This window comes from Pontibaca salina (assembly GCF_016307205.1).
GTDB classification, from domain to species: domain Bacteria; phylum Pseudomonadota; class Alphaproteobacteria; order Rhodobacterales; family Rhodobacteraceae; genus Pontibaca; species Pontibaca salina.
Window position 1 is genome coordinate 1 of the sequence record NZ_JAEIJD010000012.1, and the last position, 57,407, is coordinate 57,407.

Sequence of the window (57,407 nt, forward strand, 5' to 3'; positions counted from 1 at the left end):
GATCAGCGGCCCGGAAACTGTCACCACCGGTGCGGCCTTTGATGTCTCATGGTCGAGCAGCATTCACGGTCGGGATTTCATCACGATCGTCCCAGCGGGTGCCAAAGAGGGCGATTATGGCGCCTATATTCGCGTCGGCGACAAAGCCGAAGGCCGCCTGACCGCCCCGGCAGAGGCTGGCCTTTATGAACTGCGCTACGTGCTCAGCGAAGGTAACCGCACGCAGGCCAGTGCCCCAATCGAGGTGGTCGGGGCCGAGGTCACGATCACAGGGCCAGAAATCGTTCGTGCCGAGACACCGGTCGAGATTACATGGTCGCAAACGATCAATCCCAACGACTTCGTCACCATCGTTCCGACTGGCGCCGCAGAGGGGAGCTATGCCAATTATATCCGCACCCGTTCGGCAACATCGGGCGAGTTGAAAGCGCCCTCCGACTCGGGGCTTTATGAGATCCGCTATATTCTGGCGACTGGGAACAAGACCCTTGCGAGCGCGCCCCTTGAGGTGGTGGACGCGGATGCACCGCTTGACGATGGCGCGGGGCTTTCGGTGCCGGCAACCGCCGCACCCGGCGAGGTGATCACCGTCACTTGGAGCGGTATGGTCGACAGTGCCGATCAGCGGATCGCGCTGGCGCGTTCAAATCAGCCGGATTTCAGCTGGATCTCGGCCCAGGCCGTTGGCGACGCGAAAACCATGGACCTGAAAATGCCGGATGAAGCGGGCTATTTCGAGGTGCGCTATCTGGATGTTTCCGGTCGTCAGGTTCTGGGCCGCTCGATCGTGGAGGTGAAGTGATGGTCTATCGAACGCTCGCGATTGCTGTCAGTGCGCTTGTGCTGGCAGCCCCGGCGGCGCAGGCCGATCTTGACGGTCATGGGCCGGATGCGTGGCGGGTGACCGGCGTGGCGGCGAATGACATGCTGAACGTCCGGATGGGACCGGGGACCAATTACAAGGTGATCGAGAGATTTGCCCCGAATGAGCGCGGCCTGCAACAGATCACCTGCGTGCCATTTTATCAGCTGCGCCATTACTCTGAGATGAGCGAGGCAGAGATCAAGGCGCTGCCCGCGCCTTGGTGCCTGGTGCGCGCGGCAGATATGACCCGCGCTGGGTGGGTTTCGCAGCGCTTTATCGAGCCAGACCACGGTCAGGCGGCGGCAGCCAACGCGCAGGAAACCCGCCAGGCCGCAGCGACGGCCCCGGCTGGTTCACTGATCAACGGTGCAGAAAATCTCGTGCGCGATTTGTATAACGCGTTCGAGCGCTCAGCTTCGCAGGCGGATAACCCTTTCATGCGCCCTGCAGCGAAAAAATATTTCACGACCGAGATGATCCCTGATCTGGCCGGCCATGGGGCGGATCTGCTCTATGACGCGCAGGATTTTCAGGGCTCGGTGACACGTATCGCCCCCGACCCGCAACGCCCGATGTTTCGCGGCATGATCAGCATTAACGTCGATTTCACCAATTTCGGCAGGCCAAGCAACGCCACCTTCTACCTGCGAGCAGATACAGGTCAGCCGGGCGCACCGTTTCGCATCTTCCGGATTGAACATGAGAACTGGAGCTTTCCACCCTGACCGGTCCGGCTCTCGTAATGGTGGCAATGCCAATCTGATCCAAGAGGGCTGCAACCGGATAACGATGACATGAGGGGGCGAACGGGTGGCATCGGCGCGCGCGGTTGCCCCGGTTTGGAGCACAACCTTAACCGGTCCCGGTGCTTTTGATACACCGATTTGTAACTAAGGAAAGAATATGGATTTCAAGAAACCGGATATGAAAACGCGGTTGGCGCAACTGGGGTTTCTCGTCAAACACAGTTTCACCATTGTCGGGCGCAATCGCGCGCTGATCGCGCCGGTTGCGCGTATGGCCGTTTACGCTATCGTAATGATCCTTCTGCTTTTTATCGGCATCTGTCTGGTCCTCTATGACAATGGCAACGGTACCTGGTTCCTGCTCGCTGCTGGGCTGATGTTTCTTTACAAGTTCTTCTATTACAATCGTGCTGAACTGACCCTCAGCCGGATGACCTGGACCGCCGCCACCGGCGGCACGCCGAACCACCGCGCCGCGCGCAAAGAAATCTCGGATCTGCGCCGTCAGATCCGGATCTTGGGGCTTCTCGATATGGTCGGCGCCTGGGTGGCAAGCCGCAAGACGAAAGCTGGCGGCTTTATGAATATGTTGCTGGGCGGCATCGTAGAGATATGGGATCTGGTCAATCATTTCCTGCTGCCCGCCTTCGCCATCGATAAGCTTAGTCTGGCCGACGGAATTGCCAGTCTGAAACAGCTAAAGGATCATGTGCCCGAGACATTGGGCGGTGTATTCGGACTCGATATTCTGGGCGGCGTGGTGCGTACACTGATGGCGCCGCTCTATGGTGCCGGAGTTCTTTTTGGCATCATCGTCGGCGTTGTCGGCGGCCACCATATGCCCGAAGCTTTCTCGGGCGGCACAATTGGCGAGCTGTTTCCAGACATGCCGCAAATCTGGCTGATCGGTCCCGATTCGATTTTCAGCTGGCTTCCGGTGTTCGTCGTCGTCTCTCTTGGTGTTCTTGTACATGCGATTTTTGCGCGGATCGTCACCGCGATCAAAGTGATCTATTTCACCTTGTTCTATGCTCGTATCGAGCATGCAGAGGCTCTTGCGCCAGATATCCGCGCCGATCTGGAAGGCTATCTTGAACTGGAGCAAACCGACGCGGAGTTGGTGCCGGTGTGATCTGCGTAGTGCCGTCGCAAATTTGATTGGGGTGTCAGAGGCGGTTTTGGTAATTCGCATCTTGACAACCCCCGGCGAAGATAATGGTTTGCCACCTCAGCGCAAACAAGAGGACAAGGCCATGGATCTGAACCGACTTGAATCCATTTTGAACCAAATCGGCGGTATAGTCTGGGGGCCATTTCTGTTGATCCCTTTGCTGCTGGGGACAGGTGTATATCTGACCTTTCGCCTTGGCGGGATCCAGTTCATCCGGCTGGGCGCTGCGTTGCGCCTTGGTTTGCTGAAGCGAAAAGACGACACCATTGATGGCGATATTTCCCAGTTTCAGGCCCTGACCACTGCCATGGCGGCGACGGTGGGCACCGGTAATATTGTGGGCGTTGCCACGGCGCTGGCCGTTGGCGGGCCCGGCGCTCTGTTCTGGATGTGGATAACCGCGCTGGTTGGCATGGCCACGAAATATTCCGAAGCGTTTCTTGCTGTGCGCTATCGGGTGACGGACGCGGCTGGCGAAAAGTCCGGCGGGCCGCAATATTACCTGCAACGTGGGATAAATAACGGATTTGGCAAGTTTCTTGCCCTGTCATTCGCGATTTTTGCGACCATCGCCTGTTTTGGCATCGGCAATCTGACCCAAGGCAATGCAATCGCCACCAATCTTGAGAACAGCTTTGCGGTGCCGCTTTGGGTATCGGGCCTTGCCCTGACAGTCATGACTTTTGCCGTCCTTGTCGGCGGTATCAAGTCGATCGGCAAGGTTACGGCGGCCCTCGTTCCGGTGATGGTTATTCTCTATGTCGTTTGCGCACTGTTCATTCTGGCGGTCAATATCAGCATGGTTCCGGCGGCGTTCGGGCAGATCTTCAGCCAAGCCTTTACCGGCACATCGGCGGCCGGTGGATTTCTTGGCTCGTCGTTGATCATTGCGGTGCAGTTTGGTGTCGCACGCGGGCTTTTCTCGAATGAATCCGGGCTTGGTTCGGCCCCGATCGCAGCGGCCAGCGCGCAAACCCACCATCCGGTGCGTCAGGGGCTGGTGTCGATGACGCAGACCTTCATCGATACGATCATCGTCGTGTCCTGTACCGGCTTGGTCATCATCACCACCGGCACCTGGAGCGAGATCGATCCGGCCACCGGCGAACAGCTTTCCGCGGGTCTGATGACCGCTTCAGCGTTTAGCCAGGGCTTACCGGGAGAGTGGGGAGATTGGGTGGTGACGCTCGGGCTGGTCCTGTTTGCCTATTCGACGATCCTTGGCTGGGCCTATTACGGCGAACGCAACATCGAACGGTTGATGGGCCGCAGCGGCGTCATGCCATTTCGCGCCTTTTTCAGCCTTGTCGTCTATGTCGGCTGCACCACGCAGTTGGGCATTGTGTGGAGTCTCTCGGATGTGATGAACGGCCTGATGGCGCTTCCGAACCTGATCGGGCTTCTGATTCTGTCGGGTCTGATCGCGCGCGAAACCCGGGTTTACCTAAAGCACGACCCACAATTGCTTGCCTCGCGCGAGGAGATCGAGGCGTTCATGGCCAAGGACCCAGGTTGGGAGGAATGGAAGGAAAACGAGCGTAAGGCAGTGCATACCTGAGCGCGCTGCGATCGCTGCGGGCGGGCCGACACAGCGCCCGCCATTTTCTACCAATGCGGCACCGGTAATGCTTTAGCCTATTCTTCGCTTACCGGGCCGCGCAGAGCCTTGATTTCACCGCGCACCTTCTTGGCTTTCAGCCGCCGGCGTTCAGAGCCCTTTGTGGGGCGGGTCGGGATCCGCCGTTTAGGGGCGACCAACGCCTTGCGGACCAGATCGGCCAGACGGTCGCGAGCAATGTCGCGGTTGCGGGCCTGACTGCGGGTTTCGTCACACTGGATGATCAGTGCGCCGTCGTTGGACCAGCGCCGTCCGGCCAGACGTCTCAGCCGGGTCTTGACCGGGCCGGGCAGCGAAGGGGAACGCGCAGCCTCGAAGCGCAGTTCGACCGCAGAAGCGACCTTGTTTACGTTCTGCCCACCGGGACCCGAGGCGCGCACAAAGCTTTCGGTCAATTCCCATTCCTGGATCGTAATTGTGTCGGAGATACGCAACATGGGCCGTGGTATAAAGCGGTTATGCAAATACCGAAAGGGCCGCCCGATTCTCACGGACGGCCCAGACGAAAGTTCTTTGGAGGTGGAGTCGGTCTGACTTTACACCAGTTCAGATTGGCGGCGTTCCGCCAAGGGCTGCCCTAGCGGGCGGTCCTCCAACCTGTTCCGACACCTCGCTCCAATACCTTTCTCGACACTGGATCACCTCCTTTGCATTTGTTGAAACCTAAGACGATGCTGCCATGGATCTAGAAAAACACCAAACGAATTCTTCACGAGTGGCGAACACGCGCCTCCATCCGTGTCGCAATCAGGCGAAACGGGATCAGCGCGATCAGCGCCAGTGACAGCTTCACCAGCCAGTCCGCAACGGCCAGAGACACCCAGAGCGGCACCATCGGGCCAATTCCAAGCATCGGCAAAACTTCATTTGCCCAAGCGATGTCGGCGCCTGGGTCCAGCCATGACAGGGTGGCGGAAAAGGCGATTGCGAAAAATAGCGCTGTATCCACCGCCGACCCGATCAGGGTTGAAGTCAGCGGTGCTTGCCACCACACGCGACGGCGCAAGGCCGAGAAAATCGCAACATCCAGCATTTGCGCCGAGAGAAATGCCGTTCCCGAAGCGATAGCGACGCGCAAGGTCACCAGCGGACCAAATTCACCGATGATCTGGGTGCCGATCAGCGAACAGGCCACGCCAACAAGAAAGCCGATGAACACCACTTTGCGGGCCGGACCTGCGCCATAGACCCGGTTCATCAGGTCGGTGACCAGAAATGCCAGTGGATAGGTGAACGCGCCCCATGTCAGCCATTGTCCGAACAGGAACTGGACAAGGATATTCGATGCCACCACGATGGCAGCCATGGCAAATATGCCGGGAAGATGTGCACGAGACATTGGTCTGATCCGTTTTGACAAGGTGGCGGAAACTTGTCCCCATCGGGGCTAAGGAGCGAATAACGCGATGCGCCGCACAGGGCAAGGTCAGTCGCCCGCTGGGCGGTGTAGCCTTTGCCGGTCGCGGCTTACAACAGCTCGGGTTTGTTCGGGCGCGAGGCCGGCAGAGGCAGGCGGGCAAGGATCAGTTTTGATGCAGCACCGTGGCACATTGCTGGGGCAGATCGGATAGGGTGTATTCGCGCCGCGGCTTGGGCTTGGGCGCGTCCGGGTCGGGCGGTGGCGGGTTCAGGATGTTGTGGACCCATTGCTGCGCCTCGGCGCAGCCATCGCCGGGCGGCGGGGCATCCTGATTTGCGCAGCCGCGTGCGCCACGCGGGCAGGCCAGACGGACATGGAAATGATAGTGATGCCCCCACCAGGGACGCACCTTGCGCAGCCAGTCGCGGTTGCCGCGTTCGTCGGCGCACATTTGTACCTTGGCACCCGGAAACACGAAAATCCGCGCGACCCGCTTGTCCTTGGCGGCGGCGCGCAGGATTTCATGATGCGCCGGGCTCCAGCTTTTGTTGACATAGGCGCCCTTTGCGCGCTGCATCGAGATCGACGACACGGTTTCGCGCTGCTGGGGCGTCAGATCCAGCCGGGTGGCGGGCAACATCCAGATATCCGCATCCAGGCCGATCTGATGGCTGCGATGGCCCGAGGTCATCGGTCCGCCGCGTGGCTGGCTCATGTCACCTATATAAAGCCCCTTCCAGCCCGGCTGTTTGGCGGCAAAGGCACTGAGACCGACGACAAAGTCTACCAGTTCGGGGTGGCCCCAGTTGCGGTTGCGCGACAGGCGCATGGCCTGCCAGCTTGGCCCGGTTTCGGGCAATTGCACCGCCCCGGCGACGCAGCCGCGCGAATATCCGCCAAAAGGTGCCGGTTGGTGCGGCGAGCCGCTGCGTTGGGCACCGAAAAGCTCTTTGGCCAGCGGTTGTGCTTGAGCTGGCGCCGTCAGCGCGACGATCAGGAAACAGGTTGCGAGGAAGCGTCCCATAAATGTTCTCCGTCGGGTTTGACCCATGCTAGCAGAAACAAGCCGATCACGAATAGCAGGATTAGCGGGGTGACGCCCAATTGCTGGCTGCCGGTGGCCCAGGTCACCGCCCCGATCGCCAGCGGCGCGATGAATGCGGTCGCCTTGCCCGCGAGCGCATAAAGACCGAAGGCCTCGGTCATGCGGGTGGGGTCGGCCTGGCGCACCATCATCGTGCGGCTGGCCGATTGCAGCGCGCCGCCGGCGGCACCGATCACCGCGCCGACGCCATAGAACAGGATGTCGGGCAGGGACGACTCCGGGCTGACCGGGACACCGAATACCGTTTGGCGCGAAATGAATATGATCGTGACCGCGACCAGTGTGAGGATGGTGATACAGGTCGCGATCACCGGTTTGGGTCCGAACGTGCTGTCGGCGAGACCGCCCAGCCAAGCGAAAATCGCGGCGGTGATGATCGCCAGAATACCGAACAGCCCGGTGTCGATGACGCCCCAGCCAAGCACGCCGGCGGCATAGATACCACCAAACACATACATGCCGTTCAGCGCGTCGCGATAGAACATTGACGCGCCGAGATAGGCAAACAGGCTGGGGCTCTTCGGCAGGGTGCGCACGGTTTGGCCCAAGCCCTGCAATGCCAGCCTTACAGCTCCGCGCGGCGCACGGGCGGGTTTTGGGTCGCGGACATACAGAAAAAACGGGATCATGAAGATGACATACCAAAGCCCGACCAAGGGCCCGACAAATCGTGTACCTTCGCGGGTGGCCGGGTCCAGACCAAATAGCGGAGCGGTGCCGATCATGGTCGTGCCGGTCTGTGCGTCTTCGGAAAAGAAGGCAAGCATGATCACCAGGGCCAGCAGTCCGCCGACATAACCGAAGGCCCAGCCATTGCCGGAAATCCGCCCGATCTGATCCGGTGTGCCCAGATCGGGCAGCATCGAATTGGTGAAGATCGTCGCGAACTCCATGGCGATCAGTCCGCCACAGAAAAACGCCAGCGTCAGGATCAGGTTGAAATGATCGGGATGCGCCTGCCACAATCCGAAACTGCCGATTACGTAAAGCGCCGAAAAGATCCAGATCCAGCGCATCCGGTTCCCGGCCGTATCCGCCAGCGCTCCCAAGATGGGCGCCAGCACGGCAATCACGAGCCCGGCCAGCCCGACCCCAAGCCCCCAGACGCTTTGCGCCTGCGTGCCGCTGTCTAGCAATTCTTTGATATAGGGGCCGAAAATGAAAGTCAGCAAAAGCGTGTTATAGGGCTGGCTGGCGAAATCGAAAAAGAACCAGCCCCAAATACGCTTGCGCGGTGAAATCGCTGTCATACCGCTCCCTCGGTTACTGGGCCGATATGACAGCGGTTCCGCGGTGCAATCAACCGGCAATTGATCGACGGAGACTCTTGCCCTTTTGTGGTCATACGCTTAGGTCAGAGGCGCCGTTAGCGGAGAGGTCCAATGCAATCGCTGTTTCAAATCCTGATGCTGGTTCTGGACGTTGTCTGGTTCTTCATTATCGCGCATGTGATCATGAGCTGGCTGATCAATTTCCAAGTGCTGAATCTGCGCCAGCCGCTGGTTGGGCAGATCTGGGACGGGCTAACCCGCATTCTTGAGCCGCTCTATGGGCCGGTCCGACGCCTCCTGCCGCCGATGCAGGGGTTGGATCTGGCGCCGCTGGTGGTGCTGCTGGGCATTTTTGCGCTGCGCATAATTTTGGTGAATAACGCCGCCGCATTCTATTGACCGCTGCGCCCGTTATGGGCGGCGGAATTGGGTATTTAGCAACCAGAAAGAAGCTAGGGGCATGGCTTGTTCCCCGACTCCGGTTATGGGAGAGTGGCGGAAACCGGTACTCACACAGATAAAATGGGGCGAACGGGCATGACGAAAGCCGCACGGCTATTGCGCGATGTTTTTGGATTCGATGCTTTTCGTCCCGGACAGAAAGAAATCATCGATGCGGTGAGCACGGGTGAAAATGTGCTTGCCATCATGCCCACGGGTGGCGGGAAATCACTGTGTTTCCAATTGCCTGCATTATTGCGCGACGGGGTGACCGTGGTGATTTCGCCGCTGATCGCGTTGATGCGCGATCAGGTGCGTGCTTTGCAAGAGGCCGGGGTCGAGGCGGGTGCGCTGACGTCGGGCAATACCGATGCAGAGACCGATGCGGTCTGGGACGCGCTGGCGGCAGAGCGGCTGAAGCTGTTATATATGGCGCCGGAACGGTTGGCCGCGGGGTCGGTGGTGCACATGTTGCGGCGCACCAATGTGAGCATGATTGCTGTGGACGAAGCCCATTGCGTGAGCCAGTGGGGCCATGATTTCCGCCCTGATTATCTGCGCATCGGCGAATTGCGGCGCACGCTGGATGTGCCATTGGCGGCCTTTACGGCAACGGCGGATGGCGAAACCCAAGCCGAGATCGTGGAGAAACTATTTGACGCTGCCGCCCCGCGCACGTTTCTGCACGGGTTCGACCGGCCGAATATCCATCTGGCATTTACCGTCAAGAACAGCCCGCGCCGCCAGATCTTGGAGTTCGCTGCGGCGCGGCGGGGGCAGTCCGGCATCGTCTATTGCGGCACCCGGGCCAAGACCGAAGCCCTGGCCGCTGCGTTGCGGGAAGATCGACACAGTGCCTGCCATTATCACGGGGGCATGGAGGCCGAGGACCGGCGGCAGGTCGAAACCCGTTTTGCGCGCGAGGATGGCTTGATCGTCGTGGCCACGGTCGCCTTTGGCATGGGCATCGACAAGCCGGATATTCGCTGGGTCGCCCATGCCGATCTGCCCAAGAGTATCGAGGCCTATTATCAGGAGATCGGCCGCGCCGGGCGCGATGGGGCACCGGCGGAAACCCTGACTTTATTTGGCCCCGAGGATATTCGCCTGCGCCGCAGCCAGATCGACGAGGGGCTGGCCCCGTCCGAGCGCCGCGCCGCCGATCATGGGCGGCTGAACGCCTTGCTGGGCCTGGCCGAGGCGCTGAAATGCCGGCGCGTGCAATTGCTGGGCTATTTTGGCGAAGTGGCCGCGCCCTGCGGCAATTGTGACCTGTGCGACAGTCCGCCCGAGATATTCGAGGCCACCACGGCGGTGCGCAAGGCGCTGTCGGCGATCCTGCGCACGGATGAGCGGTTCGGGGCGGGGCATTTGATCGATATCCTGACGGGCAACCAGACCGACCGGATCAAGGCGCGCGGCCATGACGGCTTGCCGACTTTTGGTGTGGGCGGCGAGTTTAACCGCAGCCAATGGCAGGCGGTGTTTCGCCAGATGATGGGCCATGATCTGGTTCGGCCTGATCCCGAACGTCACGGGGCGCTGCGCATGACCGACACGGCCCGACCTATATTGCGCGGCGAAAGCAATATCACCCTTCGTCGGGACACGATTGCATCGGCCCGCCGGCAACCGGCGGTCAAGGCGCAGGTGGCCGACGAGGACGCGCCGCTTTTGTCTGCGCTCAAGGCTAAGCGGCGGGCCTTGGCCGAAAGCGCCCGCGTGCCGGCCTATGTGATCTTTCCCGATCGCACATTGATCGAAATGGCCGAAACCCGTCCGGCCGATCTTGATGCGATGGCGCAGATCAACGGGGTCGGTGCGAAAAAGCTGGAGCGCTATGGGGCGGTGTTCCTTGAAGTCATCACCGGGACAGATGAAACCGTGCATCCGGTGCGGCGCAAACTGGCCGGGCGCGCGGCGGGGTCGGTTTTTGACCGCTTGCTGGCGGTGCAGTCCGATCTGGCGCGCGGCCCGGAAGGGACAGACAAACCGCTGAGCTGTTCCACGTCGCAACTGGCAAAGGTGGCGCAATTGCGCCCCGCTGATTCCGGTGGCCTTGAACGCCTGCTGGGGGAGCGGCGCGCCGAACGCTTTGGTGGGGCTTTTCTGGACGTATTGCGCGCGGTTGAGTAGGAACGGGACGAGAAAACACGCCGGTGATGAATTGTCGGCCACCACCATAGCGCGTTCGCATGACCAACCTGAGGACATGGAACCGAAGGGCCGACGAGGGAACAAGTGAGAACTTCATATGCTGATATTGCTGTCTCCTGCCAAGAATCTGAATGAAGGCCGGGCTGCCGGACGTGCCACAACTACCCCTCGGTTTCTTGACGAAGCCGAGGAGCTTGTAACCGTCATGCGCGATTGGTCGGAGACCGAGATTGCGGATTTGATGAAAGTGTCGCCAAAGATTGCGCAACTGAACGTCGAACGGATCGCAGCATGGTCGCGGCAGTCAGGAGCGGCACAGGCCGCCGGGGACATGTTTGACGGCGACGCGTACAAACATCTTGAAATGGAAACCCTGAGCGATTTTGCCCGCGCCGGGGCTGCGCGCCGGTTAAGAATGCTCTCGGGGCTTTATGGGCTGCTGCGGCCCACCGACGATATCTGCGCCTATCGATTGGAGATGGGGCGGAAATTGCCGGGACATCCTGCCGGGACACTTTATCAATTCTGGGGCACCAAGATCGCCGAAGCATTGCTGGATGATGCGCGCGAGATTGGAACCGACACCATCCTGAATCTGGCATCGGACGAATATGCGAAATCGGTTGATCAAGCGGCCTTGAATGGGCTGCAGGTGGTTACCCCGCGGTTCGAAGAGGAACGCAAGGGGGTCCGAAAAGTGATTGCATTCTCGGCAAAACGCGTGCGGGGGGCGATGACCCGCTGGGTGCTGGAAAACGGTTATACCGATCCCGCCGATTTGGCGCAGTTCGAGGCTGGCGGCTATTTCTTCGATGCGGAATCGTCATCCCCCGAGCGCCCGGTCTTCCTAAGGGTTTCTGAATAGAGACAATGTGCAGCATTGCGCAGGGAAATGGCGATTGCTTAGCGCGATCGTAAGGTAAATCTTGCCAATAGCTTAACTGGCGTGCCAACGTTCCTCCCAACAGGGAGATTAGCATGCGGCGGTTCACTCTTGCGGTCGGGATCTGGATTTTTGCGGTTCTCGCCGCGTCGGGGGCATGGACGCAGAACGCCGTGCCGGATTTTCGCTATCTCGTGGCGCGGGATACGGATTTTCACGGCACCGATCTCGACGCCCTGTTTGACACCGATCTTGAGAGTTGCACCCGCGCCTGTTCCGCCAATGACCGATGCGAGGCGTTCACCTACAACACCCGCTCGAACGCCTGTTTTCCCAAGACCGAGCTGCGCCGGTACACGGCATTTTCCGGGGCGATATCGGCCAGCAAACGGGCCCATGATCCGGGCCTGATCGCGCGCGCTGAAACACGTCGTAGCGATCTGGATTTTCTTGACGAACAGGATATTGCGCGGGCCCGCGATCAGGCGCGCGATTTAGGGTTTCGCCATCCGGCTTTGGGTGGTGATCTGGCGGCGGTGTTGAATGCGCGGCGCAGCGAAGAGGCGGTCGGGGCGCTGCCGGCAGCGTTGAACTGGGCCGGTATTTCTGTTTCCCTGTCTGACCGCGCCGATTTATGGACCGATTACGCGCGGCTGTTGCTGGCTGTCGCGGCGGACACGACCCAGAAGCGCCAATATCACGCGCGCGCCATCGCGGCCGCGATCAATGGCTATTTGCGCGCCGATGCTGCCGCCGAACAAACCGATGCACTGGCCTATCTGGCTACGGCACTGGAAGAAACTGGGCGCGGGCGCGACATGATTGGGGCGCTGCGCCTGTCTTACGATCTGCAGCCCCGCGCCGAAACCGAGATGGCGCTGGCGGACGCGATCGGCAAATACGGTTTCCGGGTTACTGGCTCATCGGTGGAAAGCGACGCCGCCGCACCGCGCATCTGCGCGCAGTTTTCCGAGACACTGGCGGCGGGGGTGGATTACGAGACTTTCGTGCGCCTGCCAAATTCAACCCTCGCGGTTCAGGCCGAAGACAGCCAGCTTTGCATCGACGGGGTGGAGCATGGTGAACGCTATCGCCTGACCCTGCGCACGGGTCTGCCAGCGGCCAGTGGCGAGACGCTCGCCAAGGATGTCGAACTGGCGCAATATGTTCGCGACCGCCGCCCCGAGGTGCGCTTTCCGGGCCGTGCTTACATGCTGCCGAAAGCGGCGGATGCAGCGTTGCCGGTAGAAACGGTGAACGTGGACAGGCTTGATCTGCGCTTGCGTCGGGTCAGTGACCGCAACCTATTGCGCACGATGCAAGAGCGACTATTCGCCCGCCCGCTGTCGCATTGGCAGGAGGACGAATTCACCACCGACATCACCGAGGAGGTCTGGACCGGCACCGCCGAAGTCGCCAATGATCTGAACCGCGACATGACCGCCCGCCTGCCCATGGGCGAAGCGATTGCCGCGCAGCCCGCCGGTATCTATGCGCTGAGCGCGCAGATACCGGGCGCCGATCCTTATGACGATCCGGGTGCGACCCAATGGTTCGTGCTGTCTGATCTGGGCATCTCGACCATGGCGGGAACCGACGGGCTGCATGTGACTCTGCGCTCGCTGGCGGATGCAAAACCGGTGAAAGGGGTCGCGGTCAGCTTGATCTCGCGCGCCAACGCAGTGTTGGCGCAGGCGGTCAGTGATGCCGATGGTCGGGTTGCTTTCGATTTCGGTCTGATGCGCGGCACCGGAGGCGCGGCCCCGGCGCTGGTTCTGGCCGAGCGGGGCGAGACCGATATGGCATTTCTGTCGCTGACCGATCCGGCCTTTGATCTGTCCGACCGTGGCGTCGAGGGGCGCGCGCCCGCCGGACCGGTGGATGTGTTCCTGACCACCGATCGCGGGGCCTATCGCGCGGGCGAGACGATCCACGTGACCACGCTGGCCCGTGATGCTGCGGCGCAGGCGGTAGATGGCCTGCCGCTGACCGCAATTCTCAGCCGCCCCGATGGGGTGGAATATCGCCGCCTCGTCTCGCGCGACGGGCAGGCGGGCGGCCATGTCTTTGCCGTTCCGCTCGGCGTCTCGGTGCCGCGGGGCACCTGGCGGCTGGATATCAAAACCGACCCCGACGCGCCCGCACTGGCCAGCCAGACCGTCCTGGTCGAGGATTTTCTGCCCGAGCGGATCGACTTCGACCTTGCCTTGCCTGATGCGCCCTTGCGCTTTGGTCAAACGCCGGGGCTGGAGATCGACGCGCGCTATCTGTTCGGCGCGCCCGGCGCAGATCTGAGCGTCGAGGGGCAGGTGACCCTGCGCGCTGCTGACGCGGTGGCAAGCTGGCCCGGCTATCGCTTTGGCCGCCATGATGCGCGCGGTTGGGCGACGAACGCCCAGTTTGGTGGGATGCACACCGATGCGCAGGGCCAAGCGGTGGTGCGACTGGACCTGCCGACCCCCGATGCGCCGAACCAACCGCTTGAAGCGCGGGTGACGGTGCGTCTTGCCGACGGCTCGGCGCGCCCGGTCGAGCGCGAGATCACCGCGCCCGTCCGTCCGGCTGCGTCGGTCATCGCGATCAAGCCGCTGTTCGATGACGTTGTGGACGAGGGGGGCGAGGCTGCATTTCAGGTGATCGGTCTTTCGCCTGACCTGACCGCGACGCCGATGCAATTACGCTGGACCCTGAACCGGATTGAGACCCGCTATCAGTGGTATGAGCTTTATGGCAACTGGAACTGGGAGCCGACGACGCGGCGTGAACGGATCGCCACCGGCACCGTGGAGCCGGGCGAACAGCCCGCGACCATTACGCAGCCGGTTCAATGGGGCGAATATGAACTGGTGCTGGAACGTGCGGATGGCGATTACGCTGCCGCCTCGGTAAAATTTGATGCCGGCTGGTATGCCCCCGCCGACGCCGCCACCACGCCCGACCGGCTGGAGGTATCGTTGGATAAGCCATCCTATCGGGTGGGGGATACCGCGCGGCTGCGCATTGACGCGCGCATGGGCGGCGTCGCGACCATCGCCGTGCTGTCCAACCATGTGATCGCGCGCCAGACCGTCGCCATCGCGGAAGGCGACATTGAGATTCCTCTGGAGGTGACCGAGGATTGGGGCACCGGCGCCTATGTCACCGCCACCCTGATCCGGCCGATGGACGTGGCGGCGGGGCAAAATCCCTCGAGGGCGCTGGGGCTGGCCCATGCGCGGGTTGAGCCGGAGGGGAAACTGCTAAATATCGCCATCGAGGCCCCCGAAATCGCACGCCCGCGCCAAAGCCAGCGCATCGGCGTCAGCGTGAAAGGTGCGCAAGAGGGCGAGGAGGTCTGGCTGACCCTTGCGGCGGTCGATCTTGGCATTCTGAATCTGACCGGATTCGCGCCACCCGATCCCGAAGGGTATTTTTTCGGCCAGCACCGTCTGGGAGTCGAATTGCGTGATGTTTATGGCCGATTGATCGACGGGATGAAGGGCGCGCTGGGCATGGTGCGCTCGGGCGGGGATGCCAATGCGATGAAGCGGATGCAGTCGCCGCCGCCGACGCAGAAACTGGTGGCGCAGTTCAGCGGTCCGGTCAGGGTAGATGCGCAGGGTCGCGCCGAGGTCGATGTCGATCTGCCCGATTTCAATGGCACTGTCCGATTGATGGCGGTTGCTTGGTCGCCGCGCGCCGTCGGGCAAGCCAGCCGTGACATGATCGTGCGTGATCCGGTGGTCGTGAATGTCACCTTGCCGAACTTCCTTGCCCCCGGCGATCACAGCCGCATCCGGCTGGACGTGACCCACGCCGACGGGCTCACAGGCGAGATGACACTGGCGCTGGAACCGCGCGGCGATGGTTTGTCCCTTGGCAAGGCGCCCAGCACCTTCGATCTGGCGCAGGGTGGCAAGGCGAGTTTCTCGGTTCCGGTGTCGGCGGAGGCGATCGGCGATCCCGGTTTCGACGTGGTGCTGACGACCCCCGACGGCCAGATGCTGCGCCAGAGCCTGACTTTGCCGGTGCGTGCCAACGATCCGGTGGTCGCCCAGACGCGGCGCTTCACATTGGATGCGGGCGAGACATTCCTGCTTTCCGATGACGTCTTTGCCGGGCTGCGCCCCGGCACAGCACAGGCGATGTTCTCGGCCGGGCCGCTGGCAAAATTCGACGTGCCGCACCTCCTGACACTGCTTGATAGTTATCCCTATGGCTGCACCGAACAGGTGGCCTCGCAAGCAATGCCGCTGCTTTACTTATCCTCGGTCGCGCAAGAGATCGGACTGGGCAGCGCTGCGGCGATGGACGAGCGCATCGACGATTCCATCTCTCGCGTTCTGACCCGACAGGCACCGAATGGGGCCTTCGGCCTGTGGCAAGCGGGATCTGGCGATTTCTGGCTGGATGCCTATATCGGCGATTTCCTGTCCCGCGCTCGCGCTAAAGGCCATGACGTGCCGGACCGCGCGTTTGCCATGGCAATGGACAATCTGCGCAACCGGGTGAACTATGCCCCCGATTTCGATAATGGCGGCGAGGATATCGCTTATGCATTGCTGGTTCTGGCGCGCGAGGGCGCGGCGGCAATGGGAGATTTGCGCTATTATGCTGATGTGAAACGTGATGCGTTCGCCACACCGCTGGCCGCCGCGCAACTGGGCGCGGCACTGGCGGCCTATGGCGATCAGACCCGCGCCGATGCGATGTTTGCCCGTGCGGGAAGGATGCTGCGCGACGGGGCCGACGAGGCTCCAGCCTATCGCGCCGATTACGGCACCCATCTGCGCGATACGGCTGGGGTGATGGCGCTGGCGATCGAGGTGGGCAGCGATGCGGTGGATATCGACGCACTTGGTACCCGTATCGCCCAGAGCGACCGTCACCGCTCCACGCAAGAGGCCGCTTGGACCCTGCTCGCGGCGCGGGCGCTGGCCGATGCACCAGAACAATCAGCTCTGCGGATCAATGGCGCAGCGGTTAATGGGCCCTTTGTGCGGAGGTTTGCAGGCGACATACCAGCACAAGGCGCGGAGATCACCGCCGACCGCGCCACCGAACTGACGCTGACCACGCTGGGCGTGCCCGAAACCGCGCCCGAAGCGGGCGGTACGGGCTACGCGATCGAGCGGCGCTTTTTATCAATGGCGGGCACCCCGCTCGATACTGACCGGCTGGCGGTTGGCACCCGTTTCGTCACTGTGCTGACGATCACGCCGTTCGAGGATATTGGCGCGCGGCTGATTGTCGACGATCCGCTGCCTGCCGGGATCGAGATTGACAATCCGAACCTGCTGCGCGCGGGCGATGTCGGAGCGCTTGACTGGCTGGACCTGTCCGAGGCCGACCATGCCGAGTTCCGCAGCGACCGTTTCATCGCGGCGCTTGACCTGCCGGATGACGCCACGGTCACATTGGCCTATATCGCCCGCGCCACCAGTCCCGGCGAGTTTCACCATCCCGCGGCTTCGGTCGAGGCGATGTATCGCCCGCGCTATCGCGCTCATACCGATTCAGGGCGGCTGGCTGTGACCGAATGAGGCGCCACGCCTTGCTCGCGCTGGTCCTGCTGCTGTTCGCGGCGGCGGCACTGCGCGACGGGCTGGATCGCTGGATCGACGCCACCGATCTGCCGCCGCTGCTGGCCGAGATTTCGGACGAGATGCGCGACCGCAACGGCACGCTGCTGCGGGCCTGGCAGGTCGAGGACGGACGCTGGCGGCTGGACCCCGGCCCGGTCGATCATGGTTTCGTGGCGATGTTGCTGCGCTATGAGGACAAGCGCTTTCGTGACCATCGCGGTGTCGACCCGTTGGCCATGGGGCGGGCGCTGGCACAGGCGCTCTGGCATCGGCGCACGATTTCGGGCGGCTCGACCCTGACCATGCAGGTGGCGCGGCTGCTGGAAGATGGCAGCACCGGACGCTGGGCGGGAAAATTGCGCCAGATCCGCGTGGCGTTGGCGCTGGAGCGGCACTTGTCCAAGGACGACATCTTGTCGCTTTACCTGACCCGCGCGCCCTATGGCGGCAATCTGGAAGGGGTGCGCGCGGCAACGCTGGCGTGGTTCGGCAAGGAGCCGCGCCGCCTGACCCCGGCGCAAGCTGCGCTGCTTGTGGCGCTGCCGCAATCGCCGGAAACCCGCCGTCCCGACCGGTATTATGCCCGGGCACAGATCGCGCGCGACCGTGTGCTTGCGCGGATGCGCGGGCAGGGCGTGCTGAGCGCCGAGCAGGCTGCAGCGGCACGACAGGAACCGGTACCGCGCGCCATGCGGCCATTTCCGCAACTGGCAGCACATCTGGCCGACCGTCTGCGCGCCGCCGATCCCGCCGCTTTACGCTATGATACCACGTTGGATGCAGGCATACAGGCGCGGATGGAAACACTGGTGGCACAGGCAGCACGCCGTGCTGGGCAGCGCATTTCTGCGGCGTTGCTGGTGACCGACCATCACAACGGCGATATCGTCGCCTCGGTCGGCTCGCCGGAGTTCACTGACGAAGGCGGGCGACAGGGGTTTGTCGACATGACGCGCGCGCTGCGCTCACCCGGCTCGACGCTGAAGCCGTTGATCTATGGGCTGGCCTTTGATCAGGGGCTGGCGCACCCCGAAACGCTGATTTCCGACACGCCGACTGCCTTTGGCCGCTATGTGCCGCAGAATTTCGACGGGCAGTTCCGCGGCGAGGTGCGCGTGCGCGAGGCGTTGCAGATGTCGCTGAACATCCCGGTGGTGCGCCTGACGCAGGAATTGGGACCGGCGCGGGTGATGGCGGCGCTGCAGCACGCCGGCACGCGCCCGCAAGTGCCCGGCGGCAAGCCGGGGTTGGCAATCGCCTTGGGTGGTCTGGGCCTGACGCTGGAAGATCAGGTGCAGCTTTACGCGGCGCTGGCGCAGGGCGGGCAGGGGCCGGTGCTGCGCCCGCTGCAAGGGGATGCCCGCGAAAAGGGGCGGCGGTTGATGTCCGATGTCGCGGCTTGGCAGGTGAGCGATATCTTGGCGGGCCTTGCACCCCCGCCCGAAGCGCCGCGCTCGGTGCTGGCCTATAAGACCGGCACCTCTTATGGGCACCGTGATGCTTGGGCGCTGGGCTATGACGGGCGGTACGTGATCGGCGTCTGGATGGGCCGCGCCGACGGCACGCCAGTGCCCGGCGCCTTCGGCGGTGATCTGGCCGCGCCGGTGCTGTTCGAGGCCTTTGGGCGGCTGAAACCGCATTTCGACCCGCTGCCGCCACCCCCACCCGAGACGCTGATCGTAACCTCTGCGCAATTGCCCGCGCCGCTGCGTCGGTTCCGCCCGCGTGATGCTGCGTTCAACCGCGATGGCGGTGCCCCAGAACTGGCCTTTCCCCCTGATGGCGCGCGGCTGGCGTTGCCGGATGGGCGGCTGGTGGTCAAGCTGCGCGGAGGCGCTGAACCTTATGTGCTGCTGGCTGACGGTCGGCCCGTCGCCACCGGCCTGCACCGTCGCGAGGTCGAGATCGAAAGCCCTGGCCGCGGCTTTTCCACGCTGGTGGTGATCGATGCCAAGGGCCGCTCTGACCGGGTGCAGGTCGAACTGGATTGAACCGATATCAGGGCGGGACGGGCTGCATCTCACCAGCAACGGCCTAAGGAACAAACCTCCAGCCTCGGTTGGACTGATCCTATCGCCGCCCCTCGCGCAGCCATCCGCCGGTGATAAGGCCCGCCGCCAGCAGCAGCATGGCCCAGGCGGGCAAGAGCGGCGTTTGCCTGACATCGCGCGTCTCATATGCGTCGCGCGGCGTCAGCCCGATCCAGCCGCGCCCGGCGGCGGGGCGGCCCGCGCGCACCTCGCGCAGGCGAGGTAGCCCTTCCTCTAGGCGCAGAATGCCGCCGCGCGTTGGCGCGATCAGCGGTTCCATCACTTCCCCTGTCGCGATGGTCTGCTCGAATTCGCGCGGGGCAGCGGGGCCAAGGCCGATCACTGTCTTCTGGTCGCCCTCCTGCAACCGGTACAGCCCGATCTCGGGGCCGTCATACAGTGCCTCGAACCGCCCCGGTGCGACCTGTTCCAGCGCCAGATCCAGCGTTTTGCCGTCGGGCCGCGTTACCGTCACCGCACCGACCTCGTCGCCCAAACTGCGCCGGACAATGCGCATGCGCTGTCCGGTCGCTTCGGCCCAAAGGGTTTCCTCTTCCAGTTCCGGCTCTTTCATCATCCAGTGGGCAAGGCGGCGCAGCAGGTCCAGTTGCGGCCCGCCGCCCTCAAAGCCTCGATTCCACAGCCATGCCTGATCCGAGGCCAGCAGCGCCACCCGTCCCTGTTCCACGCGATCCAGGATCAGCAGCGGGCGATCTTCGACCCCCTGCATCAGCACATCACCCGAGGTCGTTTCGATCTCGATCTGGCGCAGCCACGAGCCCCAGTTCTCCTCGCCCTGCAGATCGGCGGTCACCGGATGACGCTGGCCGAGATCGGTAAGTGCGGGGTGATAGGGCTGTTCGATCACCCGTGCGCTGGGTTCGGCGGGCAGAATCGCGCCCAGCGGCGAGCGCCAGATGCTGTCGGCACTGGCGAAATCCGGCCCCGCCGCGACCAGAACCGCGCCGCCCTGGCGCACGTAATTGGCAACATTCTCCAGATAAGACGCCGGCAGGATGCCCCGCCGCTTGTAGCGGTCAAAAATGATCAGGTCGAAATCGTCAATTTTCTCAAGAAACAACTCGCGCGTGGGAAAGGCGATCAGGCTCAGTTCGTCGACCGGCACGCCATCCTGTTTGTCGGGCGGGCGCAGAATGGTGAAATGTACCAGATCGACCGAGGAATCCGATTTCAGCAAGTTACGCCATATTCGCCCGCCTGCATGCGGTTCGCCCGAGACCAGCAGCACACGCAATCGGTCGCGGACACCGTTGATCTGGACCAGCGCGGTGTTGTTGCGGGCGGTAATCTCGCCTTCGGCTTCGGGGACGGTGAACTGGATCACGTTGCGTCCGCCATGGGGCAGGGTCAGCGGCAGGTCAATATCGCGCCCAGTCGGGATTTCAAAGCGCTGTGCCGCGCCGCCGTCGACCGAAATTTCCAGCGGTGCGATATTGGCGGTTTGCGGTACAGCGCCGCTGTCTTCGACCCTGAGGGTCAGGATGACCGGCTCACCGATGATGGCGAAAGCCGGGGCGTTGGTGACGATCAGGCGGCGGTCCCAGTCGCTTTCGCGCCCCGTCAGCAGCAGATGTAACGGCGCGGGCAGGGGCGGGGCGCGGTCGATGTCATGCACCCGCCCGTCGCTGAGCGCGATGATCCCAGCGATGCGTCCCTGCGGTTCCTCAGCCAGCGCCTCGGCAAGTGTTTCCAGCAGGCGCGTGCCTTCGTCACCAGCGCCATCAGGCACCGTGACGCGGCGCAATTCGGTGTGTGGGCGGGCCTCAATCTCGGCGGCGAGGGCCTCGGCTGCCGCTTGCATCTGGGCCGGACGGTCAGAAAGGTTCTGGCTGGCGCTTGCGTCCTCGACCATCACCACGATGTCGGACAACGGTTTGCGGTCTTCGACGCGATAGACCGGTCCGGCCAGCGCACCCAGCAGTGCTATGGCGGCCAGCGCGCGCAGCGCCCAGCCCGACAACCCGCGCCACAGTGCCAGTGTCACGCCAATCAGCGCCACCAGCCCCAGCGTGGCGATCAGCGGCCACGGGAGCAACGGATCAAAGACGACCCCCCCGGTCATTGGCCCAGCCTGTCCAGCAGGGCCGGCACATGCACCTGATCGGATTTATAGTTTCCGGTCAGCACATGCATCACCAGATTGACGCCGAAACGGCCGGCCAGTTCGCGCTGCCGCTCGCCTGCATAGCCGCGCCCAACCGGCAAAAGCGGCCGGCCATCGGCGTCAATCGCCCAAGCCGAGGCCCAGTCATTGCCCCCGATGACCACCGGCGTCACGTTGTCATTCAGGTTGCGGAACGGCATGCCCTCGATCTGCTGCGCATCCGGCGGCGCGGCCTCGACCCAGATATCGCGACCGCTGTAGCGGCCTGGAAAATCCTGTAGCAGATAAAAGGCGCGGGTTAGAACATGGTCCGGCGGCAAGGGTTCCAGCGGCGGGATGTCCAGCGGTGCAGCCAGATCCTGCAGCTTGCGCCCGTTCGGGCTGGCGGCACCGAACCCGGCAACATTGGCGTCACGGGTGTCGAAAAGGATCAATCCGCCCGAACGCAGATAGTCGTTCAGCTTGGCATAGGCCGCCGCCGAGGGCGTTGGCTGCTCCGGGGTGATCGGCCAGTAGAGCATGGGAAAGAACGCCAGTTCATCGGATTCAATGTTCACGCCGATTGGCGGGGCGGGTTCGACCGAAGTGCGGAAAAACAGCGTATCCGACAGACCCATCAGCCCCGCGTTGGCGACCTCGTCCAGTTGCTTATTGCCGGTCAATACATGCGCCAGCACCAGTTCGCTGGTGGCGCGCACGGCGAAATTGTCGTTCTCCTGCGCCAGTCCCGGTTGCGGCATCAATAGCAGCGCCACCAGAACGACGGCAGCGCGCCGCATTGGTCCTAAACGGCCCGACAGCGCCAGCGCGGCGATCACATCCGCCGCCAGCAAAATCAGCGCCAGCGCCAGCAACGCGCCGCCCAGAGGGCGTTCAGGGGCAACCGACAGCCCTTCGACCGGAACGTCTGCAGGCCAATCGGCGGGGGCGAGCGATATATCCGCCTCTAGCACATTGCGCGCCAGCTGCCGCTCCTCGCTGGCATAAAGGCCGGGGCGCAGATCAGGGCCGAGCGGCGCATCGGCCAGATCGGCCCCGGCGACACCGGGCAGCGCACCGGCATCGGAAAGGCTGCCGAAGCCGTCCATCACCTGTACCGGTCGCCATGTGGTGCCTTTCAGGTCTGCCGCATCCGGTGTCGTGCTCGATGAGGATACCGCCAGCCGTTCCAGCATCTCGACGAACAGGCCGGAAAGCGGCAGGCTCGACCATTCAGCATTGGCGGTGATGTGGAACAGCACCACCTGCCCCTGTCCGATCCGCTTGCGCGTGACCAGCGGGGTGCCATCGTCAAGCTCGGCGATGACCCGCTCGGACAGCGTCGGGTCGGGTTGGGCCATGACCTGCGCCGAGACGGTGACATCTTGCGGAATCGCCAGCCCGGCAAAGGGCGAGTCGTCGGCGAACGGTGCCAGTGTCTTGGGTGCGCCCCAGCTCATCGCGCCGCCCACACTGCGCCCGCCCGCGCGCAGGCGCACCGGCATCAGCGGATCTTCGTCGGCACGGCTGACATCGCTGGCGGCAAGGCGCGGTCCGGCAAAGCGAAGCAGCATGCCGCCTGCTTCAACCCATTCGCCCAAAGCCGCGGCCTCGCCCGGCGACAAGGTGGCGACATCGGCCAGAACGATCACATCGGGCTTGGCCGGGACCAGATCCTCCAGCGCGCCGGTCAGCAGATCGGCATTGGGGGCCAGCGCCTGTTCCAGAAAATGCAGCGGCGAGAGTAGTTCCAGACCCTCGCGATCCGCGCGCCCGGCGATCAGCGCCACTTCGCGCCGGCGCAGCCCGTCATCAACCAGTGCGGTGCCACCGGCGGAGCGCTGGCCGCCGATCTCGAACCGGGTGATGCGTGCACGCAGTTCCGACGGCAGGGACAATGCCGCCTGCGCTTCCAATTCGCCCGCGGCAAAACGGGCCGGGACCGTGGCGAGGGTGCGCGCGGTGCCGCCCGGATCACGCCCCTGCGCCAGCACCGTGACCTCGCGGGCGGCCAGATTTTGCGAGCGATGGACGGTCAGTTGCACCGCGCCGTCCTCGAAGGTGGCCGGGGACAGGCCCAGAACCGCCGCGCCGGTCTGGAACACGCGCAGATCGCCCCGCGCCTGCAAGGCGGCAATAAGGTCAGTGCGCTGGGGAAAATCCAGCCCGTCGCTCAGCCAGTGCGTATCAAACCGCTTGCCCGCATCTGCCAGCGCCGCCAATGCAGCGTCCACCTGCCCCCCGGTCGGCTGCCACGGCTGCGGCGTGAGCCCCGCCAGACGGCTGCGCCAGATATCGGCGCCCCGAAAATTGAGCGGTTCGGGTGCCGTCAGAGACAGGACCGCGACGGGGCGGCTCGCGCGGGCGGCCTCGGTCAGTTGGGACTCCAGCAGTTCGATCTTGTCACCCCAAGACGCGGCCCCGGCCCAGCTTGCGTCAAGCAGGATCAGCAGCGGCCCGCTTCCTGCGGGTCGGGTTTGCGGGTTCAGCACCGGTCCGGCCAGCCCAACGATCATCGCCGCGACCGCCAGCATTCGCAGCAGCAACAGCCACCACGGGCTGCGGTCCGAAACGCTTTCCTCGTCGCTGAGCCCCAATAGCAGCGCCACGCCCGGAAACCGGCGGCGGATCGGCGCGGGTGGCACGGCGCGCAAAAGCAGCCACAGGATCGGCAGCGCCGCCAGCCCCAGCAGCAGCCAGGGCGCGGCGAATCCGATGCCACCCAGAACCGTCATGCAAACCCCCGATCCAGCGCGCGATACAACCATAACAGTGCCGATTGGGCGCTGTCACCGGTGTGGTGCAGCCCCATCTGCCAACCGGTCACGCGGGTCAGCTGCGCCAATTCGTCTTTGCGCCGTGCCAGTCGGTCGAGGTAGCGCGCGCGCAGATCGCCCGCCTTCAGCGTTTCGTGGTGCAATGTGCCGCCAACACTTTCAAATATGGTACGCCCCTGAAACGGAAAGCTCTCTTCCGCCGGGTCCAGCACCTGCAAGACCACGCCGCGCACGCTTCGGTCGGCGGCTTTGGTCAAGGCCACGCGCAGCTCCTCGATATCCCCCAGAAAATCCGAGATGAACACCGCCTGCGCATGCGGGATCATCGCGCGGTGGTCGGGTGTGGCGTAATCCTGCGGCGCATCCACCGCCAGTGCCTGCGCCAGCCGTGCGATCTGCACCTGCCCGCGCCGGGGCGGCAGGCCGATGCCGGAGAGCCCGACACGCTCGCCCCCGCGCAGCAGCAGGATGGCGAGGGCCAGCCCCAGCAGCCGCGCGCGGTCGGCCTTGGTCGGCAGGGTCTCGGTCGAGGCAAAGCGCATCGATGCGCCCTGATCGACCCAGAGCATCACCGATTGTGCAATCTGCCATTCGCGTTCGCGCACGAATTGCTGATCGCCTCGCGCCGAGCGGCGATGGTCGATCATCCGGCGGCTGTCACCGATCTGCGCCGGACGGTATTGCCAGAAATCGTCGCCCAATCCGGCGCGGCGGCGGCCATGTTCACCCAGCAGGACCGTGCCCGCCAGATGTTCGGCCCGCGCCAGCAGCGGCGGCAGCCGTCCGGCCTCGCCCTCGGCGCGTTCGCGTAAGGTGGGCGGCGGTGTCACGCGACAGCCTCGTTTCGGGACAGGCTTGCGGCGGTGCTTTCGATCAACTCGGCCAGACTGTCGCCCCGGGCGCGGGCGGTGAAATTCAGCGCCATGCGGTGGCTCAGGACCGGGCGGGCCATGTCGATCACGTCTTCGGGATTAGGGGCCAACCGTCCCTGTAACAACGCGCGGGCGCGGACCATCAGCATCAGCGCCTGCGCTGCGCGCGGGCCCGGCCCCCAGGCAACGGTGTCCCGGACGCGCGCCGAGGCTTCGGGTTCATCGGGACGGAAGGCGCGCACCAGATCAAGGATCAGTTCCACCACAGATTCGCCCACCGGCATCCGCCGCAACAACGTCTGCGCGGCCAGCAAATCCTCACGCGTGAACACCTGATCGGCCTGATCATCGGTCACGCCGGTGGTGGCCATCAAGATGTCGCGTTCGGTGTCGCGGTCGGGGTAGTTCACGTCGATCTGCACCAGAAAACGGTCTAGTTGGGCTTCGGGCAGGGGATAGGTGCCCTCCTGTTCAATCGGGTTCTGGGTCGCCAGCACATGGAACGGCGCGTCCAGTTTGCGATCTTCACCGGCGACGGTGACAGTATGTTCCTGCATCGCCTGCAGCAGTGCCGATTGCGTGCGCGGGCTGGCGCGGTTGATCTCGTCCGCCATCAAAAGCTGGCAAAAGATCGGTCCCGGCACAAAGCGGAAATGCCGCCGCCCGTCGTCAGCCGTATCCAGCACTTCGGAGCCAAGGATATCGGCGGGCATCAGATCCGGCGTGAACTGGATCCGGTTGCCATGCAGGCCCATGACCACGGACAGGGTTTCGATCAGCCGCGTCTTGCCCAGCCCCGGCAGACCGATCAGCAACCCGTGCCCGCCGCAAAGCAAAGTCGCCAGCGTCAGGTCGACCACCCGTTTCTGACCAATGAAACGCCGCATGATCGAGGCGCGGGCGCGGGTGATGTTTTCCTCCAGCGACTCGATTTCCGCCAGCAATTCGCTATGATCGGGCATAATATTCCTCTCGCCGGACATATGTGGTCAGGTGACTCTATCGCGTTAGGAGGGAATGGCAAAAGCAATGAGCGGACACATGACCGTTACCGCATCCGCCGAGGGCATCGCCGCGGCCGTCAGGGCAGCCAGCAAGGAAACCAGGGGCCTGCCGCCTGTGCATCTGTGGAATCCGCCGTTCTGCGGTGATCTGGATATGCGCATCGCGCGGGATGGCACGTGGTTTTATCTGGGCACCCCAATCGGGCGGCCAGAAATGGTGCGGTTGTTTTCGACGATCTTGAAAAAGGAAAACGGCAGACATTATCTGGTGACTCCGGTCGAAAAGATCGGGATCACAGTTGATGACGCGCCGTTTGTCGCGGTCGATTTCACCTCAACGGGGGGCGGACGCGATCAAACCCTCACGTTTTCCACCAATCTGGGCGATACGGTGACCGCGGGGCCCGCACATCCGATCCGGGTTGAACGTGACGCGGCTGGCGAGCCCTCGCCCTATGTGATGGTCCGCGCCGGGCTCGAGGCGTTGATCGACCGCAAAAGTTTCTACCGTCTGGTCGATCTGGGCGCGCATCACGACGGCTGGTTCGGGCTGTGGTCGTCGGGGCAGTTTTTCGGAATTATTCCGTCCGACGAGTTGCCGGACGGGTAATCGGGTCAAAGCCGGTTTGGCTAGGTCAGTGCGCCGCCGCCCAATTCGGCCCCTGTCCGGCCTCGACCGTCAGTTTCACGTCCAGATGTACGGCCGGATCGGGCGCGGATTCCATCACGTCGCGGGCGCGGGCGACCACCTCGTCAACCGCATCTTCGGCCACTTCGAACAGCAATTCGTCATGCACCTGTAGCAGCATCTTGGCGGGCAACCCCTCGATCGCGTCGGGCATGCGGATCATGGCGCGGCGGATGACATCGGCAGCGGTGCCTTGGATCGGTGCGTTGATGGCAGCGCGATAGGCGAATGCGGCGCGCGGTCCCTTGGCGTTGATTTCCGGCGTGTGAATCTTGCGCCCGAACAGGGTCTGCACGAATTCATGCTCTTTGGCGAAGGCCTTGGTCTTGTCCATATAGGCGCGAATGCCGGGGAAGCGTTCGAAATAGCGGTCGATAAAACCCTGCGCCTCGGCCCGGGGAATGCGCAGATTGCGCGCAAGGCCAAAGCCGGAAATACCATAGATCACGCCAAAGTTGATCGCCTTGGCCTGACGGCGGATATCCGGGGTCATCTCGTCCATCGGCACATTGAACATTTCACTGGCAGTCAGCGCATGAATGTCCAGCCCGTCGGCAAAAGCCTGTTTCAACTCGTCGATATCGGCCATATGCGCCAGAATACGCAGTTCGATCTGGGAATAGTCGAGGCTGACCAGAACATTGCCGGGCGCGGCGATAAAGGCCTCGCGGATGCGCCGCCCTTCCTCGCTGCGCACCGGGATATTTTGCAGATTCGGATCGGTCGAGGCCAGCCGCCCGGTATTTGCCCCGGCGATCGAATAGCTGGTGTGGACGCGCCCGGTTTCCGGGTTGATATGGGTCTGGAGCGCGTCGGTATAGGTCGATTTCAGCTTGCTCAGCGCGCGCCAGTCCAGCACGCGACCGGGCAGGTCGTGTTCGGTCGCCAGTTCCTCAAGCACAGTCACGCTGGTGGTATAGGCGCCGGCCTTGCCGCGCTTACCGCCGGGCAACGACAATTTGTCAAACAGGATTTCACCCAGTTGCTTGGGGCTGCCGACGTTGAATGTCTCTCCGGCCAGTTCATGAATTTCCGCCTCAAGCGCCGCCATCTTCTGGGCAAAGGCGCTCGACATCCGCGACAGGGTATCGCGATCCACCTTGATGCCGTGCATTTCCATCTGCGCCAGCACCGGTACCAGCGGACGTTCCAGCGTTTCATACACCGTGGTCACCTGCGCGCGGTGCAGGTTCGGCTTGAACGCCTGCCATAGCCGCAAGGTGATGTCGGCATCTTCCGAGGCATAGCGCACCGCATCGGCCACCGGCACCTTGTCAAAGGTGATTGCCGATTTTCCGCTGCCCAGAAGCGGCTTGATCGGGATCGGGGTGTGGCCCAGATAGCGCTCGCTCAGCGCATCCATGCCATGGCCGTGCAGCCCGGCATGCATGGCATAAGACAGCAACATCGTATCGTCGATCGGCGCGACGTTGATCCCGTTGCGGGCCAAGATCTTGGCATCAAATTTCATATTCTGCCCGATTTTGATGACCGCCGGGTCCTCAAATACCGGTTTCAGCATCGCCAGCGCCTCGTCCACGGGCATCTGCCCCTCGGCCAACTCGTCCGACGCGAACAGGTCACTGCCCGCGCTCGCCTTGTGGCGCAGCGGGATATAACAGGCGTGGCCCGGCTCGACGCAGAGTGAAATGCCAACCAGGTCGGCCGTCATCTCGTCCAGTCCGGTGGTTTCGGTGTCGACGGCGACATAGCCGCGGTGATGGATCAGGTCGATCCAGGTCTGCAGCCCGGCTGCGTCGCTGATGTGATCATGGGTCGCCTGGTCAAAATCGGGCGCATCCGGGGTTGCGCTGTCGTCGCCGATGGGCGCGTCGGAAATCACCGGCGGTTCGACATTCAGATGTTCGGCGATGCGCCGGCTGAGGGTGCGGAACTCCATTTCGGCGAGGAACGGCAGCAGCACATCTGGATCGTATTCGCGCACCTCCAGATCGTCGAGCGTGAAGTCCACCGGCGTGTTGCAATCCAGCTGTACCAGCTTCTTGCTCAACTCGATCTGCGCGCGCATCTCGATCAGGGTCTGGCGGCGTTTGGGTTGTTTGATCTCTTCGGCCCGGTCCAGCAATGTTTCCAGATCGCCGTATTCATTGATCAGCAAGGCGGCCGTCTTGACCCCGATGCCAGGGGCACCGGGCACGTTGTCGACACTGTCGCCGGCCAAAGCCTGCACATCGACCACCCGTTCGGGCGACACGCCAAAGCGGGCCTCAACCCCTTCGACGTCGATCACGGTGTTCTTCATCGCATCGAGCATTTCAACCCCGCCGCCGACCAGTTGCATCAGGTCTTTGTCGGAGGAGATGATCGTCACCCGCCCGCCCAGTTCGCGGGCCTGACAGGCGAGGGTCGCGATGATGTCGTCGGCCTCGAAGCCTTCAAGCTCTTCGCAGGCGATGTTGAAGGCTTCGGTCGCGGTGCGGGTCAACGGGATTTGCGGTCGCAGATCCTCGGGCATGGCATCGCGGTTGGCCTTGTATAGATCGTAAAGATCGTTGCGGAAGGTATGGCTGCCCTTGTCAAAGATCACCGCTGCGTGGGTCGGAGCATCGGGTCCCGAGTTATCGGTGACATAACGGTGCAGCATGTTGCAGAAACCGGCAACCGCTCCGATCGGCAGCCCGTCAGAGCGGCGGGTCAGCGGTGGCAGCGCGTGATAAGCACGGAAGATGAAAGCCGATCCGTCGATCAGATGCAGGTGGCATCCCTTGCCAAACTTCATAGGACGAACCTTTCTGCTATATTGCGACCAGCCAACGCCATCCGGTTGCGATGGTCGGTCGCTCACGCTTCTTTCTGGTCTTAAATACCCATAGCGCGCCGTCAACGGCCTGCGCGACTGGATTTTTTAGCTACCGGTGTCGACCTTATCTTTATGATCCCGATGCACGAAGCGTGCATCACAATAGCCGCATTCGACCCAGCCCTTATCCTGCGGGATCTGCAGCCAAACGCGGGGGTGTCCCAGTGCGCCCTCGCCACCGTCGCAGGCGACGCGATAGCTGTCCACAATCCTGATTTCCGGCGCTTCAATGGTCATCGGCTGGGGGTCCTTTTGGTTGTCGGCCCTGCGGGCATGCGTTAGGGGCTTTATGAGCCATGGCAAAAGCGGGGGCAAGAGGCGGCAATGACACAGGATGCGATCCGGATCGAAGGGTTGACCAAGATCTATCGCGCGCAGCGCAACCAGCCGCCCAAACATGCGCTGAAGAAGATCGACCTGACGGTTCCGCAGGGCTCTGTCTTTGGCCTATTGGGGCCGAACGGGGCAGGCAAATCCACATTGATCAACATTCTTGCCGGGCTGGTTGTGAAAACCGCCGGCAAGGTAACGATCTGGGGCTTTGATCAGGACCGCAACCCGCGTCAGAGCCGGGCGTCGATCGGGGTCATGCCGCAGGAGTTGAACCTCGACCCGTTCTTTACCCCGCGCGGCGCGCTTGAAGTGCAGGCGGGTTTGTACGGATTGCCGCGATCTCAGCGGCGCAGCGACGAAATACTGGAGATGATCGGGCTCAGCGACAAGGCCGGGGCCTATGCCCGCACCCTATCGGGGGGCATGCGCCGCCGTCTGCTGCTGGGCAAGGCGCTGGTGCACAACCCGCATATACTGGTGTTGGACGAGCCGACCGCCGGGGTCGATATCGAATTACGCCAGATGCTGTGGAGCAATGTGCGTAAACTCAACGAGGCGGGGATGACGATCATCCTGACCACGCACTATCTGGAAGAAGCGCAGGACATGTGCGACCGGATTGCGATCATCAACGAAGGCGAGGTTGTGGCCCAAGACAGCACCGGAAACTTGCTGGACCGTCTCGACGCGCGGGCTATGATCATCCATCCCGACGGACCGGTCGAGACAATGCCGCAAGGCGAAGGAATCACTGCCGAACAGCGCAATGACGGTGCGATCGTGATGTCCTATCAAAGCCGTCAAATCAGCGCCGAGCAGGTGCTAGCGGCAGTGCGCGCGGCGGGAATCACCATTCGGGACGTCAAGACGCAAGAGCCGGATCTTGAAGATGTGTTCCTGGCATTGACGTCATCGGTCGGACCGGGGGCGCCGCCCCCGGACCCCCGAGATATTTCTAGCAAGAAGAAGGTTTAAGTGTTGCTCAGACCGTAACAGTCTGTACCAGACGGTCGAGCATTCCGTGACAAGCTTGTAACTGCTCCAGGGATACGAACTCATCCGGCTTGTGGGCTTGCTGGATCGAGCCGGGGCCGCAAACAATGGCAGCCATGCCCATCTGCTGGAACAGCCCGGCTTCGGTCCCGAACGGGACAACATCGGCCGAATTGGTGCCAAGCAGGTCAAAAAGCAGATCGCGGGCGGCGTTTTCATCCATCGGCTCAAGCCCGCAAACCTCGGCGATGGTTTCGGTGTTTATATCCGCTTGCGGGCTAATCTTGCGCATGGCGGGCAGCAACACGTCTTCGATATGTCGGGCGAGCCGTTCCTTGACGAGATCCGCATCGGATTGCTGCACTGGGCGCATTTCCCATTCGACCTCGGCCTTGCCTGGAATCACGTTATGGGCGCTGCCACCGCGGACCGCGCCGATATTGATCGTGCTCCAAGGCGGGTCGAACCGGCTTTCCAGTGGGGCGCGGCGGATCAGGCCCTCGCGCAGCGCCATCAGCTTGCTGACAAAATGCACGGCGAATTCGACCGCATTCACGCCGCGGTCGGGCATTGATCCGTGCCCCTCAAGCCCGGTAAAGCGCGTGGTATATTCGCTGCAGCCCTTGTGGCCTTCGATCACCTTCATCTCGGTGGGTTCGCCGATAATTGCCATTGCCGGCCGAATGTCGCGTTTTTGCAATTCCGGCACCAGTGCCTGAGCGCCTAGACAGCCGACCTCTTCGTCATAGGTGAACGAGAAATGCACGGGCCGGTGCAGGTCGCGGTCGGTTAGGTCGCTGGCCATTGCGACGGTGGCGGCAATGAAGCCCTTCATGTCGCAACTGCCGCGCCCGTAAGCTCGATCATCCTCAAGCCGCATTGCAAATGGATCGCTGCTCCAGTCCTGATCGGTGACCGGCACCACATCGGTATGGCCCGACAACACAATACCACCGGGGCGGTCGGGGCCGATGGTGGCGAACAGTGTCGCCTTTTGCCCGCTATCATCGTGGAACAGGTCGATGCGCGCGCCGCATTTCTCAAGCCGTCCGGCCAGATCATCAATCAGATCGAGATTGCTATCGGCGGAGACGGTCGGATAGGCGATCAGCCGCTCCAGTAGCGAGATTGTATCGGCAAGGCGGTCGGTCATGGCTTTACGAACATTTTTCGGGGCCGATTGCAGAAGGTTTCTGCAGGGCCGGTTTCCCGGATCAGGATGCTTTCGGTGATTTCGAGCCCCCAATCCTTCATCCACAGGCCGGGCATGAAATGGAATGTCATACCCGGTTGCAGCACGGTTTCATCCTCGGCACGCAGCGAGATCGTGCGCTCGCCCCAATCGGGAGGATAGCTAAGTCCGATACCATAGCCACAGCGCGCGCCACGTTCAATGCCAGCCCGTTCCAATGGGGCGGCCAGCGCATTGGCGATGTCGCAGGCGCGGTTGCCGGCGCGGGCGGCCTCCAGCCCGGCCTCCAGCCCCTCGATCAGGGCGGCCTCGGCGCGCAACAGGAAATCGGGCGGCTCCCCCAGAAACAGGGTGCGGCAGAACGGGACGTGATAGCGCCGGTAACAGCCAGAAATCTCAAAAAACGTTGCCTCGCCACGTGCGAAGGGGCGGCCATTCCATGTCAGGTGCGGCGCGGCGGCATCGGTGCCCGAGGGCATCAAGGGCACAATGGCCGGATAGTCGCCCCAAGCGTCACCGACACCGCGGATCGCGTCACGATAGATTTCAGCGACGATGTGGTTCTTGGGCACGCCAGGTTCGACACGTTCCAGCAGCCCGTCCACGATCTTTTCGGAGATTGCCGCGGCTTTGCGCATGAACATGATCTCGGCAGGGGATTTGATCGCCCGCTGCCAGTTGACCAGTCCGGTGGCGTCGGCCCACCGCACCTGTGACAGTTCCGCGTACAGCACGTCCATTGCGCGGGCCGAGAAGTAATAATTGTCCATCTCGACTCCGATCCGGGCGCGCTCCAGCCGCAATTCGGACAGGTGACCGGCCAGATCCTCCATCGGGTGGCGTTCAGTGGATTGGACGAAATTATCGGCATAACCATGCACCCGGTCGGGACCCATCCAGACCGTGCGCAGCGCGCCATGGGAATCCTGATTGCGGCCCCACCAGATCGGATCAGCGTCGGGCAGCACGATCACGCCCTGATGCACATAGAAGGACCAACCATCGTAGCCCGTTAACCAAGCTTGATTTGACGGGTCGGTGACGAATAGCGCGTCCAGCCCGGCCTTTTCCATCGCTTCGCGGGTGGAAGCCAGGCGCGATTCATATTCCGCGCTGGTAAAGGAAAGGTCATAGGCGGTCATGTGAAATCCCCCATCTCAAGGGCCATATCACTGTCCTAGACCAACAAAGCCGATGCAACAAAGCCCGCATGTGAAACTTGCCGGGAAAACGGTCATTCTGTCTGATTTTGCGGGGAAAATCAGCGAAAATGGCTGGCGCAGGCTGTCCGCGCGCTGGCCTTGCGCTGCGAGCGGTTCCTGTGTTTACTTTGCCGGATGCGGGAACGCGGTGCCCCCTTGGCGCCCTTGATAACCCCGATCGAGCATTCCGTTTGCAATATGCTGCCATTCACAAGGAGGCATCACCCATGCCCAAAGGTTATATCATCGGCCATATTACCGTCACCGACCCCGAGGCCTATAAGGAATATGTCGAACGTGACACGCCAATCCTGCAGCGGCTGGGCGGGCGTTTCGTGGTGCGCGGCGGCGAATCAGAGGTCGTGGAAGGTACGACGAACGAACGCCATGTGGTGATCGAATTTCCCAGCTATAAGGCCGCGCTCGACGCCTATAACAACGCGGATTACCAAGAGGTCGCCGAGATCCGCCGCCGCGCTGCGGAAAGCGTGATGATCGTGGTCGAAGGCACCTGACAGGCGGGCCGCGCCCGCCCGCTTGCTTTAGCGTAGCCGGTTCAGCAATTGCAGCGAGGCGTAGCCGTCCGGTGCCATCCCCTGGGCGATCTGGAACGAGCGTACGGCGGAAATCGTACGCGGGCCGATTCGACCATCGACGCCCTGCGTGTCAAAGCCTCTCTCGGTCAGGCGTTTCTGCATCTCCATGCGCTCGTTCTGTGTCAGGGCGCGGTCGCCACGGGGCCATTCGGCTTGAATGGGCGCGCCGCCCTTCAGACGGTCACTGAGATGGCCCACGGCGATCACATAAGCGTCGGCGGAATTATAACGCTCGATCACCGCGAAATTATCGAAGATCATGAAGGCCGCGCCGCGCCCGCCCGCGGGCAAGAGGATTGCACCCTCGCCGTGATTTGGCACTGGCTGGCCATTCACGCCGCGCACCCCGATCCGGGCCCAGTTGGCAGGTGATTTGGTGATGGCGCGATCAGCCAGCGCAAAGTCAAAACCACGCGGCAGGGTCACCTCGACCCCCCACGGCTGGCCCTTTTTCCAGCCAAATCGGGCCAGATAGGCGGCGGTCGAGGCCAAGGCGTCGCTGGGGTCGTCCGACCAGATATCGCGCCGCCCATTGCCGGTGAAATCGACCGCATATTCCAGATAAGAGGTGGGCATGAACTGGGTATGCCCCATCGCGCCGGCCCAGCTTCCGGTCATGTTGCGGGGGCTGGTGTCGCCGTTCTGCAGGATTTTCAATGCCGCGATCAGCTGCTGTTCAAAGAATGCGCCGCGCCGCCCATCATAGGCCAAGGTCGCCAGCGATGTCACAATATCGTTCTTGCCGCGAAAGCTGCCATAGGCGCTTTCCAGCCCCCAGACGGCTGCGACGACCTCTTTTTCGACGCCGTAACGCGCCTCTATCGCCTGCAACCGTGTGCCATGATCGCGCAGCGCTGCCTTGCCGTTGGCGATGCGGGTATCTGACACGGCGCTGTCAAGATATTGCCAGATCGTTCTGGTGAATTCCGCCTGATTGCTGTCGCGGGCAATCACGTCCGGATCGTAACGCACGCCGTCGAACGCTGCGTCCAGCACCTGCGCCGAAATACCAGCTTCCATGGCGCGGATGCGAAAGCCCCCGATCCAATCTTGAAAGCCATGGTTCAGCGCAACTTCATCCGATGTTTTGACCATGGATGCCTTTCGAAGAGAGGGCCGCAGCGATTGCGCCACCAGCGTCTTGGCAGATGGCATGATGCCCTGCTGCCCCGCTGGGCGGGTTATCGGCCTTGGCGATTGCTCGACCGCCTGTGCCATCATTCCAGTGGTGATGAATACGCCGAAGAACGCGGCGCCTGCCCATAGTCGCATTTTTACTGCCCCGGTTTGCCCGATTGTTTGCCTTTGGCAAACATACCCGAATCCGGGCAATCGCAAAAGGCTTGAGTGAGCCTTGGGCCCAAGCCTATTTGCGTTTGCGGACGACCTTCCGTTTGATCTTGTCGGCCTTGCGCTTGGCCTTGGCAGCCTTGCGTCGGGGGCTGCGCCCGGCGGGCGAGCGCGGGCGGGGCAGGGGGCTGTCCTCTAGCTCCAGTAGTTCCAGTTCCAAGCCACCGGTCATCGGCGCAGCCTGCGCCAGACGCACGGTGACCCGTTGGCCGATACTGATCACCACGCCGGTATCCGCGCCCATCAATGTGCCGGCTTCGCGGTCGAAATGGTAGTATTCGGTGCCCAGTGTGCGGATCGGGATCAACCCGTCGGCGCCAGTTTCATCCAGTGACACGAACAGGCCAAAACGCGCGATGCCGCTGATCCGCCCGCCAAATTCGCTGCCCACGCGCTCGGACATATAGGCGGCAAGGTAACGGTCGGTGGTGTCGCGCTCGGCCATCATCGAGCGGCGCTCGGTCTCGGAAATATGTTCGGCGATGCGGTCCAGTCGGTCGATCTGGTCGGCGTCAAGTCCGTCCTTGCCCCAGCCATGCGCAGAGATCAGCGCGCGGTGCACGACCAGATCGGCATAGCGCCGAATCGGCGAGGTGAAATGCGCATAGCGGGTCAGTGCCAGCCCGAAATGGCTGAAATTTTCGGGCGCGTAATAGGCCTGGGTCATCGCGCGCAATGTCGCCATATTGATCAGTTCTGCGTCATCGCCGCCAGCGGCTTGGTTCAGCAGGTTGTTCAGGTGCCGGGTCTGCAACACCTGCCCCTTGGCCAGCGTATAGCCCGAGGCGGTGGCGGTTTCGCGCAGCGCCTCAAGTTTCTCGGGCGTTGGCTCTTCATGCACCCGGAACAGCAGCGGCGTGCGTTTGGCGATCAAGGTTTCGGCGGCGCAGACATTGGCGAGCACCATGAATTCCTCGATCAGGCGATGGGCATCCAGCCGTTCGCGGAAATTGACCGCGGTGACGGTGCCGTCTTCGTCCAGTTCGATCCGTCGCTCGGGCAGGTCCAGATCCAGAGGCTGACGTTTCTTGCGGGCCTCGGCCAACGCGCGATAGGCGGCAAAAAGTGGTTTCAGCAAGGGATCAAGCAGCGGACCAGTGCGCTCGTTCGGGTTGCCATCAATGGCCTCTTGCACCTCGCCATAATGTAGCGATGCGCCCGAGCGCATCATGGCGCGATGGAAGCGGTGGCTGATTTTCTGACCGAATGCGTCGATCTGCATCCGCACGGCGATACAGGCGCGCGGCACGCCTTCGTGCAGCGAACACAGATCGCCCGACAGCCGGTCGGGCAGCATCGGCACAACGCGGTCGGGGAAATAGGTCGAGTTGCCCCGCTTGAAGGCGTCGCGATCCAGTGCGGTGCCGGGGCGCACATAGGCGGCGACATCGGCGATGGCGACCCAAATTACATGGCCGCCTTCGTTGTTGGGATCATCGTCGGCATGGGCATAGCAGGCATCGTCATGGTCGCGCGCGTCCGACGGGTCGATGGTGACCAGCGGCAGGTCGCGCATGTCTTCGCGCCCCTCCAGCCCGACGGGCGACATCGCGTCGGCCTCGGCGATCGTTTCATCGGCAAACTCGTCAGGGATGCCGTGCTGGTGGATCGCGATCAGCGACACCGCTTTGGGCGAGGACGGATCGCCGAGCCGGTCCAGAATGCGGGCACGGGGCAGACCAAGCCGGCCCCTCGGCCCGCTTTGCTCTGCTTCAACCAACTCACCGTCTGCTGCGCCGCCAGTGGCATTCTCGGGGACGAGCCATTCCTTGTTCTGGCCCTTGTCGATGGGCACGATGCGCCCGCCCTCGGAGCCTTTGCGGTAGATACCAACGATCTTGGCGGGACTGCTGCCGATGCGCCGGATTAGCCGCGCCTCGTAATTATATTCCTCTTCATGCACCACTGTCAGGCGGGCGAGGATGCGGTCGCCTTCACCCAGCGCCGGATCGCTGGCGCGCGGGATTATCAGCACCGCGGGTTCCACCCCTTCGCCGTGCCATTCCAGTGGTCGCGCGAACAGATCACCGTTGGCGTCCGGTGCCTTGACCTGCAACACGCTGACCGGCGGCAGGCGGTCGGGGTCGTGATAGGTCTTGCGGCGCTTTTCCAGATGGCCCTCGTCCTCAAGTTCGCGCAGCAATCGCTTGAGATCGATTCGCGCAGCCCCCTTGATGCCAAAGGCCTTGGCGATAGCACGTCTATTACTGAGGGTCGGGTTGGCGGAAATCCAGTCGAGGATCTCGGCCTTTGTAGGTATGCGCGTCATATCTCTGCCCTAACACGGGTTTTGCGTGTCGTCATCGGCAAAAAGATCGGCAGCAGTGTCGATATCGCGGAGATGGTCAACCAAGGCGATTCTGGCGTCGGGCAGGCTTGCCATGCTGTCACTCAGGGCATGGGGCGAAGACCAGCGCACATCGGCGAAGATGCTGGGGGGCACGCGGTGCGAGTGCTTCAGCCCGACCAGCCAGTAACCGCCATCGCGGGCAGGGCCGAATACCGCGTCATGCGCGCCAAGCGCGGCGAAAGCACGCGCCACATGGCGGCGGCGCAGGGCGGGAATGTCGGCCCCGATCACGCAGACCGGACCTGCCGGAGCCGCCCGCATTGCGCGCGCCATTCGCGTGCCCAGATCGCCGCCGCCTTGCGGAATCCTTGCCAGATCGGCGGGCCAGATTCGGCTGGCCATTCCGGCCCGGTCCGGTGTGACCGCGAGCAGCAGATGCCAGCGCGGGTCGCGGATTTCGCGCAACAGACGGACGCATTGGTGACGGAACCACCACGCGGCGCGAATCATGCCGATATCGCGCCCCAATCGCGTCTTGACCCGGCCGGGGCGCGGTTCTTTCAACATCACGATCAGGGTTTGGCGTTTCAAGCGAAGTAATCTCGCAAGATGCGGGTATAAAGCGCTTTCAACTGGTGAATCTGGTCGATTTCCACATGTTCATCGACCTGGTGCATGGTCTTGCCGACAAGGCCGACCTCGACCACCGGGCAATGGTTCTTGACAAAACGCGCATCCGAGGTGCCACCCGAAGTGGACAACTCCGGCGTGATCCCGGTTTCTGTCTTGATCGCGCCCTTGATCAGATCCGGCAACGGCCCCGGCGGCGTCAAAAAGCTTTCGCCGGAAACCTTGATCTCGGTCGTGATCTCGACGCCGAATTTCTGGGCGATCATGTCGGCCTGATCGCGCAGCCAGAGGGAAAGGCTGTCACCGCTGTGACTGTCGTTAAACCTTATGTTCACCGTCGCGCGGCATTGTGCAGGGATCACATTGGTCGCCGGATTACCGGTATCAATGGTGGTGATCGCAAGAGTGGAAGCATCGAAATAATCGGTCCCTTGGTCGAGTTCATGGTGCGCCAGCCGATCCAACAACCGCACCAGCGCGGACAATGGATTGCGCGCGCGCTGTGGATAGGCGACATGGCCTTGGCTGCCGGTCACGGTCAGCCACGCATTCAGCGAGCCGCGCCGGCCGATCTTGATCATGTCACCCACACGTTCACGGCAGGTCGGTTCGCCCACAAGGCAGACCGACATCGCCTCGCCGGCCTTGGCCATGTGATCGAGCAGGGCAAGCGTGCCATCCTGTGCGTCGCCCTCTTCATCGCCGGTGATGGCAAGAATGATCGCGCCCTTGGGGGGGGTGTCGCGGACGAAATCCATTGCTGCGGCGGCGAAGGCGGCAACGCCCGATTTCATGTCGCAGGCCCCGCGCCCATAAAGTACGCCATCGCATTCCACAGCGGCAAAGGGCGGCACGCTCCACTCTGCCAAGTCGCCAACTGGAACCACGTCGGTATGCCCGTTGAAGCCGAAACTGCGGGGGTGGCCTTTCGGGCCCCAGCGCGCGAACAGGTTGGCGATGCCATTCCGATCGGCGCGAACACAGTCGAACCCCGCCGCCGCGAGTCGGGTTTCCAGTAATGTCAGCGCGCCGCCTTCTTCGGGAGTGACCGAGGCGCAGCGAATTAGATCGGCAGACAGAGCGACGGGGTCGGTGTTTGACATGGTCCTTCCAATCCTCTGGATCTGTTCGGCAGGGTCAGTGCGGCCCGGTCTCCTCATCGAAAAACGGTGTCATCTGCGCGACGATCACCGCGTTCTCGTCCAGCGCGCGCTGCATCAGCGCCCGTTCTTCGGCAGCGATTTCGTGGCCTTGCGCTTCGCGTTCGGGCAGGGTGCCGTATCCGGTCACGTCCAGTGGCGCGGTATCGGCCTGTTTCAGGATCGCGACAGTCTCGCGCACTGCTTCGGCCTCGTCCACGCCCGAGGCATAGATTATCAGCGCCGCGCCTGTCGCGCCATCGGGCAGCCCGTCACCGGCTTTGCGGCCGATCTGAACCAGCAGCGTATACACCTGCTGGCGGCTGGGTTTTCTGGTTTTTGGCTGATCAGACATGAGAAGGGCCACCATTGTGAACAATGGCAGCCCTAGCGCGTCCGTGCAATCTTGGAAAGGGTCAGCTTCGCGCGCTGATGGCGCGCCAGGCCCATATCAACAGACAGGCCCCGACCAGCCCGACGATCAATTGCGGTATCCACGCGTTGGCAGCATAGATCCCAAACAGACCGAGGATCAGATTAAGCAGTACCGCCCCGACAATTCCCAGACCGATATTTGCGAAGATCCCGGTGTTGGTGTTCATAATCATGCTGGCAATCCAGCCGGCCAAGCCGCCGACGATGATTGCGCCGATAATGCCAATGCCCATCGTGCCATTCCCTTTTTGCCAATTCAAGACGAACGCCGGAAAAGGTGAGAAAGTTCCGCCCCTAATGTTTCGTCAATCACGCAGCAATTCGTTGACGCCGGTCTTGGAGCGAGTCTTTTCATCGACCCGCTTGACGATCACCGCGCAGTACAGGCTGATATTGTTTTTGCTGGGCATCGATCCGGCGACAACTACCGAATAGGGCGGTACCTCGCCATATATGACTTTGCCGGTCTCGCGGTCGACAATCTTGGTGGACTGGCCGATGAACACACCCATCCCAAGCACCGAGCCTTCGCGCACGATCACGCCCTCAACCACCTCGGAACGGGCACCGATGAAACAATTGTCTTCGATGATCGTCGGTCCGGCCTGCATGGGTTCCAATACGCCACCGATCCCGACGCCGCCGGACAGATGCACGTGCTTACCAATCTGGGCACAACTGCCAACCGAAGCCCAAGTGTCGACCATCGTGCCTTCGCCCACATAGGCGCCAAGATTGACAAAGCTTGGCATCAACACCGCACCGGGTGCGATATAGGCCGAATGGCGCACAACCGAGTGCGACACCGCGCGAAATCCCGCTTGCCGCCATTCATGGTCGCCCCAGCCACGGAACTTGCTGTCGACCTTGTCCCACCAGCCACTGCCTTGAGGGCCGCCGTACTGAATCTCCATGTCCTTGAGACGGAAGCTCAGCAGAACCGCTTTCTTGGCCCACTGGTTCACGTGCCACACGCCGTCATCGCGGCGTTCGGCGACGCGCAGCTTGCCGCTGTCCAGAGCGTTCAACGTGGCCTCGATCGCCGCACGGGTTTCGCCGCCGGTGGCGGGGCTGATGGTGTCGCGCGCGCTCCACGCGGCTTCGATCGCGGCTTCAAGCTGAGCGTCGGCCATGGAGGTCTCCTTGGGTCAGGGCATGTGACTGTGGCGATAGCGGCGCGGCTGGCGGGCCAATTGCTCATCACGCGCCCGTCACTGGCCTTGCAGACATGACATCTATAAGTCAGAAATAGATGCTCAAGCAAGGATTTCAGAATGAGAGATGAACGCCTAAGCCGATTCCGTGACGCCCACTCCGACAGGACAACGGCAAAGGGCGTGCCGGACACGCCGCAAACGCGGAACCCGGCCTATCGGTTGGCTTTCGCTGATGACGATTTTCTGTGCCGCGAGGAGCTGCGGCCAGTGCGCCTGCAACTGGAATTGCTGAAACCGCAGATGGCTTTGGATGAGATGCAGATCGCCAGCACGGTTGTGCTGTTTGGTGGCGCCCGCATCCCCGACCCCGCGCATAAGGATGAGGCACGCACGGAAACGCTGGCAGGACTGTCAAAATATTACGATCAGGCGCGCGAATTTGCGCGGTTGATAACCGAGCGATCGGTCGCCAATGGCCAGCGCGAAAATGTGGTCTGCACCGGCGGCGGCCCCGGCGTCATGGAAGCCGGAAACCGCGGCGCGTATGATGCGGGCGGCATTTCCATCGGTCTGAACATCGTGCTCCCGCATGAACAGGCCCCCAATGAATTTGTCACGCCCGATCTGGCATTCAACTTCCATTATTTCGCGATCCGCAAGATGCATTTCCTGATGCGGGCCAAGGCAATCTGCATTTTTCCCGGCGGATTCGGGACGCTGGATGAAATGTTCGAAACCCTGACCTTGATCCAGACTGGCCGGATGGAGCGCATCCCGTTCCTGCTGTTTGGCCGCGAGTTCTGGGAGCGGATCATCAACTGGCCTGCACTGGCCGATGCTGGCACCATTTCGGACGAGGATTTGGACCTGTTCCGCTATGTCGAAACCGCGCAAGAGGCGATCCATCTGATCGACAATTGGCCCGATGCGGGTAAAAAACGCAGCACGATTCCGGATCTGCCAGAGACGGTCGACCCCTGATTCGGCTCAGCCGTTTAGGCCGATTTCCGCCGCGATCTGGGCACGCGTCTTGCGGGCCCGCTCGGTTGCCGATTTCAACTGACCGCAGGCGGCCATGATGTCCTCGCCGCGCGGGGTGCGGATGGGGCTGGCATATCCGGCCTTGTAGATAATGTCTGCAAAAGCGCGAATCCGGTTATTCGACGACCGTTTGTAAGGCGCACTCGGCCATTCATTGAACGGGATCAGGTTGATCTTGGCCGGAATCCCATCGATCAGTTGGATCAGCCGACGGGCGTCCTCGTCGCTGTCATTCACACCGTCCAGCATCACATACTCAAAGGTGATGCGCTCGGAGTTCGAGACCCGCGGATAACTGCGCAGTGCGTCCAGCAATGCCGCGATGTTCCATTTGCGGTTGATTGGTACCAGCTTATCGCGCACCTCGTCAGTGGTGGCGTGGAACGAGACCGCCAATTGGCAGCCGATCTCTTGCGCGGTGCGGGCGATTTCGGGCACCACGCCGCTGGTCGAAAGGGTGATGCGGCGGCGCGATAACTGGATGCCCTCGGCGTCCATGGCGATTTTCATCGCGTCGCGCACATTTTCAAAGTTATATAGCGGCTCGCCCATGCCCATCAGCACGATGTTGGACAAGAGGCGGGTTTCATCCTTGGGCACACCCTGCTCGGGCCATTCGTTCAGATCGTCGCGCGCCACCATGACCTGACCGATGATTTCACCGGCGGAAAGGTTGCGCACCAATTTCTGCGTGCCGGTATGGCAGAACGAACAAGTCAGTGTGCAGCCGACCTGCGAGGAAATGCACAAGGTGCCGCGCCCCTCTTCGGGGATATAGACCACCTCGACCTCGTGCCCGCCGGCGATGCGCACCAGATATTTTCGGGTGCCGTCACTGCTGACCTGCCGGCTGACCACCTCGGGAATTTCGATCACGAAATGTTCGGCCAATTGCGCACGATAGGCTTTGGCCAGATTGGTCATGGCGGCAAAATCGCGCACGCCCCATTGATAAATCCACTGCCAGATCTGGCCGGTGCGCATATTCGCTTGGCGTTCCGGCGTTCCGGCACCAATCAGTGCATCGCGCATGGCTTCGCGGGTCAACCCGACAAGGTTGACCGGCCCATCGGGGAGTTTGCGGGGGATGGTCATCACATCCTGTGTGATCGGCGCGCTGGCAGCCATAGTGTTACCTTTGGGATTCGGAGTGGCAGAGGGACCCTATATAGGGTTTCGCGCGCATTTCCAAACAAACAAGGCCGCACCTTTGCAGGTGCGGCTATAACTAACGGATTAATCGGTCGGTCAGATCACTTTGAACAGCGTTTCGCCGCGTCCTCAACCGCCGCGGTGAAGCCCATCAGCGAGAATGTATCCTTGGTCTGCGTACCGCGCGACGAGCGTGCCGTCAGGACCGCATCGGCGCCCCGTTTCATCGCGGCGATGATCTTGGCGTCATCCTCGGTGGTGGCGGGCCAGGCCCAGTCACCATCGGTGAACAATTCGAATTGGTCGTCGCCAATCTTGAGATTGACGGTCGAGCCATCGGCAAAGGGATAGCCACCGGTGAAGGTCAGTTGACCTTTTACCCCGGCAGCAGGGCGGTAGAACACGAACAGCAGGATATCGCCCCGTCGCACGGCCACCGTACGCCCGTCGCGGGTGTTGACGGTTTTCTTGGGGGCCGACACGCTCCAGCATTCGGTGGGATTGTCCTCGACGAACACGCTCCAGTCGGTTTTTGCAGCAACCCGGTTCGAGCTTTGTTGCTGCGCCGATACAGCAGTGGCCATCACGGCCAGAGACAGGCCCGCGATCAATCTGCGGGCGAGTGGTGATCTCATTTTGTCCAGCCTCCAGACTGTCCTTACCTCAATTTCCAGAACGGCGCCTGCGGACCTTGCCGGCCGTCTTGTGGCGCTGCCCGTCGCTTGCCGACATGCGCATCCTAGCGTAATTAGCACCGCGGGCGAAAGACCGGAATGACATGAATTCGCCAAGTTGTGAGGTGCTAGGATGAACAGACCCGAACCATTGGCCGAAATCTGGCGGGGTCCGCTTCTGGAAAGCGTCCACGCGGGACACGCGGTGATCTGCGATGCCAAGGGCGAAGTCGTGCGCGCTTGGGGCGATCCGCAGGCGGTGATCTATCCTCGCAGTTCGGCCAAGATGATTCAGGCGCTGCCTTTGCTGACCTCAGGTGCAGCGGATAAATTCGGCCTGACCGATGAGCAACTGGCGCTGGCCTGTGCCTCGCATACGGGTGCCGCGATCCATACCGACCGCGCGCTTGCCTGGCTAAATCAGTTGGAATTGACGGATGACGATTTGCGCTGCGGGCTGCAGATGCCCAGCGACAAGACAGCCAGCCGCGATCTGATCTGCGCCGATAGCAGCCCGTGTCAAATTCACAATAACTGCTCTGGCAAACATTGCGGTTTCCTGACGCTGAATGCGCATATGCAGGCCGGACCGGATTACGAAAAGATCGATCACCCGGTACAGCAGGCCTGTCTGGCCGCCTTTGAAGAGGTAACCGACCAGACCAGTCCGGGTTATGGCATCGATGGCTGCTCGGCACCTAATTTCGCCACGACCATGCACGGTCTGGCCCGGGCAATGGCGTTCTTTGCCAGCGCCCGCGACGGGGGCAGCCGCATGGCAACGGCGGCGCAGCGGCTGACGGCCGCGATGATGGCGCATCCCGAATTGGTCGCTGGCGAGGGCCGTGCCTGCACCGGTCTGATGCGCGCCATGGATGGCAAGGTTGCGGTCAAGATGGGGGCAGAGGGGGTTTTCATCGCCATCGTGCCCGAGTTGCAACTGGGCGTGGCGGTCAAGATTGCCGATGGGGCCAATCGCGGCGCGGAATGTGCCATTGCTGCGATTCTGGTGGGTCTGGGCGTGCTGGATGCAAGCCATCCTGCGGCGCAGGAATTCATGACCCCGGTGCTGCGCAGTTGGCGCGGGATTGAAGCGGGGGCAATGCGGCCTGCATCCGGGTTACTAACGCGAACCGGCTGATTATCAGGCCGCAAACTCCTCCTGCGCATAACCTTGTAAATAAAGCAGCGCGGTTAGATCGCCGTGGTTTACGCGGATCTCGCACTCGGCGGCGACACTGGGCTTGGCGTGCAGGGCAACGCCGGTTCCGGCCCGGTGCAACATGCCCAGATCATTAGCACCATCGCCAACGGCGATCACGTCGGTCTCGGCAATGCCCAGTTTTGCGCTGATCTGTTCCAGCGCTTCGATCTTGGCCTCGCGCCCGAGGATCGGACGCGCAACATCGCCGGTCAGCTTACCTTCCTCGATCAGCAGCGTATTGGCGCGGTTTTCGTCAAAGCCAAGCTGCGCGGCGACGGCGGCGGTAAAGGCCGTAAATCCGCCCGATACCAGCGCTGCATAAGCGCCGTTCGCCTGCATCGTGGCGACCAGCGTCCGCCCGCCCGGCATCAGGGTGATGCGTTCGGCGAGAACCTGCGCGATCACATCTTGATCCAACCCTTGCAGCAGCGCGACGCGTTCGATCAGGGCGGCTTCGAAATCCAGTTCGCCATTCATCGCGCGGGCGGTGATGTCGCGCACCTGTGCCCCAAACCCGGCCACATCGGCAAGTTCGTCAATGCATTCCTGCCGGATCATGGTGCTGTCCATATCCGCCAACAGCATCTTTTTGCGGCGCTCTTTCGCGGGCTGAATCGCCAGATCGATTTTCAGCGATTGCAGGTTGGTCCAAACCGCCCACAGATTGTCTGGTGAGTGGGGCAGGGTAAATTCCGCCGCCTCATTCGGGGCTAGCCACAAAGCATCTCCGCCGCCCCAGGCATTGCGCAGCGAGTCGACCAGCGCCGGCTCAAGCGTGGGCCGTTCGGGATTGGCAAGAAGGGTGGCAATATACATCTGGCCGGTCTCCGATCAGCATCGCACGCGGGCGGTCGGTCTGTCGTTTGATGCTATAGCCACCTTTTTTGTCTTGTGAAAGACCGCCCTGCACCCTATCAAAAACGTGGGACACCCCTCCCCAACGAGGGGTAGTGTTCATGCCGTATTTCCCGTGTGATTTCTGATACTTGCGCTTGATCCGCAATCTGGTTGTGTCAGTTTTGTGTCAAATAGGGCGTCAGTCACAGTCTTGTCTTTGAGGGCGTGGGCGTAGGTCCGCAGAACGGTTGTGGCGTCTTTCCAGCCCCCGCGCTCTGCCACGGTCTTGGGGTCAAAGCCCTGATGCAGCATCGATGTTGCAAAGCCATGGCGGCAGCAGTGGGGGGTCAATGGTTCGATCCCGGCCCGGGCGGCAACATTGTTCCAGACTTTCGTGACGCTGCCCCGGCCTGCATAGCCGAATACCAGTTCAGATGGGTTTCGATTGCCGCCAATATTTGCCAGGGCCGCAATCACGCGGGACGGCAGATGCGCATCGCGGATGTGCTCCGTCTTGGTTTGGCTGATGATCGCGATCGCGCTCGACAGATCCACGTCCGCCCATGTGAGGGCGGTTGCTTCGCCGACGCGCGCGCCGGTGGCAAACATGAACAAACAGAGCGCAGCGAGATGCGGCAACCCGTCTTGTGTTGCTTGGCTTGCGAAGGCGTTGACCCATGCCAGATCTGCGGGCGTTTTCTTCTTGGCAGTGACCGTGAACCGCTTGACCCGGATCGGATCGCACCAGCCAAGCGATGAGGCGTAATTGATCGCCGCAGCAGTTGGGACAATGACCTGGCGGTTCCATGTTGCTGGCTGTGCGTTCGGATAGATCATGCGAGCCGATCGACGGATCGCTTCGGGCGTGATGCCCTCGACCCGTGCATTCTTCCAGTAGCTTGCCAACTTCGCCAGAAACCTGTCAGATTTGCCCGTATCGAGATATGCCGTAAAGGTCTGTGCCATCGTCAGCCCCGCGCCCGGTCCATCGAAACGACGCTGCCATGCCCGGTGCTCGACTTCCGCCGCGAACCTTTGGGCGATTTCTTTTTCAGTCGCGCCTGTAGTGCCGCGTAGTCTCCGCCCGGCAACAGTTCCCGAGTAGTGCCAGATGCGGCCGCGCTTTGTGAGGGTGAGGGACATGGTTTCATCGCCTCCATGAACAGGGTCACGTCATCTTCCAGCATGATCATTGTCTTGCCTTGCTCGCGACAAGCCCCGAGTTGGCGCGCCATTGCGCGAACGGACCGTTCCGACAGCCCAAAGTGGTCTGCCAATTGAGCGGGCGTAACATACGGGGGAAGAAGGGCGGGGCGGGTCATTCTTCCTTCACCTCGACGTTTTCGTTAACCGCCAGCGCAACGCTGATCATCGGGGCTTGGTTGAGGCCCCGGATAGTTTGCAGGCACTCATTTCTTCTCTCGGCATAGGCTTCGATCACGTCATGTGCCGATCCGTCGAAGTGCGCGACGCCTCTAGTTCCGCCTTTTGAAAAGGTGACCTTTGCAGATCGCATCTGCTCGTTGATCTCCACGCGCCTTAGAAAAGCGGGAACAGCCCCTCGGAAAGAAAAGAACGATTGCAGGACGCCCTCTAGGGATCTGTCATCTTCGCCCAGGGCGGAAATGTCGCCTTCGGAATACGACGTGTTAAGGGTCAATGATCCATACGCCGACAGGCTCTCAACTGCGCGGGCTGGTCGATCCGTGGACAGCAGAACGATGGTCATGCGGGCCGCATCCAGGGGCTTCATGTCCGGCGCGTTGGTGCCTCTCGCACCTGTGGTCAAAAGCCCGGACTCTTTCAGGTTACGCGCATGGACCGTCACCGAGTTGAGCGGGACGGAGTACGCTTGCGCGATAAGCTTATCAAATGCTGCTGCTTTCATGCTATCTGCGTATCCCACGAATAGAAATCTGTCAATTCCATTTGCGTACTTTGCGGAGTCCGGGTCAACATGGTTAACGGGCGCTATTTTTAATTATTATTGAAATGACGCTCCAGCTCGTCATCGCGCGCGATGCGTTCGCGGTTTCCGAGAATGTCGGCGATCCGGTCCAGCGCCAGCGCGGCGCGGTGCAGGCCGGATGCCACCTGATCCGCAAGATAGATCGTAGCATCGCGGGTGCGGCCCTCATCCTCGACGTTGCCATCACGGACCATGGCGTCCAGCGCATAGGACAGGTGCAAGGCTTGTTCGAACCCTTCGGGATACCGCGAACCGCCTCTATGCATGACTTTGCGGGCAGCTTTGATTACTGCATCCGGATCGGTTGGCAATGACTCGAGATACCGCGCCTGTTTTTCCCGCAAGGCATTAGTCTGGCGCAGGAAGCTGTCATAGACGAAATCCATTGTCAGGGCGTGGCCGTGGACCTGGTTGCTCTCCCATTCGGTGACGGGTTCAGGCTTTTCCGCCGCCTGAGGGTTGCTCACGTGCTCATTCATGGCCGACCTCCAACATCTTGTTGACGCGCCGGAGGGCGGTCCGGATATAGCTGCGCGCCTCGCGCTCGGCTTGGCTATAGCCGTTGCTCCGTTCGGTCGCATCCAGCGAAAGGGTCAGGCAATCATGGATTTCGTTGAGTCTGGCGACGCCGGGCGCGTCTGTGCTATGGGCTTGAACAGCCATTCTCTGATCCTCCTTTGATCAGGTTTCGGTTAGGGCTGGCAGGGTGTTGGTAGCACCTTGTCAGCCTGCGTCGTTTTCGACATCATAAACCTAGGCTCACAGACGATAGGTTGTCAACATTGAAAACCGAAAAGAACAAGGGCGGCAGGCCACGTGCTTTCGCGACACCAATCACTTTGCGCCTTCATCCTGAGTTACTCGCTTGGGTGGATGCCGAGCGCGCCAAGCATGATCCGCCGCCATCCCGGCCGGAAATGATCCGCCGCCTTCTGGATCAGATCCGGGAATGATGGGGCCTCCTCAATTTTGAGGACGCCCCTGAAGTGATTGGCCCGGCCCCGGTTCCATCGCCGTGCCGAGCCTGCGCCGCGCCCGCGAAAGGTAGGCAGGCCGCGCCATCTCGGGGTTTACCCACTCGCCGAGTAACGGGGTCGCTTCGGTCCTGATGCCCAGGCGCGACCTGCCTATCTCGTTAGGTCCAATCGACCAGTTTCATTGCGCCGGACACGTCCGCAGTCGGAATGTCGGCTTCTTTTGCCTCCGCCATTGCCTTGATAATCGTGGACAGTGCCCGAGCCCGTCCGCCTGCGTCATACGCCTGCAAGGGTCGGGTTGTGTCGATCGTGACCGCTGCGCCCAGCTTGGCTGTGGCCTCGTCTGCCAGAAGCTGCGCGATCGGCTGCAAGGTCCAGACCGCCAACTGGCGCTGTGCCTCGCGAATAGCCGGTCCTGTGGCCGCGCGATTGAAATATGAGGGCAGGACACCATAGGCCATGGTGATGCCGTCACGGGCCGCTGCCAGCGTCTCGGCGGTCATTGATTTGGACAGGTCCGGCGACAGCTGGTCCGGCTTCTGCCCGATCGTCGGGTTCATGCCTGCCGCCGTCGCCTGTGCAACGCCCTCGACCACCAGCGTAGAGCCGCGCCGCCCTCGGAACGCGCCACGCATCGACGCCATGTCATCGGCCCCGGTGTCTGGCAGGTGCGCGATCAGTGAGCCGAGCGGTGCATTTTCGAACGTCTCGGCAAGGGCAGTCTCGACCGCGTGAAGCATTCCACCGGTGAGGCTCGATCGACGCAGCGGGGCGGTGCCGATCCATGGCGTCACGGCGTCGGTGCCGATGCGCAGATGCAGCACCTCGGGGGCAAGGGCCGTCTGGCTGCGCCCGCCGCCAGCATCGGCGATGGTCAGGCGATAGGCGCGGGGCTTGCCGTTGCGCGTGGTCACGTCCCAATCTACCGCGGGAACCAGTCCATCTTCGGTGGCCAGAAGCACCGATTCCCCGTTGAGTGCGACCGATCGGGCGATCATTGCCATGGTTTGCCTGGTCAACAGGTCGGTGCCATCCACGTCAGCCATCGCGAACCCGCCTTCCCAGAGGCTGATGCAGCTTTGCACGGTGGCGGTCAGTTCGGCCACGCCGCGCCGGCCGCTGATGAAGCTATCGCGCGCGGCCATGATCTCGGCGGTGTAGCCTGCGCCGCTCGATCGGGTTTCGACGGGCGCAGTTTTGCGCCGGTTGAACCATCCCAGCATTGTCATCACCTCCAGCGGTTAAAGCAGTTCATAAACCGCGCCCAATCCTCGGGTGCGCCTTCTGGCGGGTGCCAGTTCCGGGCCTCGATCTGCGCGTCGGAATAGGCGGGCCGGGTGACGGCGCTGATCTCGAACAGATCCGCCGCCTTGATCGTGCGCACGATCGCCCCGTCCTGGGCCTCGATGCCTTCCCCGCCCGGCCTGACCCGAAAGCCCGGTGACAGGCCCCGGATCAGCCCGGCCTCATGCGCTGACAGGAAGTCCCGCGCCCATGTGGTATTCGCGTTGATCGTGGCCTCGATCTCCAACGCATCGTCGGTGTCGCGCAGGGTCAAGGTGCCTGCCGATGTTGCGGCCAGCGGTTTATTGTAGTCATGCCCCGACAAGAAATGGATTTCCTCGCGGCGCTCGATGCGATCACCGAAAGCCCGGCTTGCAATGATCTCTTTGCGGGGCTGCGCACCATCCGACAGCACGGTTTCCCGGCCATAGGGGAAGGTTGCCCGAACGCGGGTTTCCCCGCCCTCGGTGCGCAGTTCCAGCCCGCCCTGATGCGAACCCCAGAGCATTATGCGCCTGCCAGTCCGGTCAGGATGCGGGTTTGCAGGCCGCGCGGAACCGTAAAGTCAGCCGTGACCAGCCCGGTCAGAACCAGCGAACCGGACCCGGCGCGGGTGTAGGGGTCGCGGATCAGATCCACGCCGCCATAGATGCCCAGATAGCCCGGCGCGATGCCCTGCACAGTCGCCGCGATGATAGCGCTTTCCGCCGGGATGACGCTGGAAATGGCGGGGTTGCCGACATGCTTTGTCAGGCGGTCCCATTCGCTTGTTGCGGTGCCGCTGATAAGCGCCTCGTCCAGATCGGACCAGATCGCCGGATCGAACGCCAAATTAACCGCGCCGGGGCTGGTGATCGCGTTGGCTTCCATGAAGGCCACGATCTCGGTGCGGAACGCGCCCCACGTCGCCGCAGCGGTCACGGGGGTGCTTTCAATGCCGTAGGTGCCAGCGCCGGGGATGATGCCCAGAGGCTCGCCCGCTGCGCCGCTGCCATTGATCACCACGCGGTCAAGTTCGGCCCCGATGGCCGCGTTAAGGTCGCGCCGGATGGCCTGTTCCAGACCCGCGCCGGACTGTTTCAGCGATTTGCGGCTGATAACCATCTGCGCGCCGCCGGTGTGATCCGGGGTCAGGCTGCGTTCCTCCGTCTCGAACGGGTTTGCCGCCCCAACGTTGGACAGTTCGTCCGTCTGCCAGCCAAACACGGCGCCGGACGTGGCGACGGGAAAGGCGACCTCGCCCTGGGCGATGGCGATACGCTGGATGCCCAGACGCTCGGCCACAGAGCCGGGAAAGATGCGATCGATGATCGGACGGATCAGCTTGGGTTCGGGCAGGTTGGCTGACACGGTTTCGCCCGCGCGGGTTTCCAGCGCCGCATAGGGAACCGGAATGCCCTGATAGCCGCCCGCGCTGCGCAGTTCGTTGACGATCTCGGCCGTCGCACCGTCCAGCTGGCGGCCTTCGTCCAAGGCGAGCGCGACCTGGCGCATCTCGAACCGGCCCATGATCTCGGCCCATTCGCGATCGGACCGGGTTTCCAGTTCATCGCCAGCCTCGCGGCGTTCCTCGTCCTCCGCGATCAGCGCCGCGCGATACCGGGTTTCATTGGAGCGATATTCGCGATCCAGTTCACCCATCGAACGGATTTCATCTTCGGTGGGATTTTCCTTGCCCGCCAGTTCGGCAAGGGTTTGGCGGATTTCGCTTTGCCGCCGGGCGATTTCAACTGATTTAAGCATCTTTGATTTCCTTCTGATTGATGCCTCTTTTGCCGGGGTGCTCAAGCTCCTCGACCATGTTCCGCCACTCTTGGCGGTCCTTTCGGGGCGGGGGATGCCCGCACTCGATCCGTGTTTTTCGGGTGTGGCACCTTGGGCAAAGCGCCTGAAGGTTGCCGGGGTCATAGGACAGATCCGGGTGCGTCCTGACCGGTTTGATGTGATCCACTTCCAGCCGACCACGGCAGCCGCAGGAACAGCAGCGATAGCCGTCACGCTCAAGGATTTCGGCGCGCAGAACCTGCCAGCGTTTGGTGCGGGTGACGCGCTTGGAATAGCGATGATGATCACGGCGCACGGTCATTGATCGGCCCTCGCAACGCAGGTCAGTTCCAGCATCCGGCGACGGCGTTCCGGCGTCTCCTTAATCCCGACGATATTGTAATCGCGGCCCTCGCAGATCAGCCGGTCTTTCGGGTCCAGATCAGAAGTGAAAGAGTTCCAGCGCACTGTGAACCGCGTTGTGATCGATGCCGACACCTCGGCAGCTTGCCACTTTTCCGCATCGCTGACGTCGCGCTTGGCGGCAGGGATGGGGTCGCCGTGATCGTGCCATTCCTGGACAGATCCATAACCGTCATCGACCAGGACAGCGCGCCGGAATTGCACCCGGCGATCCAGTTTGCCCGCATTCAGAACCATTGCATCCTCGCTTTTGCTTGTGGTTGCGCCGCAATCCGCGCGCCCTGGGCCACGGCCAGAACCGTTGCCGCTGCCGCATCGATGCGGCCGGTCGATCGCGCCTTGGCGATTTTGATGTTGTTGGCGGGGTCGCGCAGGCAAACCGTGTCCGCGAATGCCGAGCGCAGCAGCAGCGACGGTTTCGCCTTGATCAGCCCGTCGAACGCGGCGCGGCGGAACCGCTCCGCATCCTCGCCGCCATCACGGAACCCTTGACCGCGCCAGACCAGCGGTGCGCGGATGCCCGCCCGGCTGAGTGCCTCGCCCAGTTCGGCTTGTTTGTAGCGGTCCATCGTGAGTGCGGCGACGGTTTGGCCCTCGACATGGCGCATGACCTCGACCAGCCACGGCGCGACCGGAACCGTGCGATCGCCCAGAACCGTCAATTCGCCCCGGTCGTGCATCTGGACATAGCGACCCGCTACACCGTCAGCCTGCCCGCGATCCAGAAGGCTGGGCATGCTTGGGAAAGTGCCAAGGCACTCAAGCCGCCCGGTTGCGGGCCAGTAGAACGATGCCGCCGTCATCGATGCCGAGCCGCCAAGGTCGATACCGATCACGACACCGCCTTCGCGCGGCGGCAAGGCGTCCGTCTCGCATTCCAGCCATTCGTCCAGGGTGATCAGCATGTCGCGGGAATCGCCCGAAACGCGCTCATTGCGGTTGTAGAGCCGAAAGCTTGTCAGGCTTGAGCCGCCCCGTGAAATTGCGCGCTTTGCCTGGGCTTCCAGCCAGTCCATAGAAGCGCCGATGCCGTGCGGCGCGCCGGGGTTGGCGATCAGCAGGCTTTCGTGATCATCGGCAGGCAGGCCGGGGGCGGGGCGATGCTCCTGAACGTAGGAACCGGGGGCCGGGTCATCGATCCACCGAGAAAACGGGTGTGTGTCGTCGCTGGCGCTGGTGCTGATCAGGAAGGCCCGGCCATCCCGCTTGCCCAGACCGGACAACAGCGCATGCTCCAATTCGTCGCCGCGATCCAGCGCCCAGTGACCGCGTTCATCCAGGATCGCCATCGTGGGCGCGCCGCCCAGGGCCGACTTTCCGTCAGCCGCGATCACGCGCAGAATATGCCCGCCGCCATCGCCCTCGAACTCGATTTCGAGACGGGGCGCGCGGCGATAAATCAGGTGCCGTTGAAGTTCCAACGGAAGGGTGGCCGCGAAACCGGCGACAAAATCCCAGATGATGCGGCCCTGATCGCGTGTCCGGGCGGCTGCAATGATCTCGCGCCGAGGCTGTCGATCCCAGATGCCGATTAGACCGCCGAGCGCCAGACCGGCAGTGATCGCGGACTTGCCGTTGCCGCGTCCGATGCTGAGAATGGCGGCGGCTGTGTCGTCTGCCAGCGCGCCTTCGATGAACTGGCGCTGAAAGGGCGCAAGCGAAACCGGTTTTCCGGCGTTCGGACCCTCTGGAATTTTCAGACTATGCATGAATTGCATGGCTCGCTCGGATGGGGTCGCGTTTTCCGATTCCGCCGCGTGATCGAAAATTGACAACTCTCCTCCCCGGTCCCGCGCGTGTGTGAAAGTCGCGGCATTGGGACCATTTTCAAAGAGATCGGTCTGATGATGCGATTGAATGGCGGGTTCGACAGGCACTTCGATCGATGGAATGACAGTGACAGGTGCTGGCGCGGTGTCGCTCTCGGCTTTTGCGTCGACAGGCTTGGCCGCAGCAGGCAGGCGCGATCCGTCTGCCCGTCTCCACTCTCTTGGCTTCATTACCTTCGTCATCGTCTTGCCTCTCTCTCTTCTCTCAACCGTTGCTCTTTGCCTCCCCTGCTCAATGGTGAGGTTCGGAGCGAAGGGCATAGGACGACTGCCCACGCATCGCTGCGCGGCAGTCCCTATGCCCTCTGCGTGTAGTTCCTGCTCAACGGAGCCGGTCCATCGCTTTGGGCCCAACTGGTCGTGCGTTCCCGCCAGTCGGTTGGGTGCTGCTTGCGACACATGAACGCTGTGCCGGGGATCGGGCCTCACCCTCTCGGACTGCCCCTTGCCTTTGATCCCGCCCATGGTAGGCTGTTCCCCAGTGGTGCCACCGTCGCTAACCCGAACCGCCACTGTGGCCCTGCGTTGGTGGCGCGCAGGGTCGCCCTTATTCACCTCTCGATTAGTTCCATTGTCCGGTCGGGTGCGGTGCCCAGTTCGGACACCAGCCGCCGCATGATCTGCCATTGCTTGTCACTGGGTCGCCACGCAGGCCGCTTGCCATGCTTGGCGATCGACCGGACAAAGCCATTGAGCCATTCATCTGATCCGTCTGCCATCACGCGGCGCACCACGAGGGGCCAGCGGTGGGTCAGGATCTCGTCCAGTTCATGTTCGGTCATAGCTGCACCCCTCGATACTTGGCCGCCACACGCGCCATGTGCGGCGAACTGGTGAGGCTCTTGGCATCCATGGGGGACCGCCCGTCATAGTGCAGCGCGGCCTGATCCATGATCGCCTGTGCAACGTCCTGTGGAACGTCATCCGCAGTCGCGCCAAACCCGGCGGTATACTCGATCGAGATTTCGCGCGGGTTGTCGGGATAGTGTAAGTCAAGCCAGTGCAGGTAGGGGCGGCTGCCAACGATCAGTTGAAAGAAAGGGTGCGATCTGCCGTCGATTGTGACGCTCGGTATGTTGCCCCGGCTGACGGGTCCGATCGGCAGTCGCAGGCCGGGCGTGGCTATGCTTGTGTCCAAGACGGTCACGTTGATCGTCTGGTTCAAAACGGCGATCTGTGCAGCTTGCTCGACGTCCTCTGTCGCGGCGCGAACCATGCGCTCGATCTCGGCGTCGCTCTCGTATTCCCGGATATGGCCTTTTGCGTGGGAAAGATCGACGGCCAGTCCCGAAGATAGGTTCGTGCGGCTCGCAAACATTGTCATGCTGCAATCTCCACTTCACTGATGTGCTGATAAAATCTGGCCTGGTCTTGTGTGCTCATGGCCTCGTATGCGGCCAAAGCGTATGCCTTGAGTTCGGACCGGTTGGCCCATTCGGCCCAAAGCCGCGCATCGACCATGCCGCCAAGGAAAGAGGGCGGCGGATCACCAGCGGAACCGATCACGGCCGCCGCTGTCATTTCCGCGTGTTCGTATTCGAGTGAATAGAGGGCCGCGAAGGCCAAGGCCGCGCGTTCGAGTTCGGTCAGGCGAACCGCTGCCAGCGCGCTGAACTCATACCAAGCATCTTCTGTGCCGAGCGTCAGGCAGAAGCCAAGCACCCGCGACATGCGCTTGTGGTTGGTCTTCATAAGCTGACTGAGGCTCTTGCCGCGCTTAACAGGAACAAGCGCAGAACAGTTTGTGTCAGATTTGTGCCACTCGGCCTTGCTCGTTCCCGTCTCGTTCTGCATGTCACTGCAGGAACCTGCATGGCAAGCCGCTTTGTATGTTGCGCTTTTCTTGGGGTTTCCGTTAGTGTCGACGTGGGACACCCTTCCCCAACGAGGGGCGCTTATCTGGAAGGATAGCAGCAATGACTATTGCACAACCGGCGACGCGGCCGGCCAATCCGCGTTTTTCTTCTGGCCCTTGTGCCAAATATCCCGCCTTTGATTTGAATAAACTGGCCGACGCGCCATTGGGCCGCTCGCACCGTGCCGCCATCGGCAAGGACAGGTTGCGTTCGGCGATCGAGGAAACCCGATCCATTCTCGGGATTCCGGACGATTACCGGGTTGGCATCGTGCCGGCCTCGGATACCGGGGCGTTCGAGATGGCGATGTGGAACCTTCTGGGCGAGCGCAAGGTCGAGATGCTGGCCTGGGAAAGCTTCGGCGCGGGCTGGGTCACGGATGTCGTCAAGCAATTGAAGCTCGACGCCAAGGTCACGACCGCCGATTATGGGCGAATTGTCGATCTGGCCGGGGTCGATTGGGACCGTGACGTTTGTTTCACGTGGAACGGCACGACCTCGGGTGTTCGGGTCCCCGATGGTGACGTGATCCCGGCGGCTCGGGCCGGGCTGACCCTGTGCGACGCGACCAGCGCCGCCTTCGCGATGGAACTGCCGTGGGACAAGCTCGATGTGACCACGTTCAGCTGGCAGAAGGTGCTGGGCGGCGAAGCGGCGCATGGAATGCTGATCCTGTCACCGCGCGCGGTCGAGCGCTTGGAAAGCTATACGCCCCCTTGGCCGCTGCCCAAGATCTTTCGTTTGACCAAGGAGGGTAAGCTGATCGAAGGTGTCTTCGAGGGCATGACAATCAACACGCCGTCGATGTTATGCGTCGAGGATTACCTGCAGGCGCTTGCTTGGGCGCGTTCGGTCGGCGGGCAGGCGGGGCTGGTCGCGCGGACCAATGCCAGTGCGCGCGCGATCTGGGACTTTTGCGAGACCCGCGACTGGATCGCCAATCTGGCCGAAGATGTCGCGACCCGCTCGACCACCAGTGTTTGCCTGAAATTCACCGACAACCGGATCAAGGACGATGCGGGTTTTGCCAAAGCGGTGGCGAAGCGACTCGAGTCTGAGGGCGTAGGGCTGGATATGGGCGCCTATCGCGACGCCCCGCCGGGCTTGCGGATCTGGTGCGGCAGCACGGTGGAAACCTCGGATGTTCAGGCGCTGTTGCCCTGGATCGAATGGGCGTTCGAGCAAGAGATCGCGGCGCAATCGATCTCCGCCTGAGGCGCTGGCGTCAGCCGAAACCATTGGGCGGGGTCGATCCCGCCATTTCCCGCCATTCAAAGGACCACATATATGGCTCCCAAAGTTATCATTTCCGATAAGCTGTCGGAGGCCGCTGTCCAGATCTTCCGCGATCACGGCATCGACGTCGATTTCCAGCCCGACCTTGGTAAGGACAAGGAAAAACTGGCCCAAGTGATCGGCGACTATGACGGCCTTGCCATCCGCAGCGCCACCAAGGTGACCGAAAAGATCCTGCGCAACGCCACCCGGCTCAAGGTGATCGGTCGCGCGGGAATCGGCACCGACAACATCGACAAGGAAGCGGCCAGCAAACGCGGCGTGATCGTGATGAACACGCCCTTTGGCAACATGAACACCACCGCCG

At 62.3% G+C, this 57,407-nt stretch carries 51 protein-coding genes (1 of these 51 running past the window's edge); 16 read left to right on the forward strand and 35 right to left on the reverse strand.

The window, feature by feature from the left end:
* From JAO82_RS12315 to JAO82_RS12330, 4 genes are all read left to right on the forward strand, one after another.
* The coding region (locus tag JAO82_RS12315; RefSeq protein WP_198686691.1) for a hypothetical protein at positions 1-802 on the forward strand (802 nt) is incomplete at its 5' end.
* Positions 802-1,590, forward strand: a complete 789-nt coding sequence (locus tag JAO82_RS12320; protein ID WP_198686692.1) for an SH3 domain-containing protein — start codon at positions 802-804, stop codon at positions 1,588-1,590. The genes JAO82_RS12315 and JAO82_RS12320, both read left to right, overlap by 1 nt.
* Before the next feature lie 178 nt (positions 1,591-1,768).
* Positions 1,769-2,743: a hypothetical protein gene (locus tag JAO82_RS12325; RefSeq protein WP_198686693.1), complete on the forward strand. Its 975-nt coding sequence runs from the start codon at positions 1,769-1,771 to the stop codon at positions 2,741-2,743.
* A 121-nt stretch (positions 2,744-2,864) separates the two neighbouring features.
* Positions 2,865-4,340 (forward strand): alanine/glycine:cation symporter family protein, encoded by a 1,476-nt coding sequence (locus tag JAO82_RS12330; protein ID WP_198686694.1) that lies wholly within the window; start codon positions 2,865-2,867, stop codon positions 4,338-4,340.
* Positions 4,341-4,417: 77 nt separating this feature from the next.
* Here the strand turns inward: JAO82_RS12330 and arfB are convergent, their stop codons facing one another.
* The 4 genes from arfB to JAO82_RS12350 all read right to left on the reverse strand — a co-directional run bounded on the left by arfB (position 4,418) and on the right by JAO82_RS12350 (position 8,115).
* Entirely contained in the window at positions 4,418-4,837 is a 420-nt protein-coding gene (gene arfB / locus JAO82_RS12335; RefSeq protein WP_198686695.1) for an alternative ribosome rescue aminoacyl-tRNA hydrolase ArfB, read from the reverse strand.
* 272 nt (positions 4,838-5,109) lie between these two features.
* Positions 5,110-5,739: a queuosine precursor transporter gene (locus JAO82_RS12340; RefSeq protein ID WP_198686696.1), complete on the reverse strand. Its 630-nt coding sequence runs from the start codon at positions 5,737-5,739 to the stop codon at positions 5,110-5,112.
* A 184-nt stretch (positions 5,740-5,923) separates the two neighbouring features.
* Complete coding sequence (mepA, locus tag JAO82_RS12345) at positions 5,924-6,784, reverse strand: penicillin-insensitive murein endopeptidase (protein ID WP_198686697.1); 861 nt, start codon at positions 6,782-6,784, stop codon at positions 5,924-5,926.
* A complete protein-coding gene (locus JAO82_RS12350; RefSeq protein WP_198686698.1) occupies positions 6,754-8,115 on the reverse strand; it encodes an MFS transporter in 1,362 nt (453 codons plus the stop codon). The genes mepA and JAO82_RS12350 overlap by 31 nt, the downstream gene beginning before the upstream one ends.
* A gap of 132 nt (positions 8,116-8,247) precedes the next feature.
* Between JAO82_RS12350 and JAO82_RS12355 the strand changes: the two genes are divergently transcribed.
* From JAO82_RS12355 to pbpC, 5 genes are all read left to right on the forward strand, one after another.
* A complete protein-coding gene (locus JAO82_RS12355) occupies positions 8,248-8,535 on the forward strand; it encodes a YggT family protein (protein WP_198686699.1) in 288 nt (95 codons plus the stop codon).
* A gap of 138 nt (positions 8,536-8,673) precedes the next feature.
* On the forward strand, positions 8,674-10,713 hold the full coding sequence (recQ, locus tag JAO82_RS12360) for a DNA helicase RecQ (RefSeq protein ID WP_198686700.1): 2,040 nt from the start codon (positions 8,674-8,676) through the stop codon (positions 10,711-10,713).
* A gap of 118 nt (positions 10,714-10,831) precedes the next feature.
* Positions 10,832-11,599: a YaaA family protein gene (locus JAO82_RS12365; protein ID WP_198686701.1), complete on the forward strand. Its 768-nt coding sequence runs from the start codon at positions 10,832-10,834 to the stop codon at positions 11,597-11,599.
* A gap of 113 nt (positions 11,600-11,712) precedes the next feature.
* Positions 11,713-17,139, forward strand: a complete 5,427-nt coding sequence (locus JAO82_RS12370; protein WP_198686702.1) for an alpha-2-macroglobulin family protein — start codon at positions 11,713-11,715, stop codon at positions 17,137-17,139.
* On the forward strand, positions 17,136-19,172 hold the full coding sequence (gene pbpC, locus JAO82_RS12375) for a penicillin-binding protein 1C (protein ID WP_198686703.1): 2,037 nt from the start codon (positions 17,136-17,138) through the stop codon (positions 19,170-19,172). The genes JAO82_RS12370 and pbpC overlap by 4 nt, the downstream gene beginning before the upstream one ends.
* A 79-nt stretch (positions 19,173-19,251) precedes the next feature.
* Here the strand turns inward: pbpC and JAO82_RS12380 are convergent, their stop codons facing one another.
* From JAO82_RS12380 to JAO82_RS12395, 4 genes are read right to left on the reverse strand one after another with little or no spacing between them, the layout of a single operon-like run.
* Positions 19,252-21,294 (reverse strand): hypothetical protein, encoded by a 2,043-nt coding sequence (locus JAO82_RS12380; protein WP_198686704.1) that lies wholly within the window; start codon positions 21,292-21,294, stop codon positions 19,252-19,254.
* The gene (locus JAO82_RS12385) at positions 21,291-24,050 is read right to left on the reverse strand and encodes a DUF4159 domain-containing protein (RefSeq protein WP_198686705.1); all 2,760 of its coding nucleotides are present in this window, start codon (positions 24,048-24,050) and stop codon (positions 21,291-21,293) included. The genes JAO82_RS12380 and JAO82_RS12385 overlap by 4 nt, the downstream gene beginning before the upstream one ends.
* Entirely contained in the window at positions 24,047-24,922 is an 876-nt protein-coding gene (locus tag JAO82_RS12390) for a DUF58 domain-containing protein (RefSeq protein WP_198686706.1), read from the reverse strand. The genes JAO82_RS12385 and JAO82_RS12390 overlap by 4 nt, the downstream gene beginning before the upstream one ends.
* Positions 24,919-25,926, reverse strand: a complete 1,008-nt coding sequence (locus JAO82_RS12395) for an AAA family ATPase (RefSeq protein WP_198686707.1) — start codon at positions 25,924-25,926, stop codon at positions 24,919-24,921. The genes JAO82_RS12390 and JAO82_RS12395 overlap by 4 nt, the downstream gene beginning before the upstream one ends.
* A gap of 79 nt (positions 25,927-26,005) precedes the next feature.
* On the opposite strand from JAO82_RS12395, the gene JAO82_RS12400 reads away from it, so the two are divergent.
* Positions 26,006-26,578: a DUF1285 domain-containing protein gene (locus tag JAO82_RS12400; RefSeq protein ID WP_198686708.1), complete on the forward strand. Its 573-nt coding sequence runs from the start codon at positions 26,006-26,008 to the stop codon at positions 26,576-26,578.
* Positions 26,579-26,603: 25 nt separating this feature from the next.
* Here the strand turns inward: JAO82_RS12400 and polA are convergent, their stop codons facing one another.
* Positions 26,604-29,396, reverse strand: coding sequence for a DNA polymerase I (gene polA, locus JAO82_RS12405; protein ID WP_198686709.1), 2,793 nt, complete (start codon positions 29,394-29,396; stop codon positions 26,604-26,606).
* Positions 29,397-29,522: 126 nt separating this feature from the next.
* A complete protein-coding gene (locus tag JAO82_RS12410; protein WP_198686710.1) occupies positions 29,523-29,714 on the reverse strand; it encodes a zinc-finger domain-containing protein in 192 nt (63 codons plus the stop codon).
* An 87-nt stretch (positions 29,715-29,801) separates the two neighbouring features.
* Between JAO82_RS12410 and JAO82_RS12415 the strand changes: the two genes are divergently transcribed.
* Positions 29,802-30,785 (forward strand): ABC transporter ATP-binding protein, encoded by a 984-nt coding sequence (locus tag JAO82_RS12415; RefSeq protein WP_198686711.1) that lies wholly within the window; start codon positions 29,802-29,804, stop codon positions 30,783-30,785.
* 7 nt (positions 30,786-30,792) lie between these two features.
* Here JAO82_RS12415 and argE read toward each other — a convergent pair whose 3' ends face one another.
* The gene (gene argE, locus JAO82_RS12420; protein WP_198686712.1) at positions 30,793-31,956 is read right to left on the reverse strand and encodes an acetylornithine deacetylase; all 1,164 of its coding nucleotides are present in this window, start codon (positions 31,954-31,956) and stop codon (positions 30,793-30,795) included.
* Positions 31,953-33,137 carry a M24 family metallopeptidase gene (locus tag JAO82_RS12425; RefSeq protein WP_198686713.1) on the reverse strand — a complete coding sequence of 395 codons (1,185 nt, stop codon included), beginning with the start codon at positions 33,135-33,137 and terminating at the stop codon, positions 31,953-31,955. The genes argE and JAO82_RS12425 overlap by 4 nt, the downstream gene beginning before the upstream one ends.
* A gap of 287 nt (positions 33,138-33,424) precedes the next feature.
* Between JAO82_RS12425 and JAO82_RS12430 the strand changes: the two genes are divergently transcribed.
* A complete protein-coding gene (locus JAO82_RS12430) occupies positions 33,425-33,712 on the forward strand; it encodes a DUF1330 domain-containing protein (protein WP_198686714.1) in 288 nt (95 codons plus the stop codon).
* A gap of 27 nt (positions 33,713-33,739) precedes the next feature.
* Here JAO82_RS12430 and JAO82_RS12435 read toward each other — a convergent pair whose 3' ends face one another.
* The 7 genes from JAO82_RS12435 to dapD form a co-directional block, all read right to left on the reverse strand.
* A complete protein-coding gene (locus JAO82_RS12435; RefSeq protein WP_198686715.1) occupies positions 33,740-35,065 on the reverse strand; it encodes a lytic murein transglycosylase in 1,326 nt (441 codons plus the stop codon).
* Between the two features lie 94 nt (positions 35,066-35,159).
* Positions 35,160-37,412 carry a ribonuclease R gene (gene rnr, locus JAO82_RS12440; RefSeq protein WP_198686716.1) on the reverse strand — a complete coding sequence of 751 codons (2,253 nt, stop codon included), beginning with the start codon at positions 37,410-37,412 and terminating at the stop codon, positions 35,160-35,162.
* A gap of 9 nt (positions 37,413-37,421) precedes the next feature.
* Positions 37,422-38,000, reverse strand: a complete 579-nt coding sequence (locus JAO82_RS12445; RefSeq protein WP_198686759.1) for a TIGR04282 family arsenosugar biosynthesis glycosyltransferase — start codon at positions 37,998-38,000, stop codon at positions 37,422-37,424.
* Between the two features lie 20 nt (positions 38,001-38,020).
* Positions 38,021-39,166: a succinyl-diaminopimelate desuccinylase gene (gene dapE, locus JAO82_RS12450; protein ID WP_198686717.1), complete on the reverse strand. Its 1,146-nt coding sequence runs from the start codon at positions 39,164-39,166 to the stop codon at positions 38,021-38,023.
* 34 nt (positions 39,167-39,200) lie between these two features.
* Positions 39,201-39,572 carry a hypothetical protein gene (locus JAO82_RS12455; RefSeq protein WP_232897382.1) on the reverse strand — a complete coding sequence of 124 codons (372 nt, stop codon included), beginning with the start codon at positions 39,570-39,572 and terminating at the stop codon, positions 39,201-39,203.
* A gap of 46 nt (positions 39,573-39,618) precedes the next feature.
* Positions 39,619-39,870 (reverse strand): GlsB/YeaQ/YmgE family stress response membrane protein, encoded by a 252-nt coding sequence (locus JAO82_RS12460; RefSeq protein WP_198686718.1) that lies wholly within the window; start codon positions 39,868-39,870, stop codon positions 39,619-39,621.
* 72 nt (positions 39,871-39,942) lie between these two features.
* Complete coding sequence (dapD, locus tag JAO82_RS12465; protein ID WP_198686719.1) at positions 39,943-40,770, reverse strand: 2,3,4,5-tetrahydropyridine-2,6-dicarboxylate N-succinyltransferase; 828 nt, start codon at positions 40,768-40,770, stop codon at positions 39,943-39,945.
* A gap of 141 nt (positions 40,771-40,911) precedes the next feature.
* On the opposite strand from dapD, the gene JAO82_RS12470 reads away from it, so the two are divergent.
* Positions 40,912-41,775, forward strand: coding sequence for an LOG family protein (locus JAO82_RS12470; protein WP_198686720.1), 864 nt, complete (start codon positions 40,912-40,914; stop codon positions 41,773-41,775).
* A 6-nt stretch (positions 41,776-41,781) separates the two neighbouring features.
* On the opposite strand, the gene rlmN is transcribed toward JAO82_RS12470, so the two are convergent.
* Both rlmN and JAO82_RS12480 read right to left on the reverse strand, forming a co-directional pair.
* Positions 41,782-42,963 carry a 23S rRNA (adenine(2503)-C(2))-methyltransferase RlmN gene (rlmN, locus tag JAO82_RS12475; protein WP_198686721.1) on the reverse strand — a complete coding sequence of 394 codons (1,182 nt, stop codon included), beginning with the start codon at positions 42,961-42,963 and terminating at the stop codon, positions 41,782-41,784.
* A 125-nt stretch (positions 42,964-43,088) separates the two neighbouring features.
* Positions 43,089-43,622: an invasion associated locus B family protein gene (locus tag JAO82_RS12480; RefSeq protein WP_198686722.1), complete on the reverse strand. Its 534-nt coding sequence runs from the start codon at positions 43,620-43,622 to the stop codon at positions 43,089-43,091.
* A gap of 172 nt (positions 43,623-43,794) precedes the next feature.
* On the opposite strand from JAO82_RS12480, the gene JAO82_RS12485 reads away from it, so the two are divergent.
* Positions 43,795-44,802, forward strand: coding sequence for an asparaginase (locus JAO82_RS12485; RefSeq protein ID WP_198686723.1), 1,008 nt, complete (start codon positions 43,795-43,797; stop codon positions 44,800-44,802).
* 3 nt (positions 44,803-44,805) lie between these two features.
* On the opposite strand, the gene serB is transcribed toward JAO82_RS12485, so the two are convergent.
* The 14 genes from serB to JAO82_RS12555 form a co-directional block, all read right to left on the reverse strand.
* The gene (gene serB / locus JAO82_RS12490) at positions 44,806-45,681 is read right to left on the reverse strand and encodes a phosphoserine phosphatase SerB (protein ID WP_198686724.1); all 876 of its coding nucleotides are present in this window, start codon (positions 45,679-45,681) and stop codon (positions 44,806-44,808) included.
* Positions 45,682-45,819: 138 nt separating this feature from the next.
* A complete protein-coding gene (locus tag JAO82_RS12495; protein WP_198686725.1) occupies positions 45,820-46,845 on the reverse strand; it encodes a tyrosine-type recombinase/integrase in 1,026 nt (341 codons plus the stop codon).
* Between the two features lie 175 nt (positions 46,846-47,020).
* The gene (locus tag JAO82_RS12500) at positions 47,021-47,590 is read right to left on the reverse strand and encodes a hypothetical protein (protein ID WP_198686726.1); all 570 of its coding nucleotides are present in this window, start codon (positions 47,588-47,590) and stop codon (positions 47,021-47,023) included.
* 89 nt (positions 47,591-47,679) lie between these two features.
* On the reverse strand, positions 47,680-48,150 hold the full coding sequence (locus tag JAO82_RS12505) for a hypothetical protein (protein WP_198686727.1): 471 nt from the start codon (positions 48,148-48,150) through the stop codon (positions 47,680-47,682).
* Positions 48,143-48,334 (reverse strand): hypothetical protein, encoded by a 192-nt coding sequence (locus JAO82_RS12510; protein ID WP_198686728.1) that lies wholly within the window; start codon positions 48,332-48,334, stop codon positions 48,143-48,145. The genes JAO82_RS12505 and JAO82_RS12510 overlap by 8 nt, the downstream gene beginning before the upstream one ends.
* A 472-nt stretch (positions 48,335-48,806) precedes the next feature.
* Positions 48,807-49,871: a phage portal protein gene (locus JAO82_RS12515; protein WP_232897383.1), complete on the reverse strand. Its 1,065-nt coding sequence runs from the start codon at positions 49,869-49,871 to the stop codon at positions 48,807-48,809.
* A 5-nt stretch (positions 49,872-49,876) separates the two neighbouring features.
* A complete protein-coding gene (locus JAO82_RS12520; protein ID WP_198686730.1) occupies positions 49,877-50,440 on the reverse strand; it encodes an HK97 family phage prohead protease in 564 nt (187 codons plus the stop codon).
* A complete protein-coding gene (locus tag JAO82_RS12525; protein WP_198686731.1) occupies positions 50,440-51,675 on the reverse strand; it encodes a phage major capsid protein in 1,236 nt (411 codons plus the stop codon). The genes JAO82_RS12520 and JAO82_RS12525 overlap by 1 nt, the downstream gene beginning before the upstream one ends.
* On the reverse strand, positions 51,668-52,018 hold the full coding sequence (locus tag JAO82_RS12530) for an HNH endonuclease (protein ID WP_198686732.1): 351 nt from the start codon (positions 52,016-52,018) through the stop codon (positions 51,668-51,670). The genes JAO82_RS12525 and JAO82_RS12530 overlap by 8 nt, the downstream gene beginning before the upstream one ends.
* Entirely contained in the window at positions 52,015-52,356 is a 342-nt protein-coding gene (locus tag JAO82_RS12535; protein ID WP_408635548.1) for a phage head closure protein, read from the reverse strand. The genes JAO82_RS12530 and JAO82_RS12535 overlap by 4 nt, the downstream gene beginning before the upstream one ends.
* On the reverse strand, positions 52,347-54,131 hold the full coding sequence (locus JAO82_RS12540) for a terminase TerL endonuclease subunit (protein ID WP_232897384.1): 1,785 nt from the start codon (positions 54,129-54,131) through the stop codon (positions 52,347-52,349). Before JAO82_RS12540 ends, JAO82_RS12535 begins: the two co-directional genes overlap by 10 nt.
* A gap of 368 nt (positions 54,132-54,499) precedes the next feature.
* Positions 54,500-54,730, reverse strand: coding sequence for a hypothetical protein (locus tag JAO82_RS12545; protein WP_198686733.1), 231 nt, complete (start codon positions 54,728-54,730; stop codon positions 54,500-54,502).
* The gene (locus JAO82_RS12550; RefSeq protein ID WP_198686734.1) at positions 54,727-55,272 is read right to left on the reverse strand and encodes a head-tail connector protein; all 546 of its coding nucleotides are present in this window, start codon (positions 55,270-55,272) and stop codon (positions 54,727-54,729) included. Before JAO82_RS12550 ends, JAO82_RS12545 begins: the two co-directional genes overlap by 4 nt.
* On the reverse strand, positions 55,269-55,742 hold the full coding sequence (locus tag JAO82_RS12555) for a hypothetical protein (protein ID WP_198686735.1): 474 nt from the start codon (positions 55,740-55,742) through the stop codon (positions 55,269-55,271). Before JAO82_RS12555 ends, JAO82_RS12550 begins: the two co-directional genes overlap by 4 nt.
* A 122-nt stretch (positions 55,743-55,864) precedes the next feature.
* On the opposite strand from JAO82_RS12555, the gene JAO82_RS12560 reads away from it, so the two are divergent.
* Complete coding sequence (locus JAO82_RS12560) at positions 55,865-57,019, forward strand: phosphoserine transaminase (protein WP_198686736.1); 1,155 nt, start codon at positions 55,865-55,867, stop codon at positions 57,017-57,019.
* A 72-nt stretch (positions 57,020-57,091) separates the two neighbouring features.
* Positions 57,092-57,407: the 5' portion of a phosphoglycerate dehydrogenase gene (gene serA, locus JAO82_RS12565; protein ID WP_198686737.1), read on the forward strand. The gene runs 1,280 nt beyond the window's last position; the window shows 316 of its 1,596 coding nt (coding positions 1-316); it begins with the start codon at positions 57,092-57,094; the stop codon falls past the right edge of the window.

Excerpts from the sequence above, each read along its gene's own strand:
- JAO82_RS12320 (WP_198686692.1), top strand. The coding sequence starts at position 802 with ATGGTCTATCGAACGCTCGCGATTGCTGTCAGTGCGCTTGTGCTGGCA.
- JAO82_RS12325 (WP_198686693.1), top strand. The coding sequence starts at position 1,769 with ATGGATTTCAAGAAACCGGATATGAAAACGCGGTTGGCGCAACTGGGG.
- JAO82_RS12330 (WP_198686694.1), top strand. The coding sequence starts at position 2,865 with ATGGATCTGAACCGACTTGAATCCATTTTGAACCAAATCGGCGGTATA.
- arfB (WP_198686695.1), bottom strand. The coding sequence starts at position 4,837 with ATGTTGCGTATCTCCGACACAATTACGATCCAGGAATGGGAATTGACC.
- JAO82_RS12340 (WP_198686696.1), bottom strand. The coding sequence starts at position 5,739 with ATGTCTCGTGCACATCTTCCCGGCATATTTGCCATGGCTGCCATCGTG.
- mepA (WP_198686697.1), bottom strand. The coding sequence starts at position 6,784 with ATGGGACGCTTCCTCGCAACCTGTTTCCTGATCGTCGCGCTGACGGCG.
- JAO82_RS12350 (WP_198686698.1), bottom strand. The coding sequence starts at position 8,115 with ATGACAGCGATTTCACCGCGCAAGCGTATTTGGGGCTGGTTCTTTTTC.
- JAO82_RS12355 (WP_198686699.1), top strand. The coding sequence starts at position 8,248 with ATGCAATCGCTGTTTCAAATCCTGATGCTGGTTCTGGACGTTGTCTGG.
- recQ (WP_198686700.1), top strand. The coding sequence starts at position 8,674 with ATGACGAAAGCCGCACGGCTATTGCGCGATGTTTTTGGATTCGATGCT.
- JAO82_RS12365 (WP_198686701.1), top strand. The coding sequence starts at position 10,832 with ATGCTGATATTGCTGTCTCCTGCCAAGAATCTGAATGAAGGCCGGGCT.
- JAO82_RS12370 (WP_198686702.1), top strand. The coding sequence starts at position 11,713 with ATGCGGCGGTTCACTCTTGCGGTCGGGATCTGGATTTTTGCGGTTCTC.
- pbpC (WP_198686703.1), top strand. The coding sequence starts at position 17,136 with ATGAGGCGCCACGCCTTGCTCGCGCTGGTCCTGCTGCTGTTCGCGGCG.
- JAO82_RS12380 (WP_198686704.1), bottom strand. The coding sequence starts at position 21,294 with ATGACCGGGGGGGTCGTCTTTGATCCGTTGCTCCCGTGGCCGCTGATC.
- JAO82_RS12385 (WP_198686705.1), bottom strand. The coding sequence starts at position 24,050 with ATGACGGTTCTGGGTGGCATCGGATTCGCCGCGCCCTGGCTGCTGCTG.
- JAO82_RS12395 (WP_198686707.1), bottom strand. The coding sequence starts at position 25,926 with ATGCCCGATCATAGCGAATTGCTGGCGGAAATCGAGTCGCTGGAGGAA.
- JAO82_RS12400 (WP_198686708.1), top strand. The coding sequence starts at position 26,006 with ATGACCGTTACCGCATCCGCCGAGGGCATCGCCGCGGCCGTCAGGGCA.
- polA (WP_198686709.1), bottom strand. The coding sequence starts at position 29,396 with ATGAAGTTTGGCAAGGGATGCCACCTGCATCTGATCGACGGATCGGCT.
- JAO82_RS12410 (WP_198686710.1), bottom strand. The coding sequence starts at position 29,714 with ATGACCATTGAAGCGCCGGAAATCAGGATTGTGGACAGCTATCGCGTC.
- JAO82_RS12415 (WP_198686711.1), top strand. The coding sequence starts at position 29,802 with ATGACACAGGATGCGATCCGGATCGAAGGGTTGACCAAGATCTATCGC.
- argE (WP_198686712.1), bottom strand. The coding sequence starts at position 31,956 with ATGACCGACCGCCTTGCCGATACAATCTCGCTACTGGAGCGGCTGATC.
- JAO82_RS12425 (WP_198686713.1), bottom strand. The coding sequence starts at position 33,137 with ATGACCGCCTATGACCTTTCCTTTACCAGCGCGGAATATGAATCGCGC.
- JAO82_RS12430 (WP_198686714.1), top strand. The coding sequence starts at position 33,425 with ATGCCCAAAGGTTATATCATCGGCCATATTACCGTCACCGACCCCGAG.
- JAO82_RS12435 (WP_198686715.1), bottom strand. The coding sequence starts at position 35,065 with ATGCGACTATGGGCAGGCGCCGCGTTCTTCGGCGTATTCATCACCACT.
- rnr (WP_198686716.1), bottom strand. The coding sequence starts at position 37,412 with ATGACGCGCATACCTACAAAGGCCGAGATCCTCGACTGGATTTCCGCC.
- JAO82_RS12445 (WP_198686759.1), bottom strand. The coding sequence starts at position 38,000 with ATGTTGAAAGAACCGCGCCCCGGCCGGGTCAAGACGCGATTGGGGCGC.
- dapE (WP_198686717.1), bottom strand. The coding sequence starts at position 39,166 with ATGTCAAACACCGACCCCGTCGCTCTGTCTGCCGATCTAATTCGCTGC.
- JAO82_RS12455 (WP_232897382.1), bottom strand. The coding sequence starts at position 39,572 with ATGGTGGCCCTTCTCATGTCTGATCAGCCAAAAACCAGAAAACCCAGC.
- JAO82_RS12460 (WP_198686718.1), bottom strand. The coding sequence starts at position 39,870 with ATGGGCATTGGCATTATCGGCGCAATCATCGTCGGCGGCTTGGCCGGC.
- dapD (WP_198686719.1), bottom strand. The coding sequence starts at position 40,770 with ATGGCCGACGCTCAGCTTGAAGCCGCGATCGAAGCCGCGTGGAGCGCG.
- JAO82_RS12470 (WP_198686720.1), top strand. The coding sequence starts at position 40,912 with ATGAGAGATGAACGCCTAAGCCGATTCCGTGACGCCCACTCCGACAGG.
- rlmN (WP_198686721.1), bottom strand. The coding sequence starts at position 42,963 with ATGGCTGCCAGCGCGCCGATCACACAGGATGTGATGACCATCCCCCGC.
- JAO82_RS12480 (WP_198686722.1), bottom strand. The coding sequence starts at position 43,622 with ATGAGATCACCACTCGCCCGCAGATTGATCGCGGGCCTGTCTCTGGCC.
- JAO82_RS12485 (WP_198686723.1), top strand. The coding sequence starts at position 43,795 with ATGAACAGACCCGAACCATTGGCCGAAATCTGGCGGGGTCCGCTTCTG.
- serB (WP_198686724.1), bottom strand. The coding sequence starts at position 45,681 with ATGTATATTGCCACCCTTCTTGCCAATCCCGAACGGCCCACGCTTGAG.
- JAO82_RS12495 (WP_198686725.1), bottom strand. The coding sequence starts at position 46,845 with ATGTCCCTCACCCTCACAAAGCGCGGCCGCATCTGGCACTACTCGGGA.
- JAO82_RS12500 (WP_198686726.1), bottom strand. The coding sequence starts at position 47,590 with ATGAAAGCAGCAGCATTTGATAAGCTTATCGCGCAAGCGTACTCCGTC.
- JAO82_RS12505 (WP_198686727.1), bottom strand. The coding sequence starts at position 48,150 with ATGAATGAGCACGTGAGCAACCCTCAGGCGGCGGAAAAGCCTGAACCC.
- JAO82_RS12510 (WP_198686728.1), bottom strand. The coding sequence starts at position 48,334 with ATGGCTGTTCAAGCCCATAGCACAGACGCGCCCGGCGTCGCCAGACTC.
- JAO82_RS12515 (WP_232897383.1), bottom strand. The coding sequence starts at position 49,871 with ATGCTGGGATGGTTCAACCGGCGCAAAACTGCGCCCGTCGAAACCCGA.
- JAO82_RS12520 (WP_198686730.1), bottom strand. The coding sequence starts at position 50,440 with ATGCTCTGGGGTTCGCATCAGGGCGGGCTGGAACTGCGCACCGAGGGC.
- JAO82_RS12525 (WP_198686731.1), bottom strand. The coding sequence starts at position 51,675 with ATGCTTAAATCAGTTGAAATCGCCCGGCGGCAAAGCGAAATCCGCCAA.
- JAO82_RS12530 (WP_198686732.1), bottom strand. The coding sequence starts at position 52,018 with ATGACCGTGCGCCGTGATCATCATCGCTATTCCAAGCGCGTCACCCGC.
- JAO82_RS12535 (WP_408635548.1), bottom strand. The coding sequence starts at position 52,356 with ATGGTTCTGAATGCGGGCAAACTGGATCGCCGGGTGCAATTCCGGCGC.
- JAO82_RS12540 (WP_232897384.1), bottom strand. The coding sequence starts at position 54,131 with ATGACGAAGGTAATGAAGCCAAGAGAGTGGAGACGGGCAGACGGATCG.
- JAO82_RS12545 (WP_198686733.1), bottom strand. The coding sequence starts at position 54,730 with ATGACCGAACATGAACTGGACGAGATCCTGACCCACCGCTGGCCCCTC.
- JAO82_RS12550 (WP_198686734.1), bottom strand. The coding sequence starts at position 55,272 with ATGACAATGTTTGCGAGCCGCACGAACCTATCTTCGGGACTGGCCGTC.
- JAO82_RS12555 (WP_198686735.1), bottom strand. The coding sequence starts at position 55,742 with ATGCAGAACGAGACGGGAACGAGCAAGGCCGAGTGGCACAAATCTGAC.
- JAO82_RS12560 (WP_198686736.1), top strand. The coding sequence starts at position 55,865 with ATGACTATTGCACAACCGGCGACGCGGCCGGCCAATCCGCGTTTTTCT.